51 protein-coding genes, 2 riboswitches and 1 other annotated feature (1 of these 54 running past the window's edge) are annotated in these 57,671 nt (G+C 46.0%); of the genes, 37 read left to right on the top strand and 14 right to left on the bottom strand.

The genetic code is table 11. The features are described 5' to 3' along the window. Both SLU01_RS07115 and SLU01_RS07110 read left to right on the top strand, forming a co-directional pair. Positions 1–483, top strand: the 3' portion of a protein-coding gene (locus SLU01_RS07115; RefSeq protein WP_147056726.1) for a methyl-accepting chemotaxis protein. Its footprint begins 1,620 nt before the window's first position; the window shows 483 of its 2,103 coding nt (coding positions 1,621–2,103); the start codon falls outside the window, past its left edge; the stop codon is at positions 481–483. Between the two features lie 11 nt (positions 484–494). Then, entirely contained in the window at positions 495–740 is a 246-nt protein-coding gene (locus SLU01_RS07110) for a hypothetical protein (RefSeq protein WP_170232624.1), read from the top strand. Between the two features lie 42 nt (positions 741–782). On the opposite strand, the gene argS is transcribed toward SLU01_RS07110, so the two are convergent. Beyond that, complete coding sequence (argS, locus tag SLU01_RS07105; RefSeq protein WP_147056724.1) at positions 783–2,447, bottom strand: arginine--tRNA ligase; 1,665 nt, start codon at positions 2,445–2,447, stop codon at positions 783–785. A gap of 48 nt (positions 2,448–2,495) precedes the next feature. Continuing rightward, positions 2,496–2,711 (bottom strand) — a binding site (T-box leader). A 97-nt stretch (positions 2,712–2,808) separates the two neighbouring features. Between argS and SLU01_RS07100 the strand changes: the two genes are divergently transcribed. The 5 genes from SLU01_RS07100 (at position 2,809) to SLU01_RS07080 (ending at position 9,627) form a co-directional block, all read left to right on the top strand. Beyond that, positions 2,809–3,960 (top strand): DUF3221 domain-containing protein, encoded by a 1,152-nt coding sequence (locus SLU01_RS07100; RefSeq protein WP_147056722.1) that lies wholly within the window; start codon positions 2,809–2,811, stop codon positions 3,958–3,960. 292 nt (positions 3,961–4,252) lie between these two features. Beyond that, entirely contained in the window at positions 4,253–5,509 is a 1,257-nt protein-coding gene (locus tag SLU01_RS07095) for an erythromycin esterase family protein (RefSeq protein ID WP_147056721.1), read from the top strand. Positions 5,510–5,626: 117 nt separating this feature from the next. Next, a riboswitch (cobalamin riboswitch) is annotated at positions 5,627–5,807 on the top strand. 165 nt (positions 5,808–5,972) lie between these two features. After that, positions 5,973–8,186: a ribonucleoside-diphosphate reductase subunit alpha gene (locus SLU01_RS07090; RefSeq protein WP_373866400.1), complete on the top strand. Its 2,214-nt coding sequence runs from the start codon at positions 5,973–5,975 to the stop codon at positions 8,184–8,186. Then, entirely contained in the window at positions 8,171–8,620 is a 450-nt protein-coding gene (locus SLU01_RS07085) for a flavodoxin (RefSeq protein ID WP_147056717.1), read from the top strand. The genes SLU01_RS07090 and SLU01_RS07085 overlap by 16 nt, the downstream gene beginning before the upstream one ends. Beyond that, positions 8,566–9,627, top strand: a complete 1,062-nt coding sequence (locus tag SLU01_RS07080) for a ribonucleotide-diphosphate reductase subunit beta (protein ID WP_373866399.1) — start codon at positions 8,566–8,568, stop codon at positions 9,625–9,627. The genes SLU01_RS07085 and SLU01_RS07080 overlap by 55 nt, the downstream gene beginning before the upstream one ends. A 192-nt stretch (positions 9,628–9,819) precedes the next feature. Here SLU01_RS07080 and SLU01_RS07075 read toward each other — a convergent pair whose 3' ends face one another. The 4 genes from SLU01_RS07075 to SLU01_RS07060 form a co-directional block, all read right to left on the bottom strand. Next, positions 9,820–10,503 (bottom strand): MOSC domain-containing protein, encoded by a 684-nt coding sequence (locus SLU01_RS07075; protein WP_147056712.1) that lies wholly within the window; start codon positions 10,501–10,503, stop codon positions 9,820–9,822. A 165-nt stretch (positions 10,504–10,668) separates the two neighbouring features. Next, positions 10,669–11,376: an ABC transporter permease gene (locus SLU01_RS07070; RefSeq protein WP_147056710.1), complete on the bottom strand. Its 708-nt coding sequence runs from the start codon at positions 11,374–11,376 to the stop codon at positions 10,669–10,671. Beyond that, the gene (locus SLU01_RS07065; RefSeq protein WP_147056708.1) at positions 11,373–12,221 is read right to left on the bottom strand and encodes an ABC transporter ATP-binding protein; all 849 of its coding nucleotides are present in this window, start codon (positions 12,219–12,221) and stop codon (positions 11,373–11,375) included. Before SLU01_RS07065 ends, SLU01_RS07070 begins: the two co-directional genes overlap by 4 nt. A 316-nt stretch (positions 12,222–12,537) precedes the next feature. Continuing rightward, positions 12,538–13,560 carry a LytTR family transcriptional regulator DNA-binding domain-containing protein gene (locus tag SLU01_RS07060; protein WP_147056706.1) on the bottom strand — a complete coding sequence of 341 codons (1,023 nt, stop codon included), beginning with the start codon at positions 13,558–13,560 and terminating at the stop codon, positions 12,538–12,540. 317 nt (positions 13,561–13,877) lie between these two features. Here SLU01_RS07060 and ric point away from each other — a divergent pair, with 317 nt between their 5' ends. The 12 genes from ric (at position 13,878) to SLU01_RS07000 (ending at position 27,201) form a co-directional block, all read left to right on the top strand. Beyond that, positions 13,878–14,576 (top strand): iron-sulfur cluster repair di-iron protein, encoded by a 699-nt coding sequence (gene ric / locus SLU01_RS07055; protein ID WP_147056704.1) that lies wholly within the window; start codon positions 13,878–13,880, stop codon positions 14,574–14,576. A gap of 202 nt (positions 14,577–14,778) precedes the next feature. Further along, entirely contained in the window at positions 14,779–18,450 is a 3,672-nt protein-coding gene (locus tag SLU01_RS07050) for a nitrate reductase subunit alpha (RefSeq protein ID WP_147056829.1), read from the top strand. Beyond that, the gene (gene narH / locus SLU01_RS07045; protein ID WP_147056702.1) at positions 18,440–20,053 is read left to right on the top strand and encodes a nitrate reductase subunit beta; all 1,614 of its coding nucleotides are present in this window, start codon (positions 18,440–18,442) and stop codon (positions 20,051–20,053) included. The genes SLU01_RS07050 and narH overlap by 11 nt, the downstream gene beginning before the upstream one ends. Beyond that, entirely contained in the window at positions 20,046–20,615 is a 570-nt protein-coding gene (narJ, locus tag SLU01_RS07040; RefSeq protein ID WP_147056700.1) for a nitrate reductase molybdenum cofactor assembly chaperone, read from the top strand. Before narH ends, narJ begins: the two co-directional genes overlap by 8 nt. Next, a complete protein-coding gene (narI, locus tag SLU01_RS07035) occupies positions 20,608–21,300 on the top strand; it encodes a respiratory nitrate reductase subunit gamma (RefSeq protein ID WP_147056698.1) in 693 nt (230 codons plus the stop codon). The genes narJ and narI overlap by 8 nt, the downstream gene beginning before the upstream one ends. Before the next feature lie 25 nt (positions 21,301–21,325). Continuing rightward, complete coding sequence (locus tag SLU01_RS07030; protein WP_147056696.1) at positions 21,326–21,802, top strand: GAF domain-containing protein; 477 nt, start codon at positions 21,326–21,328, stop codon at positions 21,800–21,802. Beyond that, entirely contained in the window at positions 21,786–22,853 is a 1,068-nt protein-coding gene (locus SLU01_RS07025) for a sensor histidine kinase (protein ID WP_147056694.1), read from the top strand. Before SLU01_RS07030 ends, SLU01_RS07025 begins: the two co-directional genes overlap by 17 nt. Next, the gene (locus SLU01_RS07020) at positions 22,850–23,497 is read left to right on the top strand and encodes a response regulator (RefSeq protein ID WP_147056692.1); all 648 of its coding nucleotides are present in this window, start codon (positions 22,850–22,852) and stop codon (positions 23,495–23,497) included. The genes SLU01_RS07025 and SLU01_RS07020 overlap by 4 nt, the downstream gene beginning before the upstream one ends. Before the next feature lie 25 nt (positions 23,498–23,522). Continuing rightward, positions 23,523–24,044, top strand: coding sequence for a hemerythrin domain-containing protein (locus tag SLU01_RS07015; RefSeq protein WP_246110914.1), 522 nt, complete (start codon positions 23,523–23,525; stop codon positions 24,042–24,044). A gap of 50 nt (positions 24,045–24,094) precedes the next feature. Then, positions 24,095–25,606, top strand: a complete 1,512-nt coding sequence (locus SLU01_RS07010) for a nitrate/nitrite transporter (RefSeq protein WP_147056691.1) — start codon at positions 24,095–24,097, stop codon at positions 25,604–25,606. 47 nt (positions 25,607–25,653) lie between these two features. Then, positions 25,654–26,673 (top strand): ThiF family adenylyltransferase, encoded by a 1,020-nt coding sequence (locus tag SLU01_RS07005; protein ID WP_147056689.1) that lies wholly within the window; start codon positions 25,654–25,656, stop codon positions 26,671–26,673. Positions 26,674–26,685: 12 nt separating this feature from the next. Then, entirely contained in the window at positions 26,686–27,201 is a 516-nt protein-coding gene (locus SLU01_RS07000) for a MogA/MoaB family molybdenum cofactor biosynthesis protein (protein ID WP_147056687.1), read from the top strand. Between the two features lie 365 nt (positions 27,202–27,566). Here the strand turns inward: SLU01_RS07000 and moaC are convergent, their stop codons facing one another. Then, a complete protein-coding gene (gene moaC / locus SLU01_RS06995; protein WP_147056685.1) occupies positions 27,567–28,064 on the bottom strand; it encodes a cyclic pyranopterin monophosphate synthase MoaC in 498 nt (165 codons plus the stop codon). A gap of 61 nt (positions 28,065–28,125) precedes the next feature. Here moaC and SLU01_RS06990 point away from each other — a divergent pair, with 61 nt between their 5' ends. From SLU01_RS06990 to SLU01_RS06960, 7 genes are all read left to right on the top strand, one after another. Next, positions 28,126–29,382, top strand: a complete 1,257-nt coding sequence (locus SLU01_RS06990) for a molybdopterin molybdotransferase MoeA (protein ID WP_147056683.1) — start codon at positions 28,126–28,128, stop codon at positions 29,380–29,382. Continuing rightward, the gene (gene mobB / locus SLU01_RS06985) at positions 29,370–29,876 is read left to right on the top strand and encodes a molybdopterin-guanine dinucleotide biosynthesis protein B (RefSeq protein ID WP_147056681.1); all 507 of its coding nucleotides are present in this window, start codon (positions 29,370–29,372) and stop codon (positions 29,874–29,876) included. Before SLU01_RS06990 ends, mobB begins: the two co-directional genes overlap by 13 nt. A 1-nt stretch (position 29,877) precedes the next feature. Further along, the gene (locus SLU01_RS06980; RefSeq protein WP_147056679.1) at positions 29,878–30,324 is read left to right on the top strand and encodes a molybdenum cofactor biosynthesis protein MoaE; all 447 of its coding nucleotides are present in this window, start codon (positions 29,878–29,880) and stop codon (positions 30,322–30,324) included. Continuing rightward, positions 30,321–30,554 carry a molybdopterin converting factor subunit 1 gene (gene moaD / locus SLU01_RS06975; RefSeq protein WP_147056677.1) on the top strand — a complete coding sequence of 78 codons (234 nt, stop codon included), beginning with the start codon at positions 30,321–30,323 and terminating at the stop codon, positions 30,552–30,554. The genes SLU01_RS06980 and moaD overlap by 4 nt, the downstream gene beginning before the upstream one ends. Then, positions 30,554–31,126, top strand: a complete 573-nt coding sequence (mobA, locus tag SLU01_RS06970) for a molybdenum cofactor guanylyltransferase (RefSeq protein WP_147056675.1) — start codon at positions 30,554–30,556, stop codon at positions 31,124–31,126. Before moaD ends, mobA begins: the two co-directional genes overlap by 1 nt. Before the next feature lie 5 nt (positions 31,127–31,131). Continuing rightward, positions 31,132–32,142 carry a GTP 3',8-cyclase MoaA gene (moaA, locus tag SLU01_RS06965; RefSeq protein ID WP_147056673.1) on the top strand — a complete coding sequence of 337 codons (1,011 nt, stop codon included), beginning with the start codon at positions 31,132–31,134 and terminating at the stop codon, positions 32,140–32,142. A 216-nt stretch (positions 32,143–32,358) separates the two neighbouring features. Beyond that, the gene (locus SLU01_RS06960; RefSeq protein ID WP_147056671.1) at positions 32,359–33,318 is read left to right on the top strand and encodes a 2-hydroxyacid dehydrogenase; all 960 of its coding nucleotides are present in this window, start codon (positions 32,359–32,361) and stop codon (positions 33,316–33,318) included. A gap of 71 nt (positions 33,319–33,389) precedes the next feature. Here the strand turns inward: SLU01_RS06960 and hutG are convergent, their stop codons facing one another. Further along, positions 33,390–34,343 (bottom strand): formimidoylglutamase, encoded by a 954-nt coding sequence (hutG, locus tag SLU01_RS06955; RefSeq protein WP_147056669.1) that lies wholly within the window; start codon positions 34,341–34,343, stop codon positions 33,390–33,392. A 78-nt stretch (positions 34,344–34,421) separates the two neighbouring features. Here hutG and SLU01_RS06950 point away from each other — a divergent pair, with 78 nt between their 5' ends. Further along, entirely contained in the window at positions 34,422–35,843 is a 1,422-nt protein-coding gene (locus SLU01_RS06950; RefSeq protein WP_147056824.1) for an AraC family transcriptional regulator, read from the top strand. 122 nt (positions 35,844–35,965) lie between these two features. Here the strand turns inward: SLU01_RS06950 and SLU01_RS06945 are convergent, their stop codons facing one another. After that, a complete protein-coding gene (locus SLU01_RS06945; protein ID WP_147056667.1) occupies positions 35,966–36,553 on the bottom strand; it encodes an ECF transporter S component in 588 nt (195 codons plus the stop codon). A gap of 205 nt (positions 36,554–36,758) precedes the next feature. Between SLU01_RS06945 and SLU01_RS06940 the strand changes: the two genes are divergently transcribed. The 5 genes from SLU01_RS06940 to SLU01_RS06920 all read left to right on the top strand — a co-directional run bounded on the left by SLU01_RS06940 (position 36,759) and on the right by SLU01_RS06920 (position 44,162). Beyond that, on the top strand, positions 36,759–37,604 hold the full coding sequence (locus tag SLU01_RS06940) for a pyridoxamine kinase (RefSeq protein ID WP_147056665.1): 846 nt from the start codon (positions 36,759–36,761) through the stop codon (positions 37,602–37,604). A gap of 196 nt (positions 37,605–37,800) precedes the next feature. After that, positions 37,801–39,465, top strand: a complete 1,665-nt coding sequence (gene hutU, locus SLU01_RS06935; protein WP_147056663.1) for a urocanate hydratase — start codon at positions 37,801–37,803, stop codon at positions 39,463–39,465. 2 nt (positions 39,466–39,467) lie between these two features. Then, a complete protein-coding gene (gene hutI / locus SLU01_RS06930) occupies positions 39,468–40,724 on the top strand; it encodes an imidazolonepropionase (RefSeq protein ID WP_281288377.1) in 1,257 nt (418 codons plus the stop codon). 90 nt (positions 40,725–40,814) lie between these two features. Then, complete coding sequence (locus SLU01_RS06925; RefSeq protein ID WP_147056661.1) at positions 40,815–42,134, top strand: YjiH family protein; 1,320 nt, start codon at positions 40,815–40,817, stop codon at positions 42,132–42,134. 204 nt (positions 42,135–42,338) lie between these two features. After that, positions 42,339–44,162: a tetratricopeptide repeat protein gene (locus SLU01_RS06920; protein ID WP_147056659.1), complete on the top strand. Its 1,824-nt coding sequence runs from the start codon at positions 42,339–42,341 to the stop codon at positions 44,160–44,162. A 227-nt stretch (positions 44,163–44,389) separates the two neighbouring features. Here the strand turns inward: SLU01_RS06920 and SLU01_RS06915 are convergent, their stop codons facing one another. Continuing rightward, positions 44,390–45,187 carry a TIGR00266 family protein gene (locus tag SLU01_RS06915; protein WP_147056657.1) on the bottom strand — a complete coding sequence of 266 codons (798 nt, stop codon included), beginning with the start codon at positions 45,185–45,187 and terminating at the stop codon, positions 44,390–44,392. 59 nt (positions 45,188–45,246) lie between these two features. Further along, a complete protein-coding gene (locus tag SLU01_RS06910; RefSeq protein WP_147056655.1) occupies positions 45,247–46,131 on the bottom strand; it encodes a TetR/AcrR family transcriptional regulator in 885 nt (294 codons plus the stop codon). Positions 46,132–46,330: 199 nt separating this feature from the next. Between SLU01_RS06910 and SLU01_RS06905 the strand changes: the two genes are divergently transcribed. From SLU01_RS06905 to SLU01_RS06890, 4 genes are all read left to right on the top strand, one after another. After that, positions 46,331–47,863, top strand: a complete 1,533-nt coding sequence (locus SLU01_RS06905; RefSeq protein WP_147056820.1) for a DHA2 family efflux MFS transporter permease subunit — start codon at positions 46,331–46,333, stop codon at positions 47,861–47,863. A 140-nt stretch (positions 47,864–48,003) separates the two neighbouring features. Continuing rightward, positions 48,004–49,482 carry an aldehyde dehydrogenase family protein gene (locus tag SLU01_RS06900; RefSeq protein ID WP_147056818.1) on the top strand — a complete coding sequence of 493 codons (1,479 nt, stop codon included), beginning with the start codon at positions 48,004–48,006 and terminating at the stop codon, positions 49,480–49,482. Between the two features lie 135 nt (positions 49,483–49,617). Further along, positions 49,618–50,784, top strand: coding sequence for a saccharopine dehydrogenase family protein (locus SLU01_RS06895; protein ID WP_147056653.1), 1,167 nt, complete (start codon positions 49,618–49,620; stop codon positions 50,782–50,784). 30 nt (positions 50,785–50,814) lie between these two features. After that, on the top strand, positions 50,815–52,005 hold the full coding sequence (locus SLU01_RS06890) for an acyl-CoA dehydrogenase family protein (RefSeq protein ID WP_147056816.1): 1,191 nt from the start codon (positions 50,815–50,817) through the stop codon (positions 52,003–52,005). 124 nt (positions 52,006–52,129) lie between these two features. On the opposite strand, the gene SLU01_RS06885 is transcribed toward SLU01_RS06890, so the two are convergent. From SLU01_RS06885 to SLU01_RS06870, 4 genes are read right to left on the bottom strand one after another with little or no spacing between them, the layout of a single operon-like run. Continuing rightward, positions 52,130–53,326, bottom strand: a complete 1,197-nt coding sequence (locus tag SLU01_RS06885; RefSeq protein WP_147056651.1) for a M20 family metallopeptidase — start codon at positions 53,324–53,326, stop codon at positions 52,130–52,132. 1 nt (position 53,327) lies between these two features. After that, on the bottom strand, positions 53,328–54,188 hold the full coding sequence (locus SLU01_RS06880; RefSeq protein ID WP_147056649.1) for a MetQ/NlpA family ABC transporter substrate-binding protein: 861 nt from the start codon (positions 54,186–54,188) through the stop codon (positions 53,328–53,330). Between the two features lie 50 nt (positions 54,189–54,238). Next, positions 54,239–54,901: a methionine ABC transporter permease gene (locus tag SLU01_RS06875; protein ID WP_147056648.1), complete on the bottom strand. Its 663-nt coding sequence runs from the start codon at positions 54,899–54,901 to the stop codon at positions 54,239–54,241. Next, a complete protein-coding gene (locus tag SLU01_RS06870) occupies positions 54,891–55,916 on the bottom strand; it encodes a methionine ABC transporter ATP-binding protein (protein WP_147056646.1) in 1,026 nt (341 codons plus the stop codon). Before SLU01_RS06870 ends, SLU01_RS06875 begins: the two co-directional genes overlap by 11 nt. A gap of 107 nt (positions 55,917–56,023) precedes the next feature. Further along, positions 56,024–56,130: riboswitch (SAM riboswitch) on the bottom strand. 235 nt (positions 56,131–56,365) lie between these two features. Between SLU01_RS06870 and SLU01_RS06865 the strand changes: the two genes are divergently transcribed. Then, positions 56,366–57,616 (top strand): serpin family protein, encoded by a 1,251-nt coding sequence (locus SLU01_RS06865; RefSeq protein WP_170232623.1) that lies wholly within the window; start codon positions 56,366–56,368, stop codon positions 57,614–57,616. The last annotated feature ends 55 nt before the right edge of the window (positions 57,617–57,671 follow it).

Below are 57,671 nucleotides of genomic sequence, written 5' to 3'. Positions count from 1 at the left end.
GCACGGGCTGGGGAACACGGCAAAGGGTTTGCAGTTGTCGCGGAGGAAGTTCGTAAACTTGCGGAACAGTCAAGAGTGGAAACTGAAGTGATCCAGCAGACTGTTCAAGAAATCATTACGGAATCCAAACAAACTTCCGCAGTTATCGAGTCCAATCGTCAAATGATGGAAGGTCAAAACAAGTCTGTCGCAGGCACCGAATCATCCTTTATGGAAAACGCGGAGCTGACGGGACAGATGAGTGTGTCCATCAAAGAATTGACAGCTGAATTAACCGAAATGCTTGAGCACAAAGATCAAGTGATGACTTCCATTCAAAGCGTATCGGCTGTATCAGAAGAAACAGCAGCATCTGCTGAACAAGTGAGCGCTTCTTCGGTTGCTCAACAAAGCGAATTAGAACGTGTCGCTGATTCAACGACGCGCATGAAGAATATCGCAAATGAACTGCAAGGGATCGTTGAACGGTTTAAGTTGCTTTAAGTCCCACGCTCATGGAAGCGGGTATCGCGCTCAAGGAATCGGGTTCGGCGCTCAAGGGAGTGGGTTCCGCGCTCAAGGAATCGGGTTCGGCGCTCAAAGAATCGGGTTCGGCGCTCAAGGAATCCGGTCCCGCGCTCAAAGAATCGAGTTCCGCGCTCAAGGAAGTGGATTCCGCGCTCAAGCAAGCTGTTCCCGCGCTCAAGCCACTCCTCATAAAAATAAATTCAAGACTAAAAAAGCAAACACTCCGCCAATAAGTGACGGAGCGTTTGCTTTTTTCATCTGGCACCTTAATTCATTTACATTTCCTCGGGAGCCTTCATTCCCAACAACCGCATCGACTCTGTTAAGACGATGGTGACGCACCGAACAAGCGAGGCCCGATAAGGAAGGTTGGCCTCATCCGAAAGCACCGGCACATTCCCATAAAACGAATTGAATGCTTGTGCGAGGTCGACCGCATATTTTGCAATGATGGAAGGATCTAAATCATTCGCTGCCCGCTTGACAGCTAACGGGAATTGCTCGAGCAATTTGATCGTTTCCCACTCGTAGTCATTCACTTCAACGACATCAAAAGTATTTGCTTCACCCGCCTTGCGCAAAATCGAGTGGGCCCTCGCGTTAGCGTATTGCGCATATGGACCGGTTTCCCCCTCCACTTGCAGCATCGTCTCCAAATTGAATTCAATATCATGCTTCCGGTGCTGCTTCAAGTCACTGAATAGAATTGCCCCGACCCCGACAGCTTCAGCCACGTCGGATTGATTGGCAAGAGCCGGATTCTTCTCCTCGATATTTTTCTGTGCTAGCCCGATCGCTTCCTTCAGCACTTTCTCAAGTAGGACAATCTTGCCTTTACGCGTCGACATCTTTTTCCCGCCTTGCAGAATAAGTCCGAACGGCACGTGTGTGATGTCGTTTTCCCATTCATGCCCCATTTTGCCCAGTACTTTTTTGATCTGCGTAAAGTGAAGGCTTTGTTCATTGCCGACTACGTAAATGGACTTTACGAAATCATAATTGTTTTTCCGATCGGTGGCGGCAGCCAAATCACGGGTAGCGTACAACGTCGCTCCATCTGATTTTTTAATTAAACACGGTGGCATATCTTCCTCGAGTTGCACAACCATCGCACCATCAGATTCGACCAATAGTCCTTTGTCTTCGAGCTGCTGCACGACAGGCTCCATTTTGTCGTTATAATACGCTTCACCATTATAAGAATCGAAGGTGACGCCGAGCAGATCATAAATACGCTGAAATTCCTTCAACGACTCGGTTTTAAACCATTCCCACAGGGCGAGTGCGTCGGTATCACCGTCCTCAAGCGCCTTGAATGCCGCGCGACCTTCATCGTTCAAGGACGGAACGGACTCCGCTTCTTCATGAAAACGGATGTACAGTTTCAACAGCGTTTCGATAGGTGCTTGACGGACATCTTCCTCGTTGCCCCACTTCCGGTACGCGGTGAGCAGCTTCCCGAATTGTGTGCCCCAATCACCGATGTAGTTGATTTTCACTGGCTGATACCCATTCTTTTCGAGCAATAAAGCGATGGAATTCCCAATGACCGTGGAACGCAGATGGCCCATGGAAAACGGCTTTGCGATGTTGGGGGACGATAAATCGATTGTCACAACACCACTGTTGCCTTCATTTGATGAACCATACGTAGCGGATTTCTGTAAGACTGTTTGTAAAAGTGCCGTTGCAATGACTTCCCGGTTCAAAAATAGATTGACGTACCCATTTACTGCTTCGGCTTTCTGGATCAATGGATGCTTGACAGAAGCTGCAATCTCCTCCGCGATAGCGACTGGTGATTTTCGCAAGACTTTTGCAAACTGAAAACAAGGCAACGCAAAGTCGCCTAACTTGGCATGCGCAGGGCGCACCAGCATTTGCTCCTCCAATTGAATTGGGCTGACTATCTGTAAAGCTTGCAAAATATCGTTTTTCATTCACACAAACCCCTTTTTACATAAAATAAAAAGCCTTCGATCTCAAATAAATGAGACGAAAGCTTGTTCCGCGGTACCACTCAAATTGCCCCAGGATTTATGGGTAGGGGCCCCTTTCTCCTAACGGCGAGACACCGGCTTTTCCTACTTCGTTCAGAAAAGCATCTTCGAAGTGCGTTTCATGAATCCACTCCGCCAGGCTTCCACCAACCCCGGCTCGCTACAGAAGTGATGACTCATTACTCTCTTCGTCATCGATATTGTAGTTGAATGTATCAAATTGGTGGCCGGGTGTCAATGGGTAATTGTCGTAACTTTAACACGATTCATTCGTCTAACTTCATAAGTGGGAGGTTTTGGAATGAAATATACTATATCGATACTGTTAGGTGCTGCTTTATTGTTAGGAGGATGTGGAACGGATGAGTCTGCTATAAATGGCACGGTCGAAGATAGTGGGTGGAAGACGTTAAAGGAAGTAAGTGGGCGGGAAATCATTGCTGAATTAAAGCAAACCGTCCAAGAGACGCCGAAGCGGGACAAATCGGCGACTTTGGAAACGCCGGGTCCAGAGTATGAGAAGCCTTCTAAGGAATTGGCGGAGGATATGGCAGTCCAAGGAATTGAGGGACCTGCTGCGATCCAAGCGGTGGAAAGCGTCTATGGTGAAGGCGGTATTCATAATGAAGGGGTCATCTTCATCGAAAACCAGACGAAGGGCGCTGCCCAATCGGGCGTATGGATTGGGCTAAAGGATCCGGATGAACGCGTTCAGCAATTGCTTGATTTGCTGCAACCGAAAGTAGATGCGGGTGAAATCCTAGCGGAACCGATCTATATATTCCGAAGTCCTCATACGGAAAAGGAACTTTACGAATTGCAGGAGGAAGTCGTGGAAGCATTGAAAGAGATGGAATCGGAACGGGGATCATTCGGTCTATACGTTGACGTCATTTCGGGCGAGATTGAAATAACCCATGATTATCTCAAACCGGAGCAACAAGAGGAGTTGCAGGAGATATTCGCTGGCCACACGATCAACTTTACGCAAGATGGAAGGATGGTCGCGGAGTCAGGGGAATCAACTGTCATTGCCCCTGAACAAACATACACGGATACTCCTGTGATAGAAGGGGGATTCATATTGGCAGCTGGTGATGGAAGTATTTTTGTAGCTGGCGGGACAGAGAGTGCTGTGTTTTACAAATTCGCAGAAGCCGACAAATTGAAAGTCGGCCAGCGTGTGAAAGTGGAAGCATCCGGGCCGATTTTGGAATCTTATCCTGGTCAGGGAAGTGCGAAATTTGTGGAAGTCATGCCGGACTATAAGCCGGCAAATGCCAAACTTTCCGAGTCGCGGGCCGTCGCGAAGGCATTGGACATTGCGGGTGAAAGATTATCAAATGGTTTCGTGTTGATTGATGAGGTTTCTTTTGACGAGAATGAAAAGAAATGGGTATTCAAGCTTTTGCCGGATGATGGGGAAGATACGCTGGAAGTTGCGGATGAATAAGAGTAGAGCAACCGTCGCTTGTGGGCGGTTGTTTTTTTATGAGGAATCGTAGTGGAGTGGAACTAAACAATTTTTGCTACGTATTGAGGCCAATTGGTGACTAATTTATGCAAATCGGTGGTAACCACGTCCGAATCGGTGGTAAAGGCCCGAGCAACGGTGGTAAAGACCCAAGCATCGGTGGTAACTGGATCTTCCGTGCAAGAATCCATATGCAAATAGATTTGATTCGCGTCGCCTCGGTTTCCACCCAGGCCCCATGGGTATCCTAAAGATGAAGGAGGGGTTTGATTTGTCGAAAAGATTAGTTTCCGCAATACAGGAGCACGCTTTCCCGTTGAATGATCAAGCATTCGATACAATTTTGGACGCAATTGGTGACGCCCGGATTGTTCTTCTTGGTGAAGCGACGCATGGAACATCGGAGTTTTATAAAGTACGCGCAGCATTATCGAAACGGCTTATTCAGGAGAAAGGATTCAGTGTCATAGCGGTAGAAGGCGATTGGCCGTCCGCCCAGGGGGTTAACCGCTACGTAAAAGGTTTTGATGAAGAGAGAAAATCCGCCCATCAAGTACTGTCGCAATCCTTCAACCGCTGGCCGACGTGGATGTGGGCGAATGAAGAAATAGCGGAATTTGTCGAATGGTTGAAAATTGAAAATGAAGGGAAAGAGGCAGCTACTAAAACAGGCTTCTATGGTATTGATATGTACAGCCTGTATGAATCGATCGATGAACTGCTAAGGTTTCTTCGGGAGAATCCCCAGTTTCAGACAGATCTGGAGTTGGCGAAAAAGGCATTTTCCTGTTTTGAGCCGTATAACCGTATGCCGGAGCATTATGCGCTGTCGACTGCACATTTCACGGACGAGTGTATAAGTGAGGTCTCCAGTTTATTGACAACAATCCGTAGCCACGAAGATCTTTACTCGAATGAACAGGAAAAAGATTTGAACGTGACGATGAATGCATTAGTCGCAAAAAACGCCGAGTCCTATTATCGTGCGATGATGCAAGATGACGCCATCTCTTGGAATATACGCGACATGCATATGGTCGAGGCAATCAGTGAATTATTAAATTATCATGGCGAAGATGCAAAAATCATTGTTTGGGAGCATAATACCCACGTCGGCGATGCATCGGAAACATCGATGGCAGATCATAAAATGATCAACGTCGGCCAGCTCATCCGGGAGAAGTATGGAAGAGAGGATACATTTGCTATCGGCTTCGGCACATACGAAGGAACCGTCATTGCTGGAGAAAGCTGGGGAGAACCTTTTCAAAAGATGAATGTGCCACCCGCCAAATTCAACTCATGGGAAGGGCAGATGCATGCGGCAAAAGCGGAGGATCAAGTCATTTTGTTTACGGAAGCAAACCGGCTTTTATTCAACGAATGGATCGGCCACCGCGCGATTGGGGTCGTCTATAATCCTGAGTTCGAGGCGTACGGAAACTATGTACCGTCAAGGGTAGGCAGTAGATATGATGGATTTGTTTTTGTGGACCAAACCTCGACACTAGCACCAATTAAGGTGTAAGAGTCATGCATTGATTGCACGGCTCTTATTTTGACGAAATCTTATAAAATACTTTCTACCTATTTACGATTAAACCACAACATGTTAGGGTAATAGATGTACATAAGACACTATATATAGTATTGAACGATGGAATGGTACCGTTATCGGTTTAAAAGGGAATCCGCAAATCGGAGCTGTCCCCGCAACTGTAAACGCAGACGACCGTCTCAAAATCCACTGCAGCATAGAGCCGCGGGAAGGGGAGATGGAAGGAGGAAGCGTTAGCCAGTAGACCTGCCGTCCATCGTCAAGCGACACTTTCTTCGGGGGTTGAGAGGTGGAGGCGAGCGGGTTTTTTGCTTTCATCATTGATTCCAGAACCCGATTTGTTTCCTAATCAAAATCCATGAGCGATGACTCTACCGAACAGGTGGAATCATCGCTTTTTTCATTGCGAAGCTAACCAAAGGAGATGGATCGAATGACAATCATTACTGAGAGAAAAGACATTATGGACGAGCTGCATGCTGAATTTGGGGCCGATAAACTTCAACCGCTTCTAACAGCGAGCGAGCGTTGGAAGGAGCGGCATCCGGGAGGAACGAAATCCGACTGGTCGAAAGCGATGATCTTAGAGGCGCTGAGCAATATCGACGAAGCATCCGCTTATTGGACATTTGTCGCTGCACGGATTTATTTGCAGGAAGTCTATTCCCGCCAGGAAAGCATGCGAGGCGCCAACGTCTATACGGATTTTGCCGACAATGTAGAACGGCTCGTCAAGAAAGGCCTTTATACACCTGCCCTGACTGAAAAATATACACGTGCAGAATTGGACAAGCTCGGTGAAATCCTAGTGCCTGAACGGGATAAGTTATTTACATATATTGGATTGAAAACACTCGTGGACCGGTACAACGCAGTCGATTTCAATAAACAACCAGTCGAACTCCCACAAGAACGCTGGCTCATCATCGCGATGACACTCATGCAACATGAAACAGAGAACCGTCTGGAAAAAATTGCGGAGTCATATTGGGCGCTGAGCAATCTGTATATGACTGTTGCGACGCCAACATTAGCGAACGCAGGCAAGCCGCATGGTCAGCTGTCGAGCTGCTTCATCGATACGGTCGACGATTCGCTCCAAGGAATTTACGACAGTAATACCGATATTGCCAATCTATCAAAATATGGCGGGGGCATCGGCGTTTATATGGGCAAGGTCCGTTCACGCGGTTCTTCGATAAGAGGCTTCAAAGGAGCTTCAAGCGGCGTTCTGCCTTGGATCAAACAGTTGAACAATACGGCCGTCAGCGTCGATCAGCTTGGGCAACGTCAAGGAGCAATCGCCGTTTATCTTGATGTATGGCATAAGGATATTTTCACATTTTTGGATTTGAAATTAAACAACGGGGACGACCGACTTCGCGCGCATGACATCTTCACAGGCATCTGCCTGCCGGATATTTTCATGGAGCAAGTTGAAGCTCGCGGCGACTGGCATTTATTCGATCCGCATGAAGTACGTACAGTAATGGGCTATTCATTGGAAGATTATTATGATGAAACGAAAGCCTCCGGTTCATTCCGCAAGAAGTATGGGGAATGTGTCAACCACCCTGAATTGACTAGGGAGACCGTGCCAGCGATTGAAATTATGAAACGTGTTATGCGCAGTCAACTCGAAACGGGGACGCCGTTCATGTTCTACAGGGATGAAGTGAACCGGGCAAATCCGAATAAGCATGAGGGAATGGTATATTCAAGTAATCTTTGTACAGAAATAACGCAAAATCAGAGTCCGACCGAGTTCGAATCTGTCACTCTTGAAGGTGATATCGTCGTGACCCGTTCAAAACCAGGCGATTTTGTCGTATGCAACTTGTCGTCCGTAAATCTTGGACGAGCAGTGCCCGCTGACGTATTGGAACGGCTCATCACGATCCAAGTGCGCATGCTCGACAATGTCATAGATATGAATAAAATCCCAGTCGTCCAAGCGCAACGGACGAATGCCCGCTACAGAGGCATCGGACTCGGCACGTTCGGCTGGCATCATCTGCTCGCTTTGAAAAACATCCAGTGGGAGTCGGATGAAGCGGTTGAATTCGCGGATAGACTCTATGAAAAAATTGCTTATCTGACAATCAAGGCATCGATGGAATTGGCGAATGAAAAAGGGGCATATCCTTTATTCGAAGGGTCGGATTGGCAAAGCGGCGCTTATTTCGAGAACCGCAACTATGACTCGAAAGAATGGCGTGAACTGCGTATCGATGTCGCGACAAACGGTATTCGGAATGGCTATTTGATGGCAGTTGCGCCGAACAGTTCAACGTCTGTCATCGCTGGATCCACAGCTTCCATCGATCCGATTTTCAAGCCTTTCTATCATGAGGAAAAGAAAGATTATAAGCTGCCGGTCATTGCACCGGATCTCGATCATAACACATACGATGTGTACCGCCGCTCCGCGTATATCGTCGATCAGCGCTGGTCCATCAAGCAAAATGCGGCAAGGCAGCGTCATATCGACCAAGCGATTTCGTTCAACGTCTACGTGCCGAATAATATCCGTGCATCCGTCCTCCTCAACTTGCATATACAGGCATGGAAATCGGGTATGAAATCGACGTATTACACGAGATCGACAGCATCTGACATTGAGGAGTGCGAATGGTGTCATTCCTGATTGCGTATGCATCATGGAGCGGAAATACAGAGGAAGTGGCGGAAATCGTGGAGGAGACACTGCTCACAGAAGGAACGGACGTGGAAGTTCACCGGATCGGACTTGGACCGGTCCCTGACATGCGACGTTTTGACGCGATGATGATCGGATCATTCACATGGGACAAGGGCGCGACGCCTGAAGAGGTGAAGGATTTCGTTGCGGACATCGGCTATAAGCCGAAAAACGTCTATGTCTTTGGCACAGGAGATACCCAGTTTGGCGGGGATGCGCTGTTTTGTCACGCCGCCGTCAAACTGGCGCGGTTTTACGAATCAACATATAAACCCTTAAAAATTGAACAAAGCCCTCGTGGCATCCAAGAAAAGAAAGTCATCGAATGGACGAAAGGAGTAGTTCAACATTGGCAACACTTACACGCGTTAAAGTATTGAATCCGGCTCAACCAAACAAATCAACAGCGATTTTCGGCGGGCAAGCGAGCGGCATTCTGAATTGGAACGATCTTGCCCATCCTCATTTCTACACATTGCGGCAAAAGATCCGCTCTCTTTTTTGGACAGCGAATGAAGTCGATATGACGCAAGACGTAAAGCAATTCCCGAACTTATCAAAAGCGGAGCAGGAAGCTTTCCTAAAGATCATCGGATTGCTCGCGACATTGGACGGGCCTCAAACCGTCGTCGCCATGAAAATTGCAGATTTCGCAACCGATCCTTCGGTGAAATCAATTATGGCGACCATTGCCGATCAGGAAAGTGAGCATAATCATAGCTATGCATATGTCCTGTCGTCTGTAACGACGCTCGACAAGCAGATGGCTTCATTTGAAATGGGTCGAACTGATGAAGTGCTCATGAAGAGGAACGAGCGGATTGTCGATATCTATAATGAATTTGCAGAGAATCCAACGATTGAGACTGTGTTAAAAGCGATGGTCTACACGACATTATTGGAAGGACTGTTCTTCTATAGCGGCTTCGCATTTTTCTATAACCTCGCGCGCCACCAGAAAATGGTCGGCACGTCGACAATGATTTCCTACATAAATCGTGATGAATTGCAGCACGGTAAAGCGATCAGCGACATATTTCGCGCGGCCCTTGCTGAAAATCCTGAGTATAATACTGAAGATTTCACGGAGTGGATTTATAATCAATTCCGCCACTCTGTCGAACAGGAAATCATTTGGAGCCGCTATGTGCTTGGGGAAATCGAAGGAATCGATTTGGACGAAATGGCAGGCTATGTGAAATATCGTGCGAATAAAATGTTGCGCATGCTTGGACTAAGTGAAATTTACCCTGAATTCACGGACAACCCGATGAAATGGATTCGCGCCTACGTCGACAACTTTGATGACACGAAGACTGACTTCTTTGAGCAGACATCGAGACAATATGTAAAGACGAGTGATTTGAACGGATTTGATGATTTGTAATTTATATCGTTATATGGAAAGGGCTGCGCAGAAATTCTATCGCAGCCCTTTTACTGTTTTGTATTAATTACACGCGTCCAAAGCGTTATGCAGCACGTCCAAAGAGGCACATCACGCGTCCAAAGCGTTATGTAGCACGTCCAAAGAGGCACGTCGCGCGTCCAAAGCAAGCATCAGACAGACTCTCATGATTTATTTTTCCCCAGTCAACCGCTCGCTCGTATTCACTTCCTTGCCGGCAATCCGCTTATTGAACGTCTTCCGCCAACTCGTCGATAATTCATCCAACTGAAGGATTTTCCGCGCGCCCTCCAAATCATCCTTCGCATGATGCATAAGCCGGTTCGCTTCAGTTACCGTTATGGCAAGTTCGGGCCGGTTAATATGCACTAATTGGTTGAAAGGGGAGACAATCCCTTCTTTCAAGACACGGAAGTAAAATCCCGTATAGCCTGTATCCTGCACAAGGACGGGCATGTCTTTGCGGTCATGGATGAGCGATAGCTTGAAGCAAGGCTGCCGCGGCTGACTCACTTGGACGATCGCTTCGCCGAGTTGGAATGAATCCCCAATGCACACATCGTCCTCCGTCAATCCGCGGAGCGTTAAATTCTCGCCAAACGCACCTGCCTCTAGAGTTTTCTCCAATTCTTCTTCCCAATAAGGGTAATGCTCGCTGGCGTAGACGCAGACGGCTTTCTCCACTCCCCCATGGTGGACAAGATCGCCTTGCCCATCGCCGTCAAAGTTCACTTTGGATAAAAACACAGGTTCCGTAATCGGTTGTTTGCAGATTCCGGTCAACACTTCCTTTTTCCCGAATTGCCATTCTTTCGGCTTTCCGACATTCAATGAAATGATTTCAATTTTATTCAAACGATTCACCTACCCAAACAGTTAATCTTGTATACATACTACTATAGTTATTGTCGGGTAAATAGAATAGCAGAAACACTTAGTTATTAGAAAAATGTTCTATAGATAAAGAAGACAACTGCACCTATACCAAAGCCTACTAAAAGCTTCATTGCTTGTTTCATATTAATCCACCATCCTTTTCCGATAGATAGCAATAGTCAAAACTGCAAACACAACAAGCCAAGCAAGAATAATGCTCAAATTTGATAAGATATCACCAAATCCTGCACCTGTTTCCACCGCCGTAGCAATTTCAATTAGCTGGGCGTTCGGCATATAGTTAGCCACTTTTAACAGAGGATATTTATCGGCAAATGCAGTGATGGATGAGCCGAATGTGAATATGCCGATGACAGGCAATACATAGACAGACGCTTCCATTACCGATTTTGCGAAAAGTCCTACCAATGTGCCCAAAACAATATAGAATAGAGCAGATGTAGTTAGAGCAATTAAAGTAATGAAAACGTTTTGCGGATAGTAATCGAAAAGGAACGCACATACCACTATGACGACCATTGTCAAAATGAATGAAAGTAAACTTTTGCCGCTCAATATTTCAGCAGTGTTAGCGGGGGATAGCATAAGGCCGCGTAACGTATTCTTTTCCTTTTCTTCAGCGATTAAGCAGCTTTGAACAAAAGCGCCCACCATTGCAAACGTCATGTTAAAAACCATATAGTACGCATCAAGGGAATCGACACCCATCCGGCCGTATAAGGCAGCTAATATAGGCGGCATGAAAATGACAACTGATACAGCCATATTCCTTGAAAAGTCCTTATAATCCTTAAATAAAATTGCGGTCATCCGTCTCCATGAAAAAGTCATAACAATTCCCTCCCAGTCACTTTTACAAAAATATCACCTAAAGTCGGCTCGTTCGAATGAATGGTAGCTACTTCGTTTCGATTCATATGTTCAAACAATATCTGCGCCCCTTCATCGCCTGCCGGGATCACAATTTTCTCATCGTTTGTCAGCTCGACTGTAATCGTTGAATCAGAATGTTGCTTTCTAAGGTTATTCGGTGTATCCAATAACTGGATTTTTCCTTTATTTAAGAAAGCAATCCTATCACATAGCGTTTCTGCCTCTTGCATATCATGCGTCGTTAGAAAAATTGTTGTTCCTTTCTCATTAAGAGCACGCAACCCTTTGTAAATATGCATCGTGTTCACAGGATCCAATGCCGAAGTAGGTTCATCCAAAAATAGAAGTTCAGGCTCGTGAAGTAAAGCACGAGCAAGCGTCACTCGTTGTTTCATACCTTTTGACAATGCAGAAACCCGTTTCGCTTTCTCATCTAATAGATTAACGGATTCCAATACCTCTTCGATTTTCTTATGAGGCACATCATATAAATCACAATAGAGCTTTAAATTGTCATATATCGATAATCTTACATATAGGCCGCTATTGTCTGTCAGAACGCCAAAGCGATTTCGAGATGTTGGCTTCTTTAACATAGAAACAGGTTCTCCAAAGACCTTCGCAATTCCGCTTGTTGGATTCAATTGCCCCGTCAATATTTTAATAGTAGTTGTTTTCCCTGATCCACTCGGTCCTAGAAAACCGAATATTTCGCCTCTTTTAACTTGGAAGTCAACGCTTTCAAGTGCTGTTTGGTTAGCAAAGATTTTTGCCAAGCCTTTCACCTCAATAATGTTTTCCATCTGTATCCTCCTCCAACTAATTGTCGTCCATTTCGTATTTGCAATCTCAGATTACTAGGAAATGAATGAGGGAGCATCATATCTTCGATGAAAAGAGTCATATTCAAGGTGAGTGGAGCCGTTTTAGGGTTGAATGAACACTGATATTCCACTTTAAATGTAAGGCCACAGCTCTTCATAACAAGTTTCATTATGAAGAGTGGAAGGTAGTGCCTCCAACTAGACAGAAAGCAACTGTTCAAAGTGATTTCTTTAACGCAGTTTAGGAATTAAATTGTCGAATATTTCCGGGGAAATAGGACAAGCTTCTACAAGTTTAGAGTCCCAACATTTCTTTAAGTTCTGCCATTTTAGTTTTTGATAAAGGAATAGTAGACTTCTTCGCATCCTCCAACACAAGGCTATAGCTATTTCTCGTCCAAGTAATCACTTCTCGCACCCTTTGAAGATTAACGATATACGAGCGATGACAGCGAAAGAAGCCAAAGGGGAGTAGTCGTTGTTCTAAATCATTCAACGTGAACACGCTTGGAAATGATTCTCCCTTAATATGCAAAAATGACTGACCTTCATTGCTTTCAATATAATCAATTTCAATAGGATCAAATAGTACAATCTTTTCATTCACTTTCGTAGGAATCTTTTCAAATCGTACGGGTTGGACTACAGCTGTAGCTTGCTCCTCCAATTCGTTATTTTTTTCAAGCTGCTCCTCGTTACCATCCGTTTTTTCTTGGATTTGCACATTATGCAGTCCATTTTCATCTAACCGATAAACTTCATCCGATGAAGTTATAGCACTCTCTAAATTCCCTGTTAATATTAAAATTGACTTTTTCTGTATTTTAAGTTCGTTCAAAACTGAGATGAATATCCGTTTTGTTTCAAGATCCAGGTTTTGATCGGGTTCTTCTAAAATGTAAATGAAAGGGTTATGTATAAGTAAACAAGCGAGCTGTACCCGTTTTTTCTCTGAATGGGAGAGACGGTTGATCTTCACATTTTGTTTGGAGTCCAACTGGATTTTGCGTAATGTCTCTCCCACTGGAATAGTTGTTCCATATAGTCGTTTTGAAAACTGTATTGTCTCCTTGACTGTGAGTCGTTCATATAATCCGCTATCTAAGAAAAGGAATCCGATTTCTTCGGGAGTATTTGAAAATAAGATTTGACCATTTGACAGTCTTGTCTTTTCAAGCAGCAAATTGATCAGCTGTTCCCTTACATTGACACTTGAATACAAGGCAATTACCTTTCCGGTATCGACATTCAAATTGAATGAAGGAAAAACAACTGTATCATTTACCCTTTTTTCCGCATTTATAAATTGAAGTGACATCTAGTAAACCTCATTTCCTTAATTTCTCTCTAATACTCGTATTATAGCAGTTGAGTGATAACTATGAAGTTTCCATTTTAGGTTTTATCTCCGTTTTGTTGAGAGTCGATAAAAAACCATTGTTGAACAATTTGTGACAGTTCAAAAACTGTGATATACATCACATTCTTACTACTCATCCTTATTTATGATGGAATAGACGAAAGGGAAAAAGGGAAATAGGCATTTCCCTAATATCGTTTCGACTAGTAGTTGACTATCATTGTGATTGAGAATTGTTATCAATAAATATCAAATAACATTAGGAGGAATTTAGAATGACTTCATTAACAATCGACACTCAAGTTTCGGATATCGTAACAGCATTACCACAAAGCGCGGATTTGTTCAGAAACTTGCGGATAGATTACTGTTGCGGTGGGAAGATACCATTGAAGGAAGCTGCGGAACAAAGGAATTTAGAACCTGAAGAGGTCTTAAAAAGCGTAAAGTTAATCGAAGAAAAAAGGGATACGCGAAATAGCCTTGAGCCTTCATCATTCGGTGCAAAGACATTGGTTGCTTATATTCAAGAGAAATATCATGCCGGATTGCGTGAAGAGTTGCCTTTGCTCGCGCCATATGTCACTAAAGTGGCACGTGTGCATGGCGAAAACCATCCTCATCTTTTAAGAATCCAAGAAATTTATAAGATTTTGCGAGCTGAATTAATTGAGCATACGGAAGATGAAGATCAAAACGTATTCCCGCTCATTCTTGAATTTCTGGAAAATCCGACACATGAATTGAAGGAGAAAGTAAAACCTCATGTATTCGAACTTGAAGAGGAGCATGACAACGCCGGTCGTCTTCTTCATGAATTAAGGGAAATTACTAATGGTTTTACACCGCCTGAAAGTGCGTGTGGCACGTATCGGCTTGTCTATGCAAGGCTGGAGCAATTAGAAAAAGAGACTTTCGAACACGTCCACTTAGAAAATAATGTTCTATTCGATAGGGTTCGCGAAGCAATCTAATCAAATTAATGAATAAGGACAAAAAAGTTGCCGAAATGGTGACTTTTTTGCTGTATAGGGGGGAAGGGTTAACGGTATAGGGAAAACCCTAATGGTACTATTCCGATTAATCTTTAACATATAGGGTATAAGGAAAACGAAGTAATGTAGATACCCTTACTCTACATCATCTGTAAAGAAGGAGTGAACTTATCCAATGTCTATGAACAAGTTTAGCATGAAGTATTTCAAACCAGTTGAACGTTACTCCGGGAACTGGTCGGTACTTGAAGAAAAGAGCAGGGATTGGGAAAACATGTATCGTCAACGGTGGTCACATGACAAAGTTGTCCGGACGACGCATGGTGTAAACTGCACAGGTTCATGCAGTTGGAAGGTTTTTGTGAAGAACGGGATCATTACGTGGGAGAACCAGCAGATTGACTATCCATCTTGCGGTCCTGATATGCCGGAATTCGAACCGCGTGGATGCCCGCGTGGTGCGTCCTTCTCATGGTATGAATACAGCCCGTTGCGAGTAAAATATCCATACATACGGGGGAAATTATGGCGTATGTGGAATGCGGCGCTTACGGAGCAGAAAGATCCTATTAAAGCTTGGGCGAGCATCGTGGAAGATCCAGCAAAAACAGCGGAATATAAAAAAGCACGAGGTAAAGGCGGCCATGTCCGTATCCACTGGCGTGACGCAAAGATTCTGATTGCTGCGCAATTAATTTACACGATCCAAAAATACGGCCCAGATCGTATCGCAGGCTTTACGCCGATTCCAGCGATGTCGATGGTCAGTTATGCTTCAGGCGCACGTTTCCTTTCGTTATTGGGCGGAGAAATGTTGAGCTTCTATGACTGGTACGCGGATCTTCCGCCATCTTCGCCGCAAATTTGGGGTGAGCAGACGGATGTACCTGAGTCAAGTGACTGGTTCAATGCAGGTTATATCATCATGTGGGGCTCCAACGTTCCATTGACACGTACGCCGGATGCGCACTTCATGACAGAAGTCCGATACAAAGGTACGAAAACAGTATCTGTAGCACCGGATTACGCGGAAAGTGTCGTTCATGCGGATGATTGGATTGCTCCAAACCCAGGATCAGATGCAGCTGTCGCTCAGGCGATGACCCACGTTATCTTGGATGAGTTTTATGAACAGCGGAAAGAGCCGATGTTCCTCGATTATGCAAAGCAATTTACGGATATGCCATTCCTTATCACGCTTGACGAGCATGAAGGGGCTTATAAAGCCGGACGGTTCTTGCGCGCGAGTGATTTAGGCCAAGAGAGCGAGCATGCAGAATGGAAGCCGGTCATCATTGATGAAGCGAAAGAAGAAATCATCGTGCCGAACGGAACAATGGGACAGCGTTGGGAGAAGGAAGCGAAATGGAACCTCATTCTTGAAAATGAAGACGGGTCTAAAGTCGAACCTGCCATGTCTGTACTTGACCATGGTGCCGAGTGGAAAGAAATTCATTTCCCTTACTTCGATAACACAGGCAACGGAGTTTTCACCCGTGCAATCCCAGCAAAGAAAATCACGTTTGCGGATGGTACGGAGCGGCTTGTCGCAACTGTCTATGACGTCATGATGAGTCAATATGGCATCCGACGCTCAAACAGTAAATGGGATGCAAAAGGGTATGACGATGCAGAGTCCCTTTACACGCCGGCATGGCAGCAAAAAGTGACGAGCGTTAAACCGGAATTGGTCATCCAGATTGCACGTGAGTTCGCGCAAAATGCAATCGATACAGGTGGAAGATCGATGATCATTATGGGAGCCGGTATTAATCACTGGTTTAACAGTGACACGATTTACCGCGCTATATTAAATCTTGTTACCCTTACTGCTTCACAAGGAAACAATGGCGGCGGCTGGGCCCACTACGTTGGTCAAGAAAAATGCCGTCCAATCGAAGGATGGAGCACAATTGCATTTGCAAGGGATTGGCAGGCGCCGCCTCGTTTGCAGAACGGGACATCGTTCTTCTACTTTGCGACGGATCAATGGAAATACGAAGAAGGTGGAACGAGTGCTTTAACTTCACCGCTAGGCAATCAATCGCGCTATGAGCACCCTGCGGATTATAACGTTCTTGCCGCAAGACTAGGATGGCTGCCATCGTATCCGCAATTCAATAAAAACAGTTTGCTGCTCACCGAAGAGGCTGTGAAAGCCGGGAAGAAAACGACAGAGGAAATTGTTAATTACACAGTCGATCAATTGAAATCCGGCAAGCTTAACTTCGCAGTTGAAGATCCGGATGCACCGGAAAACTTCCCAAGATCATTGTTCGTTTGGCGTTCAAATCTTGTATCTAGTTCGGCGAAGGGTCAAGAGTATTTCATGAAGCATCTGTTTGGCGCTTCGTCAGGTTTGCTAGCTCGTCCGAATGAGGATATGAAACCCGAAGAAATCGTTTGGCGTGATGATGTGGAAGGGAAGTTGGATCTTTTAGTCGCTCTCGATTTCCGGATGACGGCTACGCCGCTATACGCGGATTTAGTTCTGCCGGCGGCAACATGGTATGAAAAAGTGGACCTTTCTTCCACTGACATGCATCCGTTCGTCCATCCGTTCAATCCGGCGGTCGATCCGCTTTGGGAATCTCGTTCAGACTGGGATATTTTCCGTTCACTTGCAGAAACATTTTCAGAAATGTCCACTACACATTTGCCTGGCACGTACAAAGACTTAGTGACGACGCCGCTTGCACATGACTCCGTGCAAGAAATCGCCCAGCCTTACGGAGAAGTGAAGGACTGGAAGAAAGGTGAAGTCGAACCGATACCGGGCAAGACGATGCCGGGGTTAACGATTGTCGAACGGGATTATACAAAAGTGTATGACAAATACATTACGCTCGGTCCGATGCTTGCGACAGGGAAAGTAGGAGCGCACGGCGTGTCCTTCTCGGTGGCGGAAGAATACGAAATGATGAAGGGCATCAATGGGGTCTATTACGATGATACGATCAAAGACGGTTTGCCGAAGCTTTATACAGCAAAAAATGCGGCTGAAGCAATGTTGACACTTTCGTCAGCGACAAACGGACGCGTCTCCCAAAAAGCCTTCGTGTCGGCTGAAGAGGATACGGGCGTTGAACTGAAAGACATTTCTGCAGACCGCGCCGCGGAGCGTTTTACATTCGCAAGTATCACGGCGCAACCGAGAGAAGTCATCCCGACACCGGTATTTAGTGGTTCGAACAAATTGGGCAGACGCTATTCGCCATTTACGACGAATATTGAAAGGCTTGTACCATTCAGAACATTGACTGGAAGACAGCATTTTTACATCGACCATGAACTGTTCTTAGATTTCGGTGAATCATTGCCAGTCTATAAGCCAACGTTGCCGCCAATGGTACTTGGACCTAGAGATAAGCAAGTCGTCGGCGGTCAAGATGCACTCGTCTTAAGATATTTGACGCCGCACGGCAAGTGGAACATCCACTCGACCTACCAGGATAACCAGCATATGCTGACATTGTTCCGTGGTGGACCGACTGTATGGATTTCCGATCTTGACGCAAAAGAGCATGATATTGATGATAATGCATGGCTTGAAGTGTACAACCGAAACGGTGTCGTTACAGCACGTGCCGTTGTCAGTCATAGAATGCCTAAGGGTACGATGTTCATGTATCACGCGCAAGATAAACATGTTCAAGTGCCTGGGTCTGAGATTACAGAGGAACGTGGAGGAAGCCATAACGCGCCTACTCGAATTCACATGAAACCGACACAGATGGTCGGTGGTTACGCGCAGCTCAGTTACGGATTCAATTATTACGGACCAATCGGAAACCAGAGGGACGAATATGTAGCGGTCCGCAAGATGAAGGAGGTCAACTGGCTTGAAAATTAAAGCGCAAGTTGCAATGGTCATGAATTTGGATAAATGTATTGGTTGCCATACATGTAGTGTTACATGTAAAACGGCTTGGACGAACCGTGAAGGTGCAGAATATATGTGGTTTAACAACGTAGAAACGAAACCGGGCATCGGTTATCCGAAACGTTGGGAGGACCAGGAACTTTATAAAGGCGGCTGGCATCTCCGCAATGGCAAACTCGAATTAAAATCAGGTTCGAAGCTTTCAAAAATTGCATTAGGTAAAATTTTTTATAACCCGGATATGCCGGAGATTAAGGAATTCTACGAACCTTGGACATATGATTATGAAAAATTGACGATGGCGCCGGAAAGTGAACATACGCCTGTCGCGCGTGCCAAATCTGTTATTTCAGGAGACTATATGGATCTTGAGTGGGGACCGAACTGGGAGGACCAGCTAGCAGGAGCCCACATCACAGGACCAAAAGACCCGAACATCGAGAAAATTGAAGAAGAAGTCAAATTTAACTTCGAACAGGCATTCATGATGTATTTACCGCGTCTTTGCGAGCACTGTTTAAATCCAAGCTGTGTAGCTTCATGCCCAGCTGGAGCAATCTACAAGCGTGATGAAGACGGTATCGTGCTTGTCGACCAAGAATCATGCCGTGGCTGGCGTTATTGTACGACAGGTTGCCCTTACAAAAAAGTTTACTTTAACTGGAAGACGAACAAAGCGGAAAAATGTACATTCTGCTTCCCACGTGTTGAAGCTGGATTGCCGACAGTCTGTTCTGAAACGTGCACAGGAAGAATCCGTTATTTAGGCGTACTTCTATATGACGCGGATCGTGTTCTGGAAGCGGCTTCGACTCCAGATCCGCAAGACTTATATAAGGCGCAATGTGATTTATTCCTAGATCCGCATGACCCTGAAGTTATTGAACAGGCCTTGAAGGACGGTATATCAGAGGATTGGATCAATGCAGCGAAAAACTCACCGGTTTATAAATTGGCGATTGAATATAAATTGGCATTCCCATTGCATCCGGAATACCGCACATTGCCGATGGTCTGGTACGTGCCGCCGCTTAGCCCGATCATGAACTACTTTGAAGGAAAAGATTCCATCAAAAATCCTGATATGATCTTCCCGGCAATCGAAGAGATGAGAATTCCGATTCAATATCTAGCAAATATGCTAACGGCAGGTGATACGGAAACCGTGAAACAAGGACTTCAGCGTATGGCGATGATGCGCTCTTATATGAGAGCTGTATCGTCCGGTAAAGAATTTGATGAATCCCGTCTTGAACGTGTCGGCTTAACTGCACAGCAAACAAAACAAATGTACCGTTTACTGGCTATTGCGAAGTATGAAGACCGTTTCGTCATTCCGACTTCCCATAAAGAAGGAACGATGAATGTCTATCGTTCTCAAGGATCTGCCGGCTATAACGAAAAGATGGGCACTTACGGGGAAAGCATTGATCCGAGCCCGAGCAAGTTCAGCTATTCCATGTATGATGCTAACGGCGATTGCAGCGGTTGTGGCGCTGTTGCACAGCCAACAGGAAAGACAGGTAAAGAAATTTATGAAGAAAACTTCTATGGGGGGATCTGGCGTGATTAACCTGGACCGTCTGTACGAAGAAAAAAGCGTCTTCGGTTTTTTCGCTAACCAATTATCGTATCCGGAGAAGCAAACTTTTCATCCATTGGTATTGGAAGAGTCAATCGACTCTTCCGATCCTTCCTACCCACATGTGAAGAAATATTGGGAATTAATGCATGCCTATAGTCTCGAGGAAATCCAGGAGATGTACATTAACATATTTGATTTCCAAAAAGATGCTACGCTTTTCATGACCTTTGTGAAATATGAAGACTCGAAAGAGCGTGGTCAGATGCTTGCCAGATTGAAAGTGCTCTATGAGATGTTTGGTCTAGTCATGCCGGACAATGAACTATCAGATTTTCTTCCGCTCATGTGCGAATTCATCTACGCTGCAGATTGGAAAGGGGATCCACGTGCCCAACAAAGCTTTTCGATGTTATTAGCTGTGTTGGAAGACGGATCTTATCATTTAATGAAGGCACTTGAAAAATATGAAAGTCCATACTTCCACCTCATCAAAGGCATGAGGGAGGTATTCAAGTCTTGTATCCAACAGGAGGTTCCTGCTAATGAGTAATCAATTTCTATGGGTGATTTTCCCTTACGTCTGCATGGCAGTTTTTATCGTCGGCCATATTTTCAGGTATCGACATGACCAGTTCGGATGGACGGCAAAATCCAGTGAATTCATTGAGAAAAAACAATTGATGATTGGAAGTTTGTTGTTCCATATCGGTATTATCCCAGTAATTCTCGGTCATGTAGCGGGACTCGGAATTCCGAAAGAGTGGACGCGGGCGCTTGGCGTCAGTGACCATATGTACCATATGGGCGCTGTTTGGGGAGGCGGATTCTTCGGAGTCGTCACTCTTGCAGGGATGTTGATCCTTACGGCACGCCGTTTTACTCATCGGAATGTGCGGAAGCTTTCTTCTGCTTCTGACATGATCGTAAACAGTTTGTTGCTGTTCATCGTTTTCATCGGGGTGTATGCGTCTCTTGTAACAAATAATTTGAATCCTGGGTTTGATTACCGTGATTCGATTTCTGTGTGGTTCCGTTCATTGCTAATCTTTAGGCCGGAAGCGGGCTATATGGCTGCTGCTCCATTGACGTTCAAATTACACATTCTTAGCGGCTTTCTCATTTTTGCAATGTGGCCGTTCACAAGGCTTGTCCACGTATGGAGCGTCCCATTGAATTATGCGGGCAGGAGCTATATCCTGTATAGAAGGTCACCTGCAAAAGCGGGCAAAAGATAAAGATTTTCTATAGGGAGTAATGAGTATGAAAGAATGGGTGGGATTTAACTTTCAACAGGAGATTGAGCGCTTAAAAGAGTTATTCGGATTCGACTATGTCGGTATCGCGCTCGTCCAAACGCCGGAGCGTGGATTTGAATTGAAGTGGGCATACGTAACGGGGAACCAAAGCGAAAGGCATCGACGCATCATACTGCAATCGGGGAAAGGAGTGGCGGGCCTTGTATTCAAGACAGGCAAACCGATGTATATCGGGGATGCATTGAATGAATTAGGCACCAATAACCTCTTCAACTATCCGATAGTCGTAGCGGAGGGGCTCAAAAGCTTCGGAGCCATCCCTCTCTATAAATATAACCGTGTTAATGGTGTCATGCTCGTCGGTTATCGTAAGAATCAAGGATTGACAGTGGAGCAGTTCGAACAGTTCAAGCAGGAAATCGGCAAGAAATTTGGCCCGTTTTATGATAAGGAGATGGTGAAAGATGAATCAGTTCAGTAATGTGGATCTGTCGAATCTTTTGTTGAACCTATATGGCAATTCTGATGAAGCCATCTTCTTTTTTAACCGAGAAGGAAAGGTTATTACGATGAATAGGGCCGCCGAGGAAATATTGGATACCGATGTCTATGAGCAAATGATGGCAGGCAGTACAGGGGCGATTTGCAAAACATGCAAAGGTTATACAAGCACGGATGAATTGCAGACTTGCCAATCTTGCTATATGTCCAATCCTGATGAAAATATCAGCTCTTTCCAAGTATATTTCGATACAAAAGGAAGAGGGATCATTCCTTACTCGGCAAGCATTCAGACGATCGACGAGCAATTCGGCATCCGGGTATTCATGTTGAGGGATTTAACACAGCAATTCAAGACACAAGAAGAATTAAATCAAAAAATGATGATGCAGCGAGTCATCAAAGCGCAAGAGGATGAACGTAAACGAATATCGCGTGAGCTGCATGACAGTGTCGCGCAGGAAATGCTTAGTTCATTAGTCGATTTGCGTGTGTTGAAATATATGAACGTCGATGAAGAAGTGCTGAAAAAAGTGCAACAGACGGAAGGTTCGCTCATGCGGCTGTTGGATGATATCCGTCATCTTTCCGTTGAATTGCGTCCGGCCACTCTTGATGATCTAGGGTTGGAAGCAGCTTTCCGTACGCATTTTAAATGGATTGAAAAAAATTATGGGCTGATCATCCATTTTCATCCTGAGCTTGAAGCAAAGCGGTACGGAGGAGAAATTGAGACGGTTGTCTATCGGATCTGCCAGGAAGCCGTGTTCAACGCTTTGAAATATGCAGATGTCGATGAACTTGTCGTCCGTCTGCATGTGGCGGATGGATTCCTTCATCTACTTGTCGCCGATGAAGGCAAAGGATTCGATTTGCAAGATTCCGATCCACAAGGCACGGGACTTGGTATTTACAGCATGAAAGAAAGGGCAGAACTCGTTCATGGCCGCCTCCACATTACCTCTGAAATTGGAAAAGGTACAATGATCCAATTGGAAGTTCCGGTATTGGAAGGAGGAAACGGCGAATGAAAATCATCATTGCCGATGATCATGCAGTTGTTCGCAGCGGGTTCATGCATATTTTGAACTATCAAAATGACATGGAAGTAGTAGCGACAGCGGCGGATGGGTTAGAAGCATACGATCAGGTTGCAAAATATCAACCTGACATTCTGCTGATGGATCTGAGCATGCCTCCCGGAGAGAGCGGTTTAATCGCAACCGGGAAGATAAAAGAAGATTTTCCTAACACAAAAATCGTAATTCTCACGATGTACGATGATGAAGAGTATTTATTCCATGTATTAAAAAACGGAGCATCCGGGTATGTATTGAAGAATTCACCGGATGAGGAGCTGCTTTCGGCAATCCGGACGGTCTATGACGGAGGCACCTATATCCATCCTTCCATGGCAACGTCACTCGTCCGCCAATTCGTTAAGAAGGATTCAGGTGAAGTGGAGACTGATCCGTATAAAATCTTATCGAAAAGGGAAATTGAAGTCTTGCCGCTCGTTGCAAAAGGGTATGGCAATAAAGAAATTGCAGAAATGCTCTACATTTCCGTCAAAACGGTCGAAGCACATAAGTCGAAACTTATGGAGAAGTTGAATTTAAAGAGCAGACCGGAGCTAGTTGAATATGCGTTAAGAAAGAAGTTTCTAAACTTCTGATCAGGAGGTGCTATTGTTGACGACTGTGAAGAAATTTCAGTTTGAATTGCCTGCATTGCGGGTGCTTGAAAACGAACATAATTACTTATCGTATTTGATGGATGGATGGCATACGATCGTCCTCGGCTTCGAACGGGATATTTATAATGAAGAAGAAGCCCGTGAAGCATTACAGACATTGCGGAAATTGATCATTGAATTCATCGAACCGCTGAAAAATCATACTGAAAAGGAAGAGGAAATCCTTTTCCCGCTGCTTTCGAAATATATCGGTGATGAGCAAGGTCCAATTCGTGCACTTGAAGATGAACATGAAGAAATCGACTCGTATATAGGTCATTTCCTTCATCACACACTCGGAAACCTTAATGAGCTATCCCTTCAGGAAATGAAGGATATCGTGAAGGATGCCGGTGAAGCGTTTGAAGTAATTACAATTCATTTCGTCAAGGAACAATCGATCGTTTTTCCAATGGTCATCAACACGCTTCGAATTACGGAGCAGGATCAATTATTCGATGACTTATACACATCCATTATTTCATAGTTGAAAATCCTGAAGTGAAGTTCACTACTTTCAGAAATGGACTGATTTAAATGATTAAGAAAATACAATTGCCATTACAGACGGCCAACCTTGTTGTCGGTTTCATGGTATGGGTATTAATCTCCTCCCTGCTGCCTTTCATCACCGAGGATATTGCCATAGCACCAGAAAAATTAGCGATTGTCACGGCAGTTCCTGTTGTATTAGGGTCAATCTTACGGATGCCGCTCGGGTACTATGCAAACGTATTTGGCGCAAGGATTATCTTCATGATCAGTTTCATCCTACTGTTGTTCCCGGTGTTTTACATAAGTGAAACATCTTCATTCACCGGGCTGATCATCGGAGGAACCTTCCTGGGAATCGGTGGGGCAGTCTTTTCAGTCGGTGTAACGTCATTGCCGAAGTACTATCCGAAGGAAAAACACGGACTTGTCAACGGTATTTACGGGATGGGGAATATCGGTACAGCCGTATCGACATTCGCAGCACCCGTCATCGCGACACAAATCGGCTGGTCAGCAACGGTCAAGCTATATCTAATTTTGCTTCTTATCTTTGCCGTATTGAATTTCATATTCGGTGACAAAGCTGAAGTGAAGTCGAAAGCCCCAATGATCGAGCAGATCAAAGGCGTATACAAAAACGAGAAGCTATGGTTCTTCTCTTTATTCTACTTCATCACGTTCGGGTCATTTGTAGCATTCACGGTCTTTCTACCGAACTTCCTTGTCACTTATTTCGATTTGGAGAAAGTGGATGCAGGTATGCGGACAGCCGGTTTCATCGTCGTGGCGACTTTGCTTCGCCCTGTAGGCGGTTGGCTTGCGGATAAATTCCAGCCATTATTCCTGCTGATGGGCAGCTTTGCAGGTCTGACATTAGCTGCAATCATTCTGGCCTTCTCACCTGGAATCGGGCTATATACAGTAGGAAGTATTTTAATTGCCTCAATGGCGGGAATCGGGAACGGTGTTATTTTCAAACTCGTCCCATTCTATTTCAATAAACAAGCAGGTATTGTCAACGGGATCGTTTCCATGATGGGCGGTTTAGGCGGATTCTTCCCTCCATTACTCTTGGCGACAATCCACTCGATGACCGGCTCATACTCCATCGGATTCATGGCGTTTTCCCAAGTCGCACTCGTCAGCCTCGTGCTCGTCGTTTGGCTGTACTATATGGATCGCCTCTCCCTTTCAAAGGAAGTGTTCGATTCGACAGGGCAGGGAATTCTCGTTACAAATTCGGACGGAAAAATCGTTTCCGTCAATCCCGCATTCACACGTCTGACAGGCTATAGTGAGGAAGAAGTAGTTGGAAACAATCCGAATGTCCTCAGTTCCGGAAGGCAGACAAAGGATTTTTACGCTAAGATGTGGAATAAAATAGGTGAAGTGGGACATTGGCAAGGTGAAATTTGGAATCGACGAAAAGATGGCAGAGAGTACTTGGAACTTCTAACCATCAACGCTGTTAAAAACAGTGCCGGTGACGTGGAGCGTTACGTAGGTACATTCAGCGATATTACACCTTCACCAAAAGAGGGCGACCGGTCGTAATGACTGGTAGCCCTTACCGTATTTAAAGGTAAGGGAGTGTAGGGGAAATGGAAAACAGATACTCACGACAGACCCTGTTCAAGCCGATTGGCACAGAAGGGCAAAAGCGTTTGCAGGATGCACATGTCGTCATAATTGGCTGCGGCGCACTCGGATCGCCCATTTCCGAAATGCTTGTCAGAGCCGGAATCGGCAAACTGACCATTGCAGATCGGGATTATGTGGAGATGTCCAACCTGCAAAGACAGCAATTGTTTACGGAACAAGACGCGCTTAGTGGCATGCCTAAAGTAGTAGCCGCAAAACGTAGATTACAAGAGATCCGTCAAGACTGCGATATTCGCACGGTTCTCGATCATGTCGATGGTCCGATGCTAGAGGAAATAACTGCGGATGCAGACTTGATCATGGATGCGACGGACAACTTTGAAACGAGGCTTTTGATGAATGATGTCGCGTGGAAAAAAGGCATCCCTTGGATTCATGGTGCTTGCGTCGGAAGTTCAGGGACTGTATTTCCGTTCATTCCGGAGAAATCAGCTTGCTTTCGCTGTTTATTGCCAGTCCTTCCTTCGGTGAATGAAACATGCGATACTGCCGGCATCATCGCACCTGCTGTTCAAACCGTTGCCGCTCGGCAAACTGCTGAAGCACTGAAATGGCTGACGGGCAATGAAGATGCGATGATGACAAAGCTCCTTCATTTCGATTTGTGGAACAACACCCAAGTCGAAGCGGGGATTTCGAGGATACGGAATGAGCATTGTGAAACTTGCGGAGCTGAGCCTACATATCCTTCCCTCAATAGAGCTGAAGGTACGAACTATGCTGTCTTATGCGGCAGGGAGACGGTTCAAGTTATCCCAGATAGCAGCCGGACTTTGACATTAAATGACGGCGAGCAAGTTGCAAAACGATTAGGCACGGATTATAAAATGACACCGTTTTTCGTTGAGTTCCATGCAGAAGGCTATCGTTGTGTTTTATTCCAAAATGGAAGATTGCTCATTCATGGGTTAAGAGATATGAAAGAAGGCAGGAAGCTGTATCATCAATTTTTTGGGTAGGGGGAAGACGATTTGTCTCAACTATCGGAGTTGGAGAAGAAAAGGGCGATTGCGATTTGTGTATTGACGGTAAGCGATACGCGCGATAAGGAAACGGATAAAAGCGGCGGAACGATCATCCGGATGGCAAAGAAAGCCGGCCATCAGATCGTTGACTACCGGATTTGCACCGATGAGCCGACGGAGATATCCCGCAACGTGGAAGAGTGGCTCGGCGATGCAGCAGCTGAGGCAATTATCATAACGGGAGGCTCTGGGATCGGTTTTCGCGATGTGACAATTGAAACGGTGACTCCGTATTTCACGAAAACAATCGATGGCTTCGGTGAATTGTTCAGATTTCTGAGCTATACGGAAGATGTGGGATCAAAGGCTTTATTGAGCCGAGCAACTGCGGGTTCGATTGACGATAAAGTGCTATTCGCACTGCCAGGTTCATCAAAAGCAGTGAAATTGGCGATGGATAAACTAATCCTTCCAGAGCTTCATCATATCGTACATGAATTGACGAAGCATCGGAAGGAGTAGCGGGTTTGGACGGCGAAAAGTGCTGCTTGTTAGAGTTATCGGTCACTTCCGGGCGGTATCGGTCAATGTCACAATTTTATCGTTCACTTTCGGGAAGTTATCGGTCACTTTTCGAAAGTTATCGTCACTTCATGACTTTTTACCTACGGGAAACCGGCGCGCCGACGGAGGAGTTCTCCTTTCAGGGTAGCGAGTTCTCCTTCGCGGACCAAGAGTTCTCGTTTACGGACCAGAAGTTCTCATTCAAAGCTATGGAGTTCTCATTCAAAGCTATGGAGTTCTCATTCATCGCCGAAGAGTTCTCATTCATTGGCTTGGAGTTCTCATTCACCGTCGAAGAGTTCTCATTCATTCCCGAAGAGTTCTCATTCAGAAATCGTACGCTCAAAGTCACCGTTCTTCCCGCCGGTCTTTTTCTGCAACATCGTTGGGCCGATGACCATCTCTTTTCCGGCAGCTTTGCACATATCGTAAATGGTAAGCGCAGCGGCGGAAGCGGCGGTGAGGGCTTCCATTTCGACACCGGTTAAGCCTTTTGTCTTCACTTCGGCTTGGATGAGCACTTCATAATGGCCTTTCGATTCGTCGATTTGCCATTCAAAGTGGACATCTACGCCGGTCAATGCGAGCGGGTGGCACATTGGGATAATCGATGAAGTATTTTTCGCTGCCATGACTGCGGCGACTTGTGCGACGGCGAAGACATCCCCTTTTTTATTCGTCCCCTCTGTAATTTGGGAGTGGATCAGTTCATTCACAAGAATGGATGAAGTGGCGATGGCTGTTCTGGTTGTAATGGCTTTATCGGAGACGTCGACCATTTTGGCGCGTCCTTGTTCGTTGAAATGCGTCAATTCAGACATTGGATTCATTCCCCTCAAACATAGTACTCTTAGTATAGCAGAAGATAGGAGAGGATTCGAAATGGTGGAAATGAGAAAACCGATTCCCGTAGCAGATGCTGTCAGACTCGTAATGGAGCACGCAATGCCTTTAGGAACAGAGATGATCGACTTGGAACAGGTATACGGAAGAGTGTTGGCTGAGCCAATCATCGCGAAACATGATGTACCTCCTTTTGACCGATCGCCTTATGACGGATTCGCCATCCGGTCACTTGATTCCGCAGGAGCAGCTGGCGATAACCGGGTTTCACTCACGGTCATTGGAGAAATCGGTGCCGGCTATGTCGGAGACAAGCCGATTGGTGAAAAGGAAGCATATCGGATTATGACGGGCGCACAAATTCCAGAAAACGCGGATGCGGTTGTCATGTTGGAACAGGCAATAGAGATGGACGGCGGATTCACGTTGAGGAAGCCTTTTGAAGCGGGTGAGAATATCTCCTACAAAGGCGAGGACGCCAAAGAAGGCGAGCTCCTGATCGAAACGGGTTCGCTCGTTCATCCGGGGACAATTGCTTTGCTTGCGACATTCGGTTACGCGCAAGTAAAAGTAGCGAAACGTCCGGTTGCAGGAATCTTATCGACCGGTACGGAATTGCTTGAAGTGGAAGACGAACTGGTGCCGGGGAAAATCCGGAATTCCAATGGACCGATGATCAAAGGGCAGCTCAATCGGATGGGTATTGCCTATCGTTCATACGGGATGGCGGCGGATGATTTGGACGCCTGCACATCAATTGTCGAACAGGCCATTGCGGAATCGGATTTCCTCATAACGACGGGCGGCGTTTCTGTCGGTGATTATGATCATTTGCCGGCGATTTACGAGCGGCTCGGCGCCGAGGTTTTATTCAATAAAGTCGCAATGCGTCCAGGAAGTGTGACGACTGTTGCGGTGCTTGGCAATAAATTATTGTTCGGGCTTTCCGGTAATCCATCTGCTTGCTTCACGGGATTTGAATTGTTTACAAGACCCGCCATACTTGCGATGATGGGTGGAACCGCGCCTTTCATGCCAAGGATGACAGCGAAATTGGGCGAGGATTTTACAAAGCCAAATCCGTTTACGCGCTTCATCCGTGCGACTTGGACATTCACTGAAGCCGGCATTGAAGCCGTGCCTGCAGGTTTTAATAAATCCAATGCAGTCTCTTCCATCGCTAGGGGGAATTGTCTGATCGTACTGCCAAGCGGGACGCGAGGATATGGTATGGGAGACGAGATCGACATCTTGCTTTTAGGCAGTGAGCAAGGCGTCAGCGAGTGGACATTGTGAAGACACTGCATGTCGTTGGCTTTAAAAATAGCGGTAAGACGACACTCGTTGCGAGATGGGTCCGTTTATTGAAGGAAAAAGGTTTGAATGTCGCTGTGCTGAAGCATCATGGACATGGCGGGAAGCCGGAAATGCCTGACGATGGGACGGATACGATGACGTTTTTGGCTGACGGAGCGGATGCCGCGCTTGTTGCGGGTGGCGGTGCGGCTCAGTTGATGTTGAATGAAGAGCCTGGATTTGAAACGTTGAAAAAGATGGCTTCGTTTGGAGAACCTGATGTGTTATTAATAGAAGGATATAAAAAGGAATATGGAGATAAAGTAATTCTGCTTCGCAATCAAGATGACTGGGATGCGCTTCAAAATTTGCAAGGCAGGCAGCTCGTTATCGGGTGCTCTGAAATCGAGACGGATAGCTCCCATATTGATTCGCGAGAGCATACGGAGCGGATTGATGATTGGTTTTTGGAATGGCTCGGAAAGGAAGATTAAGATGAAGCCTTTTGAAATTGTGGATACACCGATAGAAGTTCAGAAATACATGGACTATGTGCTGCATCCATCGGCCGGCGCTGTGGTCGTTTTTACGGGCAACGTACGGGAATGGACGCATGGTGTGAAGACGTTATATTTATCGTATGAAGCGTATGTGCCGATGGCGGAAAAGAAAATGGCGGAAATCGGAGCGGAGATGGAAGCGAAATGGCCGGGCGTGCGTGTTGCAATTGCGCATCGGATCGGCGAACTCCAAATTTCAGACATCGCAGTCGTCATCGCTGTTTCGTCACCGCATCGAAAGGCGGCTTATGAAGCGAATGAATACGCGATTGATCGGATAAAAGAAGTAGTGCCTATCTGGAAAAAGGAAATTTGGGAAGATGGGGAAGAGTGGATTGGCGCGCAGAAGAAATATCCGGAAAAGGGGGTAGAGCAGAAATGATTAAAGTGAATTATTTTGCGAGATTGCGTGAGTTGACCGGAAAAGGGGAAGAGACACTAGACCGCGATTCAATGACAGTTGCTGAATTGCTGGACTGGGCAGAAGAATCCTACCCAGGGTTCGGAGCGGATAATGTTCAAGTGGCAGTGAATGAAGAGTATGCATTAAAGGAAGACGTCATCCATTCAGGTGATGTTTGTGCCTTCATACCTCCGGTTAGTGGTGGCTGATGAAAACGGCAGGCATTGTTCTTGCTGGCGGAATGTCGAGCCGGTTTGGTTCCCCAAAAGCGTTTGCCGAATGGGGAGACAGGTATTTCTATGAACTGTCGATAGCTGCTTTGTCGCCGTTTTGTGAGGAAATCGTCATAGTGACACGACCGGAATTAGTGGAAAGGTTTCCGGATGAATTGTGTGTGACGACGGATATCGCAGAATTCGCGGGACAAGGTCCGATTGCTGGAATTTTGTCGGGGATGAAAAAGGTGAAGGCTGATCGATATATTGTTTTGCCTTGCGATATGCCGTTCATGACGGCGGATGTGATCGGGCGGCTGTTAGAATGCCATAGTTCTGGCGTGACGGCTGTCGTCGTGGATGGGAAATATCATCCTCTCGTATCCGTGTGGGATGACGCTGCTTTGCGAGATTTACGTGAGGCGCTTGAAAATGGAAATCGGCGGGTCATGGACGTCCAGGAAAAACATGGAGTCCGGTGGATTGAGGGCGGATTGCTAACGGAAGATGAAACTCTTCAACCCTTCATGAATGTGAACACGCCGGACATCTTGGAAAGGAGTTGACGAGTATGGAACCGATTATAGATAAATTAGGCCGCCCAATTCGGGATTTGCGAATTTCGGTGACAGATCGATGCAATTTCCGATGCACATACTGCATGCCAAAGGAGATTTTCGGGGATGATTATGTATTCTTGCCGAAAAATGAGCTATTGTCATTCGAAGAAATGGAGCGGTTTGCGCGACTTTTTGCTTCTATTGGTGTGAAAAAACTTCGCCTGACAGGCGGCGAACCGTTAATGCGGCGGGGGCTGCCCGATTTGATCGCGAAGCTGACGAAAATCGAAGGAATCGAGGATATCGGACTGACAACGAATGGCGTACTGCTTGGGCAATACGCACAGCCGCTGTATGATGCGGGCCTTCGCCGTTTGAACATGAGCCTCGACGCGATGGATCCAGAGCTTTTCGGTAAAATGAACGGGCGTGGTATCAAACCCGAATTGATTTTGAAGAACATCGATCGGGCAAAGGAAATCGGCTTCACGATCAAGATGAATATGGTCGTGCAAAAAGGAGTCAATGAAAGTGAGATCCTTCCGATGGCGGCGTATTTCAAAGAACGCGGCATCACATTGCGCTTCATCGAGTTCATGGATGTCGGTAATGACAACGGCTGGAGTTTTGAGAAGGTCGTTACGAAGAAGGAAATTTATGAAATGCTGCGCGCAGAATACGAAATGGAGCCTGCTGAAGAAGAATATTACGGTGAAGTAGCGAAGCGGTACCGTTATTTGGACAACGGGGCAGAAGTCGGTTTCATCACATCGGTTTCGGAATCATTTTGTTCGACATGCACGCGGGCAAGGCTTTCATCGGACGGGAAGTTGTATACTTGCTTGTTTGCTTCGGACGGATTTGATTTACGGGAATTGATCCGGAGTGGATTGACGGACGAAGAGTTGCTCGAAGCGATTACGGGTGTCTGGCAAGGCCGCGGCGACCGTTATTCTGACGAGCGTACGGAACAGACGGTGAAAAATCGGAAGAAGATCAACATGAGTTATATTGGTGGATGATTTTGTGACGCCCCGCGGCCTTTAATTGGCTGTGGGGTGTTTTTTGGTGTAGCAAGGGTAGGTCTTAGGTCACAAAATGACAATATATCTTGGGAAATGATCGATAACTTCCGGGAAATGATCAATAAAAATACCATTAAACAATCTATGTGAATGGAAAAATCAACTGGCAGAATTGTGCTACTATAGAGGAAAGCGGAACAGGAGGGGATAGGTTTGAAACCAACTGTGTTTATTACAAGGAAACTGCCCGATGAACGTGTGGAACCGTTAAGAGAGAAATTCAATATCCGGATGTGGGATTCGGAAGATGAGGCGGTCCCTGTTGATTTATTAAAAAAAGAAGCGGCAGAAGTGGATGCCCTGTGGACGATGCTCACGGATACAATCAATAGCGAGATGATGGACAATGCACCGAATTTAAAAATCATCGCCAATATGGCGGTCGGTTTTAATAATATTGACGTTCAAGCAGCAAAAGAAAAGGGGATTATCGTTACGAATACGCCTGACGTGCTGACGGAAACGACAGCTGATCTTGCCTTCGCACTGCTTCTTTCAACAGCCAGAAAGATGACATCTTCCGAGAAGGAATTGCGTGGCGGCGGCTGGCATTCATGGACGCCTATGGGCTTCACCGGAATGGACGTAAATGGGACAACGCTTGGGATCATCGGTATGGGAAGGATTGGCGAGGCGGTTGCGCGGCGGGCGAAAGGATTTAATATGCGCGTGATTTACCATAATCGAAACCGTAAAGAGAATGCGGAAGTACGGGCAGATTTTGTTGCGAACCTCGACGATTTGCTGCATGAAGCTGACCACGTCCTTATCTTAGCGCCATTAACAGAAGAGACGGAAGGAATGATCGGCGAACGAGAACTTTCGTTAATGAAGAAAACCGCCACGCTTATCAGCGCGTCACGCGGAGGAATTGTCGATGAAGTGGCGCTTTATGAAGCTTTGAAAAACGGGACAATTTGGGGAGCAGGTCTGGATGTATACAAGACGGAGCCTGTCCACGTTCGTCATCCATTGCTCACTTTGCCGAACGTCACAGCAGTTCCGCATATTGGCAGCGCGACTGTGCAAACGCGGCATGCAATGATGAAGTTGAATGCACAAGCGATCATTGATGTACTTGAAGACAGGGAGCCTGCGAATCGAGTTGGTTAAGGTAGTAAAATAGACGCGGGAAGAAGTCTTGGATAAGCCAATTTCTTCTCGCGCCAATTGCCTTTGATTAACTAAGCCTTGTGAATGAAAGACGCAATTGCATCATTCACGAAATAAGCGCCAAGCTTTACTGTCCGTCCGTTTTCATCCAAGGTGGGATTCACTTCGCAAATATCAAAAGACTGTGTCTTCTTATGTCCCGTGACTTTTCGAATGATGGCACGCACCGTAGTTGGCTCCAACCCAAATGGTGAGGGAGCGCTGACGCCGGGAGCGAAGGCGGCATTCAAGACATCTGTACATAATGTGAGCATCACCGCATCATGTTCACCCATAAAATCGTCCAATGCGGACATCAGTTGTTCAAGTTGCCCAGCAATCATTTCATCTTCATGCACGTATGTAACGCCTAGCAGATCCGCTCGGTCGAACAGCTCCTGCGTATTCCCGTAACGCTGGATGCCGGCAACAAAGTACGAAGCATTCGGATCCTGCTCTAAAATCTGCCTGAACATCGTGCCAGAAGAAGGCTGCTCATCATACGGACGTAAATCGAAATGCGCATCGATGTTGATGATGCCGAGCATCGCGTCCTTACCAATGGCTTCGCGAACACCTAAATAATGGCCATACAACGTTTCATGCCCGCCGCCGAGAATAATCGGCTTTGCACCTTTTGAAAGGATCGCCATTACCGCTTTGCCGAGTTGCTGTTGAGCAGGTTCCAATTCTTCGCCGTCACACGCAATATTGCCGACATCTGACAATCGGGCATCCGCGGGGAATCGCCAAGGTAAATTCGCAAGCCCGCTACGTAAAGCATTCGGAGCTTCAGCCGCGCCAAGACGGCCTTTATTCCGCCGGACGCCTTCTTCGCATTCGAACCCGATGATGGCGTACCCTCCCGAAATTTGCTCGATATCCGTAAGTTCAACGACCTGATGATAGCGGAAACTAGCACGGTCCTCCACATCGTCAACCCGGCCAGTCCAAATGGATTCATTGACTTTATTCACAACACTCATCCTTTCTGAAATGAACGACTTCTTGCCACAAGTATAATGCTAGATCGAAATAAATCAAATCCCGAAAAAGGTGATCGCATGAAAATACGACTGCTTATTAAAGATCCACTCGAAGCGCAAGGACTAAAATGGCTGCTCACTTCTCAATGGAATGACGTCCAAGTAGATATTGCGGAGGGAGTCGACACTGCTGACGACGCATATCTCTACATCATCGACATGACCTACATCATGACAGCGGAATTTGAACTGCCGCCGCACGCCGTCTGGCTCGGCATCTCCTCCGAAAGGACATTCCAAACGGTCTACAAAGCGCTCTCCCTAAAAGCGGAAGACATCCTTTTTCGGCCGTTCCAACCCGACCGGCTCGTCAAACAAGTCCAGCAAATCCGCTTCCGCTGGAGGAATGAAAGAACGCAGCAAAAAGGCCCTGTCCAACCGCGTAAAGCAGTTGTCACATACGAAGACTTTCTCATCGGTGAGACGAAGGCGGAACACCCAGTGCTTTTAAGTTTAATCGCGCCATCGCGGTTGGAGGAGCTCGACCATCTCGTCCGCGAACTCGAATCGCATGATTTTCCGCTCGTATATGATATTTTTCCTTTTTCGGATTTTGTGCTTGTCGTCCATCAGCTGAAAGATTTGCATGCCCTACGAGAGGCATATTCGATCTTTTTCGCTCAATGGAAACGCCAATCGGACGCGTTGCTGACGATTTATTTGCATGCAAATGAAAACCGGTCATATCGGGCGCTTTATAAGAAAATGCGCAAGTATCACGAGCGGATTTTCTATGACGGCTATGATATTTTGACGATCGAGCAGGACGACCTTCATTGGCGGGACATGGATCCGTTTTTATCGCCGCTCGAACAGCGGAAATGGGTGGAGATGCTCGAGAAACAGCAAGTGTCGGAGATCCGGGAGTGGATGGAACAAGACTTCTTGACGCTTGAATCGCCATACCCGGATCCTGAAATGGTCCGTGTCCGGCTGACGAGCATTCTCGCGCAAATCCGCCGATATATGACCGCAAAATCATTGAAGTCGCAGTCTATGGAGCAAGCTTACCATTCACTGTTCGAAACGGTCATCCGCGAGCCGGTCATGTACCATATCATCCAATCCGTCATCAGTTTCATCGTGGAATTGCTTCAAACTTCCGTTGGTCAATCGCCTCGAGAAGGCAACTTGGTCGAAAAAGTGCAGGAGCGGATTGCGGCAAATTATTGGGATGCTTCCTGGAGCTTGGCGGCTTGCGCAGATGAGTTGAGAATTCATAAAAGTACGTTGAGCCGCAAGTTTGCGAAGGAGGCCGGGGAGCCTTTCAGCGAAGCTTTGTTGAAAAAGCGGGTCGAGGAAGCGAAACGTTTATTGAATGAAACAGACCTGCCTGTTGCCGAGGTTTCCAAGTCCGCAGGCTTCACGCATTCCACGTATTTCAGCCGGCGGTTCAAAGAAAAGACGGGCATGACGCCGTATCAGTTTAGAATGAGGTAGCGATATGATTTTGAAAGGCTGTATCAAAGAAAAGTCTAATTCCTTGTAGAAAAATGAGGAATTAGACTTTTATCTTTTATTGCCCCACGGGCCGGCAAAGTAGGCGTTTTTCTCCACTGCGTTTAGTAGAATTTCTTCCGGAAAAATGGTGTTTTTTTCAAAGCAAGACAAAGCGGTATGGCAACCAGCAAACCGACAACGCTTTGAATGATATCACCCGGGATGGATGCTAATGGCGCAACCCAGTTGTTATACATAATTCCTTGCCCGATATAGTACACGGCAAGCATGACCGGTGTCGATGCGACAGCTGCCAAGATGTTAAGTTTAACGCTATCTCCTCGGTGCCCGTTCGACCAGGCAATCTTCCCGACGATATAACCTTGCAAGGCGCGGGCGATAATAGTCGTTGGCGCCCAAATGATCCAGCCTCCGAAGATATCGAATAAGCCCATTCCGATAGCTCCAGCCAACGCTCCCTTTTTCGGGCCGAATAAAATGGCGACAATGAAAAGCGTAGCTGTCCCTAAATGGATTAAGCCGCCCTGGCCGATCGGAAGTTTGATGTTGATGAACATAGTTGTTACTAGGACTAGCGTTGACAGAATGGCAGTAAGCACTAAATCAAATGTTTTTACACGTGTCTTCGTTTGGTTTTGTATAAGCACTAAGTCAGTTTCCGATTGTTTTTTGCGTTGTATAATTTGCATATGCGAATCCACTTCCTCGCTAGTTAAGACTTTTTGAATAACTTAATTTTATCAAAGGACTGACCTTCGAAAAAGCATCAGTTGAGAATAAGTTGTAGGGGTCAGTTGCATTTGCGAGGAATTAAGCAATCATTGATTCTTGCCTCATCCATCTTGTGGTACGATGTAGAAAGCGCAAGTACCAACGAGTTAGGTGGGAAGTGGAATGAAGAAAGTTGCAGTCATTCAAGATATGTCATCCTTCGGAAAATGCTCGCTCACAGCGGCGATTCCGGTCTTGTCTGTCATGGGGGTGCAGGCAGTGCCGCTGCCGACTGCTATTTTGACGTCACAGACAGAGTATCCGAGCTATTATTGTGAGGATTTGACGCTGAAGATGCATCATTTTGTCGACGAGTGGAGCAAACTGGGTGCATCTTTTGATGGCATTCATACGGGTTTTGTGACAGGAAAAGAGCAGATTGAAAATATCTTTTTGTTTTTACATACATTTTACAAGGAAGGGACAACGCTGCTTGTCGATCCGGTAATGGGGGATCGGGGAGAGATGTATGACGTTTTTTCGAATGAGCTCATTGGCTATATGAAGGAACTCGTGAAACATGCAGATATTATTACGCCTAACGTGACGGAGTGTTGCCTGCTGACGGGGCAGTCGTATGACAAGTTGCAAACTTATCAAACGAATGAGGATTATTTAGCGGCGATTGAGGAGGCAGGCCGGCAACTGCAGTCAACAACAAACGCGAAAGTCATCATTACCGGTTTGAACCCGCCAGCCATTTCGAAAACTCGATACGTAGGCAATATGTATATCGAGGAATCCCGCTCCTTTCACAGTCTTCAGGAATATAACGGCAAGAGTTATTCCGGGACCGGTGATTTATTTGCATCCGTCATCATGGGCGGCATGATGCGGGCTCAAGACGTTGCAGAGACAATGGAGCTTGCAGAGAAGTTTTTATCTGCAGCAATCGAAGCGACCGTGAAGGAACGGGTTATAAGCCAAGACGGCGTGAATTTCGAAACGTTTTTAGGGATGTTGCTATAATCGGGCGAACTGTTTCTTGACATAGTCAAGGAATGGTTCGTTCTTTTTATTCGTTTGGATATAAAAATAAAACCGTCAAAATTGTGTAAAAGTAAAACTCTCATTTGTCAATAAAGTATAGCAATGCAACTAATTCATAAACAATTATCTGAACCTTCCCTATAGAATGATAGTAACGAAAGGGAGGTTGTTAGAAATGAAAGCGGATACAGTTGAGAAAGTCGTTCAATATACAGGCACAGAATTGAATACGAAGGGGTGGCAGCAGGAGGCAGCACTTCGGATGCTTATGAATAATTTGCATCCTGACGTGGCGGAGCATCCTGAGAAGCTCGTCGTTTATGGGGGAATCGGAAAGGCGGCGCGTAACTGGGAAAGCTTTGATGCCATCGTCCGTTCCTTGAAGGAACTTGAGAATGATGAAACATTATTGGTTCAATCGGGTAAACCGGTTGCGATTTTTAAATCACATACAGATGCGCCACGCGTGTTGATTGCCAATTCGAATATCGTTCCGGCTTACGCCAATTGGGATACGTTCCATGAGCTCGACAAGAAGGGCCTCATGATGTACGGACAAATGACGGCGGGCAGCTGGATCTATATCGGGTCGCAAGGAATTGTGCAAGGGACATACGAGACGTTCGCAGAACTTGCGAAGCAGCATTTCGGAGAGTCGTTGAAAGGGACGATCACGTTGACTGCAGGTCTCGGCGGCATGGGTGGCGCGCAGCCATTAGCAGTGACAATGGCAGGGGGCGTCTGCATCGGCATCGAAGTCGATGAAACACGGATTGATCGCCGTATTGAAACACGTTATACAGACGTCAAAACAGATTCTCTCGATGAAGCAATTCGTCTAGCAGAAGAGGCGAAGGCAGAAGGGAAGGCATTATCGATCGGTCTTCTTGGGAATGCAGCGGATTTATTGCCAGAAATGATTGCGCGTGGATTCAATCCGGACGTGTTGACGGATCAGACGTCTGCGCATGACCCGTTGAATGGCTATATCCCATCCGGTTTGAACCTTGAAGAAGCAGCGGAGCTTCGCACTTCAAATCCTGATGAGTACGTGAAGCGGTCCAAGGCTTCCATGGCGAAGCATGTTTCTGCAATGGTTGAGATGATGGATAAAGGTGCTATCACTTTCGACTACGGGAATAACATCCGCCAAGTAGCGAAGGATGAAGGCGTTGAACGGGCATTTGACTTCCCTGGATTCGTTCCTGCTTACATCCGTCCACAGTTTTGTGAAGGGAAAGGACCTTTCCGCTGGGTGGCGCTTTCAGGAGATCCGGAAGATATCCGGAAGACAGACGAAGTCATTTTACGTGAATTCAGCTATAATACACATCTTTGCAATTGGATCAGAATGGCGCAGGAGAAAATCCAATTCCAAGGGCTTCCTTCACGGATTTGCTGGTTAGGGTATGGCGAGCGTGCACGTTTCGGGAAGATCATCAATGACATGGTTGCAAGTGGCGAATTAAGTGCGCCGATTGTCATTGGGCGCGATCATCTTGACTCAGGTTCTGTCGCTTCCCCGAACCGTGAGACGGAATCGATGAAGGATGGATCGGATGTTGTTTCCGACTGGCCGATCCTCAACGCAATGATCAATGCAGTTGGCGGAGCAACTTGGGTATCTGTCCATCATGGCGGCGGCGTCGGCATGGGATATTCCCAACACGCAGGCATGGTGATTGTGGCGGATGGAACGAAGGAAGCGGAAGCGCGTCTTGAGCGTGTGTTGACTTCGGATCCTGGAATGGGCATCGCACGCCACGTCGACGCGGGCTATGATCTAGCTATTCAAACAGCGAAGGAAAAAGGGGTTAACATCCCAATGATGGAAGGATGAAAATCTTGAAACCAATCTGGATCAAACATGCAGCACAACTGGCGACAATCGCGGGCAAAAACGAGCCGCGGAAACGCAAGGAAATGTCTGAACTAGGCATTATCGAAGACGGCAGTGTGTGGATTGAAAATGGTGTCGTTGCAGCGATTGGAACGACTGTGGAATTGGAGCACCAGTATGGCGACCGGGCTTCTGAGGCAGAAATCATTGATGCAACAGGACGACTCGTGACGCCGGGCCTCGTTGATCCGCATACGCATGTTGCCTATGGCGGCAGCCGCGAGCGTGAATTTGAAATGCGACTTGAAGGCGCGACATATATGGAAATTATGAATGCGGGCGGCGGAATCCATGCGACGACGCGGATGACGCGTGAAGCGACAGAAGAGGAACTCGTGGAGCAGACATTGCGCAGACTTGATTCATTCTTAAAGCACGGTGTGACGACTGTCGAAGGGAAAAGCGGCTATGGACTTGATCTTGAGACGGAGCTGAAGCAACTGCGGGCGATGAAGCGATTGAATGAAATCCATCCGATCGACCTTGTGCCGACATTCATGGGTGCGCATGCCGTCCCGCAAGAATATAAAGGCAATGAAGATGAATATATTGATAGCATTATCAACGACATGCTTCCAGTCGTTGCGGAAGAGAAGCTTGCAGTTTTCAACGATGTGTTCTGCGAAGTGGGTGTGTTTACGCCAGAACAGTCCGAGCGAATTTTAGAAGCTGGGAAAAAGCTTGGCTTGATTCCGAAAATCCATGCAGACGAAATCGAATCGTATGGCGGTGCGGAGCTTGCTGCGAAAGTTGGAGCCATTTCAGCGGAACATCTGTTGAAAGCATCTGACGAAGGGATTAAGCAGATGGCAGAAGCAGGAGTGATCGCTTGTTTATTGCCAGCAACTGCTTTGTATTTGCGCGAGGATGCTGCTAAGGGACGGAAAATGGTCGATGAAGGTGTCGCAGTCGCTATTTCGACGGACTGCAATCCAGGCTCGTCACCGACGACTTCGATGCCGCTTGTCATGAACTTGGCGTGCATTTCGATGCGTTTGACGCCTGCGGAAGCGCTTGTTGCCGCGACGATGAATGCTGCTTGTGCAATCCGGATGGAGGACAAAGTCGGTTCACTTGAAGTTGGCAAGCAAGGGGACATCGTCATGTGGAATATCTCAAACTATCAAGAGCTTCAGTATTTATTTGGCGTGAATCATGTTGATAAGGTTTGGAAAAAGGGAGAACAGGTCGTAGGGTGAGCATTTGCCGTGGATGAACAAATTGGCGTTTCATTCACGGCTTTCTTGCAAGATGACTTGACAGAATATTAGGGGAAGGGTGAAAGGTGTATGGCGCAAGTAGGGGAGAAAGTGAACACTCAGTCGAATCCCGGCATGTGGAAGTTTTTCGTTTTTAGTGCAATCGGTGCATTCATGTTTTTCGTTCCTGTCACAATCGGCGGGAAGAATTCAATCATGCTGGATCATATTGTTACATGGATTCAAACATACGGGGGCGGGGCGCTGCCGTATTATGCATTGCTCGTCATTCTTGCCGGTGCGGTCTATCCGTTCGTTTCAGGGACATGGAAAAAGTCGACGGTCAATATGGTCTTTTCATTTTTTAAAGTGATCGGTTTAGTTGTCGGCATCATGCTTGTGTTTAATGTCGGACCTGCATGGCTTTTTGATCCCGATATGGGACCGTTCTTATTGAATAAGTTAGTTATCCCCGTAGGATTATTAGTTCCAATCGGTGCGATATTCCTAGCGTTATTAGTCGGGTATGGCTTGTTGGAATTTATCGGTGTCCTCGTGCAGCCGATCATGCGTCCGATTTGGAAGACGCCGGGCAGGTCAGCAATCGACGCTGTTGCTTCATTCGTTGGTTCGTATTCGTTAGGGCTATTGATTACAAACCGTGTGTATAAGGAAGGGAAATATACGGCGAAGGAAGCCGCTATCATCGCGACAGGGTTCTCGACGGTTTCTGCGACATTCATGGTCGTCGTTGCAAAGACGCTCGACTTGATGAGCATGTGGAATTTGTATTTCTGGACGACGTTGGTTGTCACGTTTATCGTTACAGCAATCACTGTCCACTTATGGCCATTGCGCTCGATGAAAAACGAATACTATGAAGGCTCGACGCCTCAACCGGAAGTGAAGCCGGAAGGGAAGCGCCTAGCGACAGCTTGGAATGAAGCGATGGAAACTGTATCGAAAGCGCCGACGTTAGCGCAAAATCTTGTGGAGAACATAAAAGACGGGCTTTTGATGGCAATGGCAATTCTGCCTTCCATTTTGTCCATCGGTCTACTGGGGCTTGTGCTGGCTGAGTTCACGCCTGTATTCGACTGGATCGGATACATTTTCTACCCGTTCACATGGGCGATGCAGCTGCCGGAGCCAATGCTCGTCGCAAAAGCGAGTGCCCTCGGTATTGCGGAAATGTTCCTTCCAGCGCTGCTCGTTGTGGAATCTGCACTGGTCGTTAAGTTTGTCATCGCGGTCGTATCGGTTTCATCAATCATTTTCTTCTCGGCAGTCGTGCCATGTATCGTATCGACGGAAATCCCGATTTCCATTCCGCAGCTAATTGCAATTTGGGTGCAACGCGTCATTTTAACAATCATTATCGTGACGCCGATTGCGTATTTATTGCTATAGGTAAAGTTTAAGGCACCCGGAGAGCTCCGGGTGTTTTTTTAACGGTCATTTCTAGGCGATTATCGTTCATTTCAATAAGTTATCGGTCACTTCGCAAGAGTTATCGTCATTTCGGGACTAACGACCCACCTGTAAGTGGAGCAATGCGACATTCGCTAGCCATGTTTGTTATGATGAAAGAAAGCAACTAGAGGGGGTTATACAATGATTGGCAGAAATGATCCTTGTACTTGTGGGAGCGGGAAAAAATATAAGAAATGCTGTGGCAAGCAAGGGCCAGATTTGGTCGGGTTGATTGTGAATGAAGAATTGGATCAAGTCCTCGGTAATTTCTTCGAACATTATCCGAAAGGGGACGCCAGGAAAGAGATGACCCGCATGATGCGCGAGTGGCTTCTCCGTCTGTCGGACAGTTGGGTGAAGGAGGATATCGAAGAGGCGGCGGGTGAATTTTATTTATTCGTCTACAATCCGTCGAGCTGGCGTGAATACATACAAGAACAGCTCGGAAAAGCGAAGCGTGAAGCGGTGCTTTCAGTATTACGAGCCTGGGACGAGCCGTTTATGCTGCTTGCCGAAGTGATTGGTGCGGACGATGGGATGCTGGAAGTTCGTCAGTTATTCACCGAAGACATCTATCATGTCACTCGAAATGAAGGGATGCCGGTTGATCCGGGAACGTTAATGTTCGGTTCGGTGCTGCGCGATCCGCGAAAGAGAGAGGACGCCATTGCGCCGGTTTCGTCGATGATATTTTTGGCGAGATGGAGCAAGCAGACGAAACAGTCGCTTATGGAATTGAGAGAGAAGAACGAAAGGCTGGTACCTGAACAATTCATCCGCAAGCATGCACTAGATATTTACGAGTTATTCATCAAGCGCAGCCAGGCATCGCTTAATGAATTGGTTGAAGAGGTGCTGGCCCCTTCGCAGTTGGAATCACTGAAAGCATTGGAAGCAGCATTGCGTGGATTGGAACAAGATGCCGGTGTAAGGGAAATCCTGCACAAATTGGCGGTCGCCTATTTCATGAATCATCATTCGGAAGTCGATTCTGAAAATGATTTTGTGGCGGCAGCTGTTTGGACAGGAGTTCAGCTTGGTGTCATTAGAGGATTGATCAGCACGCAGACGGAAATTGTTGCGCAATACGATTCCACAGTCGAAGCAATGGAGCCGATCGCGAAGGATTTGTCTTCTTTGTATGAAGAGATGATGGGGAGTTTCGATGAACCAATGGCGAACCGTGCCTACGACATTGGTACTGACCCGCGCCAGACGGAAAAGGGGCTTTGGGAAACAGCGATGACGACGGCGGGTGTTGTCCAACCTGAGCGCAAACCCGACGTGGATGAAGGACGGGCTCAAATGCTTGCGTATGAGGCATATGCTGCTGAAGACGAAGAAGAAAGACGCGAGCTTGCCGCGAAGGCATTGTCGATTTCACCAGGACTTCCAGATGCGCTATTGCTTGCGGCAGAAGGTGAAGAAGACGTAGAAAAAGCGTCTGACTTATACGAAAAGGCGATCCGCAATGCCAGCAAGATATTCGAGCCGGGAGAAAATCCGTGGATGAATTTACCGAACCGGCCTTTCATGCGAGCCGCTTTTACGTACGGCGTCCATTTATTCATGAATAAAGAATTTGGTGAAGCTGCCGATGTGTTCAAAGATCTTGTCAGAATGAATGCGACAGATAATCAAGGCGCTCGTTTCGAAGCGGTCGCTTCTTTGATCCATGCGAAGCGGTTCAATGAGGCGGCAGAAATCATGGTCCGCTATGAAAAAGGATCGCAAGGTGACGCGACGTATTTATATCTTGATTGGAAGCTTGAACATGATGCTTCTGAAGGGAAATCGGAAGATGCCGGGGAGATGCTTGAAAAGGCGGCAAAAGCGAATGGACATGTCATGCATTTGAGGACGTTCAAAGTGAAAACATCGGATTATCCGAAGCAGATGTTCATTAAACCGGGTAGCGAGGAAGAAGCAAGGTATATTTGGCTATTGTTGAATGGCCCGAATTGAAGAGGGAAAGAAGAGCCGATGGAAGCCGATGTTTCCGTCGGCTTTTCGTATTGGTAGGGATGCATTCTACTGGAAATGAGAACTAAAAGGCGGAGAACGAGAACTGATCGAGAGGGAATGAGAACTCATCAGCAAAGAACGAGAACTATTCAAGTGGAAAAGAGAACTTCTTCGATATCCCGCGCCAAATAAAAACCGGAACGCCCAAGGCATCCCGGAATCCAAAATTACTTTCCGCCCAGCATATTGAACAATCCACCTGCGATGCTGCCTTCGTCTCTTGATCCGCCGCCTGGAGTTTGTGGTGCTGCAGCAAATACGCGACTTGCGAGCCTTGAGAACGGCAACGATTGCACCCATACTTTTCCCGGTCCGCGCAAAGTCGCGAAAAACAATCCTTCGCCGCCGAACAACGCCGTCTTAACGCCCTTTACCATTTCAATATTGTAATCGACGTCCTGTGTCATCGCGACAAGGCATCCTGTATCGACACGCAATGTCTCCCCCGGGGATAGGGTCTTTTCGATGATCGTTCCGCCAGCATGCACGAAACACATGCCGTCTCCTTCAAGCTTTTGCATGATGAATCCTTCGCCGCCGAAAAAGCCGACGCCTAGTTTACGTTGGAATTCAATGCCGACAGAAACGCCTTTTGCGGCTGCTAGAAATGCATCCTTCTGGCAAACGATCTTACCGTTGAATTGGCTTAAATCCATCGGAATGATTTTTCCTGGATACGGTGCTGCGAAGGAAGCGTGCTTTTTACCGGATCCTTCATTCGTGAATGTCGTCATGAATAAACTTTCTCCGGTTAACAAGCGTTTCCCTGCTCCCATCAGTTTACCCATGATGCCTCCGCCTGAATTTCCGGAACCGTCTCCGAAAATCGTCTCCATTTCGATTCCGTCTTCCATCATCATCAGTGAACCTGCCTCAGCGACAACTGTTTCACCTGGATCAAGTTCAACCTCGACAAATTGCATATCGTCCCCGTACAGTTTGTAATCGATTTCGTGATTGTTCATAAAAAGCCTCCCTTTTCATAGTTCATAAACATTACTACGAAGGGAGGCTTCTGAAAGTTTCACTTATCTGTTTTAATCATGTCGATATAATCCCATATTAGTAAAGCAGCTTCATTGATACGGGAGGCTTGCTTCGTGTCTTTTCCGACGTCACGCAATGACCATGTTACAACTTCCATAATAGATAGCTGTGGGTTTCCGGTTTGTAATTCGTTCAAAAGGAAATCGATATATTGGTGACCAATCCCATTCTCCAGCTTTCCTTTGATCAATTGCAATTGTTGATGAATCTTTTTTTCATAATCTTCAATTGTACTATTTGTAGTTGCCATCGATTTTAACATAAGTTTTCCGAGCAAAATGTCCCCGTTCTCAATTAAATCAAACATGATTGCATCAACTCGCCTAATCGCGAAATGAACAAGTTTCTCGATATTGAGGATCTCGGGAGAACCGACTGTCCAAAAATGCGAAAGTTGTTGAATCATTCCTAATATCATCACGGAACAATCGACAGCATGGGGTTCAGCTTTTTTGCCGTATACATCGATAAGACGCCCGGACATCCAATTCAATTCCTCGACATGACGTAATTTGACGAAATTCCGAAGTTCCTCATCGTTGGAGTGAAAAATCGCTTCATAAACCGGGATTAAATTAAGTTCCCGATTTACATGCATCCGGATAAGAATTTGTTTAGCCAACAAATCTTTGTCGCTATGATCACGCCCGACTAATAAATCCCGCCTGCGAATAATGGACTCTTCTGCCGCATGATCCAATATCGCAATCAGGCATTCATTTTTAGACGTGAAATAATTATAGAACGTCCCTTTGGAAATTTTAGCTTCCTCCAAGATGTCCTGCACAGAAGTAGAAGCGAAACCTTTTTCTATAATCAATCTTTGAGCTGCCAGCATTACTTGCCGTTTACGCTCGTTCATTAATATCACCTTACTAATTATTGTTTTTTTGGACTGGTGGTACAAAACAACTTTACCAGATAAAAGGTTGTATTGACAGGGTTAAAGACTTTTTTTGAATGAAAACGGTTTCCTTATTTGATTATTTTGGACTGAGGGTATAAACTAGAGAACATGTTGTAAAAACTGATAGATTGAATGGAGGAAGTTTAAGTTGGAAATGGACATAAAAAAGATGCATGAGAAGCCTCCATATGGAATGATTGCGATTTTATTCTTCGGAGCTTTCGTTGCACTTTTGAATAATACATTATTAAATATTGCTTTGCCTTCGATTATGACGGAATTCTCGGTAAAGCCTTCACAGGTTCAATGGTTAACGACAGGTTATATGCTAGTGAATGGGATCATGATTCCGGCAAGTGCGTTCTTTATCCAGAAGTTCACGAATCGAAAATTGTTCTTAACAGCTATGACATTATTTACAATAGGGACAGCGCTTGCGGTTTTCGCACCAACCTTTGGAGTGCTCGTCGCATCCAGGATGATTCAAGCTTCCGGTTCCGCGATGATGATGCCGCTTTTAATGAACGTTATGCTTGTTGCCTTCCCTATCGAAAAACGGGGCTCCGCAATGGGGATGTTCGGTCTTGTCATGTTCACAGCTCCTGCAATTGGGCCGACATTGTCCGGATGGATTGTTGAGCATTATTCATGGCGGACGCTTTTCGAAATCGTTCTTCCATTTGCGATTTTGACAATCGTGTTCGCGCTCTTTAAACTGCGTAATATTACGCCGAATCGGAATATGAGTTTGGATGTTCTTTCTTTAATCCTATCAAGTATCGGATTCGGAGGCCTGCTATATGGCTTCAGTTCTGCTGGTGATAAGGGATGGGATTCACCGATTGTTTATGGCACGATTGTGGTTGGCGCCATTTCTCTTGCTGCATTTATCATCCGACAACTTCTAATGAAAGACCCAATGTTGGATTTTAAAATTTATAAGTATCCGATGTTCGCCCTTGCTTCGATCATTTCGATTGTCACGTCAGTGGCCATGTTCTCCGGTATGATTTTAACGCCGCTTTACGTGCAGAACGTTCGGGGGATTTCACCGTTCGACGCAGGATTGCTTATGCTGCCGGGAGCGATTGTCATGGGTGTTATGTCACCGATCACAGGACGGCTATTTGATAAATACGGGCCGCGTGTGCTTTCGATTACTGGGCTAGTCATCACTGTTGGGGCTACCTACTTTTTAAGCAGACTTGAATTAACGACGGGTTATTACTACTTAATGTTAATTTATACTGTACGTATGTTTGGTATGTCGATGGTAATGATGCCAATTATGACAAACGGGTTGAATCAAATACCGATGAAATCCAATCCGCATGGTACAGCGATGAACAATACATTACAGCAAGTTTCCGGCGCGATCGGCTCGGCTATTTTGTTGACGATCATGACGAAGAAAATGGAACGCTCAGGCGCGGAACTTGCTCAACAAGCAGCAGCCTCCGGAAACCTGCCTACTAGCGGCGAGGCAGCTGCAAGTGTGCAAAATGAAATCATGTTGAAGTCCATGCTGGACGGAATCAACTATTCATTTCTTATCGCAGCGTTCATATCCGTTGTTGCATTGATTCTTGCGCTATTTGTTAAAAGAGTCAAACCGCCACAATACGAAGATGTGAAGAAGCAACAATCAGAAAACCCGAATATTACTTCTGAAACAGCTCCGGAATAAACAAAATCCCGAGAAGGCTAATGCCTTTTCGGGTTTTTTTGTTTTTATTCTGAAAAAAGGAAGGGTTCTAATTGGAACATGTCGAAATAGATAGATTGAGAGCGGTTTCAAAAGAGTTTGACAGAAAGGGGAATGTTGCAATGCAATTGAACAACTTTATCGGAGGATCTTGGCAGGATAGCGGGGGAGCGAAATATACCGCTGTTACAAATCCGGCAACTGGGGAAGAGCTGGCGCAAGTACGTTTATCAACAAGTGAAGACGTTGATCTGGCCGTGAAGGCGGCGAAAGAGGCTCAGAAAAAATGGGCGCTCGTACCTGCACCGAAACGGGCGGATTATTTATATGCAATTGGAAATCTCATGAAGGAAAGAAAAGAGCATTTGGCGCAAGTGTTGACGCGTGAAATGGGGAAAGTCATCGAGGAGGGCCGCGGAGAAGTCCAGGAAGGCATCGATATGGCATTCTATATGGCTGGCGAAGGCCGCAGATTATTCGGCGAGACTGTCCCTTCCGAGCTGCAGGATAAATTCGCGATGAGCGTCCGAGCACCGATTGGGGTCGTAGGACTGATCACTCCATGGAACTTCCCTGTTGCGATTGCGACATGGAAATCGTTCCCGGCAATCGTTGCAGGAAATACATTCGTTTGGAAACCGGCGACTGAAACACCGATGATGGCGTATGAAATGGCAAAGATCTTTGAAGAGGTCGGAATTCCGGCGGGCGTTGCGAATGTCGTGTTCGGTTCAGGTTCGGAAGTAGGAACTGCGATGATCGAACATCCGGACGTCCGCGTCATTTCATTCACAGGATCTACGGATACTGGCCGTCATGTTGCGGAAACAGGCGGACGTCATTTGAAGAAAGTATCGCTTGAAATGGGTGGGAAAAATGCGGTCATCGTTATGGATGATGCGGATATCGACCTTGCTGTAGAGGGGATTCTTTGGAGCGCATTCGGGACTGCAGGACAGCGTTGTACTGCATGCAGCCGGGTCATCGTGCATAAGGATGTAAAGGAAGATCTTGAACAGAAACTGTTGGCGTCGATGAAGCATTTGACGATTGGCGATGGAATGGACGAGTCTGTGAAAATTGGACCAGTCATTAACGGAAAGGCATTGGAGAAGATCCAAAGCTATGTTGAAATCGGAAAAGAGGAAGGCGCGAAATTGTTGGCGGGCGGGAGTGTCCTGACGGAAGGCGACTTGGCGAAGGGCCATTACTTTGAACCGACATTGTTCACAGATGTGAAATGGGATAGTCGTTTGGCACAAGAAGAAATCTTTGGGCCGGTCGTTTCATTGATTGAGGTCGGCAGCCTGGATGAAGCGATTGAAGTGAATAATAGTGTCATTTATGGATTGTCGAGCTCTATTTTTTCTAAGGATGTGAATAAAGTGTTCCGTGCGCAACGGGATCTTGATACTGGGATTGTCTATGTCAATGCCGGAACGACGGGCGCAGAAATTCATCTTCCCTTCGGAGGAACGAAGGGTACGGGCAATGGGCATCGGGATTCAGGAGTGGCGGCGCTTGATGTGTTTACGGAGTGGAAGAGCATTTACGTAGATTTCAGTGGGAAATTGCAACGGGCGCAAATCGACACGGAATAAAGTGAAACTTCAATCAGTGAGGGGTTCCACTGATTGTTAGTTGAACTAATCGGGCATTTACTGGCTGTTAATCTCTCATTAAGGATCTTACAGCCAGTTAATGCGGGATAATTTTGGGAAAAAGGGGATGTTCACATGAAGGTAGTTGTACTAGGTGCAGGCTTGATGGGGAAAGAGGCAGTTCGCGATCTGGTGAAAAGTGATGAAGTGACGAAGGTATATTTGGCGGATCTGAACTTAAGGGCGGCGGAAGATTTTGCGGAGCAGCTCATGAATGATAAATTGAATCTTTTGCAGCTGGATGCAACAAATGATCTTCAATTGCAGGAAGTGATGGCGCTTGGGGATGTTGTCATCAATGCATTGTTTTATACATTCAATGAAAAAGTCGCGCGGATTGCGGTTGAGATTGGGGTCCATTCCATCGACCTTGGGGGACATATCGGCGGTGCGACGGATGCCGTGTTGGAGTTGGCTGACAAAGCTGCAGCAAAAGGGGTAACAATCATTCCGGATCTTGGGGTAGCGCCAGGGATGATCAATATCCTAACGGGCTATGGTGCTGGGAAGCTTGATAAAGTGGATAGCATCAAGCTTTACGTAGGTGGCATTCCTGTTAAACCGGAACCTCCGCTTAATTACAATGTCGTTTTCTCATTGGAAGGGGTGTTCGATCATTACACAGATCCATCCCATGTCATCCGGAACGGGAAACTGCTAGAAATTCCTTCGTTATCCGAGGTAGAGTCAATCCGATTTGACGGATACGATGAATTGGAAGCTTTCCATACTTCAGGAGGCACTTCTACGTTGACGAAGACATTTCCGGGTGTACAAACGTTGGAATATAAGACGATCCGCTATAAAGGCCACGCGGAAAAGTTCCAATTGCTTGTCGACTTAGGATTGTTATCGCGGGATAATGTCGTTTCAATTGGAGGCCAGCCGGTGAAAGTACGGGACGTCATGCGCGAACAATTGTCACCACAATTACGTTTGGGCAATAAATCGGATGCCGTCCTACTACGTGTAATCGTCAGCGGGGAAGCGCATGGAATGCCTGCAACATATGAATACAATCTTGTGACGGAAAAGGATTTGTCTGTGAATGAAACTGCGATGGCTCGGGCAACAGCAAATACGATTTCCATCGTTGCGCAAATGATCGGCAACGGAACAATCACGAAACGCGGCGTTCATCCACCGGAGAATATAGTGCCAGGGGAGCAATATATTGAAGAGATGAAGAAACGCGGAGTTGTCATTGAAGAAACGGTTAAAACACAGGAAGCGCACGTTTAATAGATCGTAAAGGGAAAGGGGTTGGGGGAAGTGGACTTCGGTTTTACGGATGAACAAAAAATGCTGCGCAAGACGGCGCGCCAATTTGTGGATGATGAAATCATGCCGCATATCCAGCGTTGGGATGCGGAAGGTGGATTTGATCCTGCCATTTGGAAGAAACTCGCGGATCTTGGGTTCATGGGGGTTTGTGTATCTGAACAATATGGCGGCAGTGGAATGGACTATAATTCATTAGCCATTCTTTGTGAAGAATTGGAACGCGGCGATACAGCATTTCGTACAGCGGTTTCCGTTCATATCGGTTTGAATTCCATGACGCTTATGCAATGGGGGACGGAAGAGCAAAAGCAGAAATACTTAGTACCACAAGCGAAGGGCGAGAAAATCGGGGCTTTCGGATTGACAGAGCCAGGCGCGGGTTCTGACGTAGCGGCGATGGCGACAACTGCGGTACGCGATGGCGATGAATATATTATCAACGGGCAGAAGACTTGGATTTCCCTTTGCGATGTTGCAGACCATTTCCTCGTTTTCGCTTACACGGATAAGGCGAAGAAGCATCATGGTATTAGCGCCTTTATCGTTGAACGCACGACGCCGGGCTTTTCGTCAAAAGCAATTAAAGGGAAATACGGCATCCGAGCAGGCAATACAGGGGAACTATTCTTCGAAGATATGCGAATTCCAGCTTCGAACTTGGTGGGAGAAGAAGGCGAAGGATTCAAAATTGCGATGTCCGCGCTCGACAATGGACGTTTCACGGTGGCTGCAGGTGCGGTCGGTTTAATCATGGGCTGCCTTGAGGAAAGCGTGAAATATTGCCATGAACGCGAAACATTCGGCAAACCGATCGGCAAGCACCAACTCGTTCAGCAAATGATCGCCAATATGGAAGCGGGCTACCAAATGAGCCGTCTCCTCGTCTACCGTGCAGGTGAATTGAAGAATAAAGGATTGCGCAACACGCGCGAAACGTCCCTTGCGAAGTGGCAAGCATGCGATTTCGCGAATAAAGCAGCAGACGACGCTTTCCAAATTCACGGAGCATACGGTTATTCGGATGAATACCCGGTCGCACGCTTCCTGCGCAACTCGAAAGCGCCGGTTATCTATGAAGGAACGCGCGAAATCCATACAATCATGCAGGCGGAGTATGTTTTGGGTTATCGGGAAGATAAGAAGTTGAGTCATATGCTGCCGGAATGGCCGTTTGATTGAACGGTTAGTAAGACTGATTAATATGCTCCTTTGTGGAATACGTTTATCCCAAGCTATGCTTGAGAGAAGTGCATGAAGAAACCGGACAATACTCGAATGAAAAGTGTTGTCCGGTTTGCTGTTTTTACTGCTGTGATTTTGCTTCCAATGCTTGCGTGTGACTTTCTTTTACTATGCTTAAAAGTGCTGTGTCAGTCAGTAAGTCAAGCCCTGTTTTTGCAAGAGCTTCTGCTCCGATCAGGAGCGCTTCCATACCGCGATCAGATTTGGCTGCTTCGCGGAACGGTACAGTATGTCCGATCAAATCATCATCGCCGATTTTAATATAAGGATGGGCAGTAGGCACTTCATAACTGATATTTCCTGCGTCTGTCGATCCAAGGCCTTTTCTTTTTTCGGTATGGACGATTTCCCCAAGAGATTCAAGGTTGTTTTTCACTGCATGGTCAAGTGCGTCTGTAATGACGAAATCTTTCACTTCATTTTGAAAGCGTTCGATTTTGACGGTAGCGCCAGTAGAAAGTGCGGCACCTTCTGCGATATTCCGTATTTTTGCGGCGATTTCTTCTGTCCGTTTCCAAGTGGACGCGCGAATGAAAAATCGTGCTGAAGCATATTCGGGAATTATGTTCGGCGCTTCGCCACCATGTGTAATGATGCCGTGCACACGGACATCTTGCGGGAATTGTTGACGTAGTGCATTAATCCCGCTGAATAGTAATATGACTGCATCAAGTGCGTTAATGCCGTGCTCGGGTGCACCTGAAGCATGTGCTGGCTTGCCGTAAAAATGGAAATCCAATGGATCGACAGCTAACGAGTTTGACGTTACGCCTGTTTTTCCGGAAGGATGAGCCATCAATGCAACGTCCACGTCTTTTAAATAACCGTGACGGACGAAACTTCCTTTAGCACTGCCGTTTGGACCGCCTTCTTCGGCAGGAGTTCCTAAGACGACTACTTTTCCACCAGTAGATTCAAGCTCTTTGGAGAGTGCGATCGCAGCAGCGACACTTGTCGTTCCAATGATATTATGGCCACAAGCATGGCCGATTCCTGGCAGGGCATCGTATTCTGCCAAATAAGCAATTGTTGGACCCGGTTTCGAACTTGAGAACTGTGCGTAAAACGCGGTTTCATGGCCGGCAACATTTGTTTCCACTTCGAACCCTTCGGAGCGAAGCAATGTCGTTAATTGCTCACAGGCAAAATATTCTTCATTTCCAATTTCAGGTTTGGCATGGATCGATAGGCTCGTTTCAACAAAGCGTGCACGGTTTTCAGTTAAATAGGTGTGGATTTGATTGGTTATCGTCGTCATTTTACTCTTCTCCTTTCAATTGTTCGAATGTATCAATTAGCTGATCTTGCGGTATGTTCAATAAAATCGAACCGCCTTTCGTTTCTTGCTCAATAGCTTTCTTCACCTGTTCTGACTGGTAAAGCTCGATGATTTTTAAATATGTCTCGTTCTGTGCATCCTCCGCACGTGCTGCAAAGACATTTACATAAGGCAAGGCACTTTCACTGTCGCCATCTTCCAAAAAGATTGGATCCTCAAGAGGGTTGAAACCGGCTTGTCCGGCAATCCCGTTATTGATAAGAGATGCTGCGACATCTTGCAGTACACGTGGCGTTTGCTGCGCAACCATAGGAATGATTTCTAAGTTTTTAGGGTTCTCTTCGATGGAAGTCGTATCTACGAATAACCCAGTGCCTTCTTTTAATTTGATGAGGCCTGCAGTTTCCAATAATCGTAATGCACGTCCCAAATTCGAAGGGTCATCAGGAACCGCAATTTTGTCGCCTTCTTTAAGGCCTGAAATATCGTCAAGCTTATCGGAATAAATGCCGAGCGGGGCGATAACAGTTGAACCAATCGGTACGATATCAACATTGTTTTCTTTAGCAAATTGACTTAAAAATGCGATGTGTTGAAATGAATTCAAGTCGATATCGCCATTGGCAAGCGCATTGTTCGGTAACGTGTAGTCTGCAAACTCTTTTAACTCAATTGTAATGCCTTCCTCTCTCGCCAACTCTTTCAGTACGTCCCATTGCTCACCATCCGCTCCGGTAACGCCGATTATTACAACATCATCGTTGGCAGATCCATTTTTACCGCAGGCAGCAAGAATGGATAGCAGTAAAAGAATTCCAAGTGATTTAATAATGTTTTTCATAGTGAACCCTCCAATTGTTTTTTATTTAAAAATGTTTCAATCTGAATTTGTTAACGACGCATCACTTTCTTAGATAAGAAGTTTCCGATCCATTGCGCCAACTGCACTAGAATGATTAGAATAATGACCGTAACGAACATGACGGAACTGTCGAAACGTTGGTAGCCATGTGTCATTGCGACGTGACCTAATCCGCCTCCGCCAACCGTCCCTGCAACAGCTGAAAAGTCGATTAAACCAACCGAGACGAAAGTCAATCCAAGGATGAGCGGTCCAAGCGCTTCGGGGATCAATACAGTGAAAATAATTTGGCGCGGACTTGCTCCCATCGCTTCCGCAGCTTCGATGACACCTGGGTCAATACTGATCAAGTTGTTTTCGACGACTCTTGCAACAACAAACGATGCAGCAATCGTCATCGGGAAAATGGCAGCTGCCGTCCCGATCGTCGTTCCAATCACTTCACGTGTAACAGGTGAAAGCACGAAAAGCAAAATAATGAAAGGGATTGGTCGAATAATATTTATAAAGAAATTCAGCAAAGCTGATATGAACCGATTTTCAAGTATATTTCCTTCTCTTGTGGTAAAGAGTAAGATGCCTAATGCCATGCCGATAATCGAACTGAAGACCAAAGTCCCTAAAACCATCGTAATCGTTTCACCGGTCGCCTCCACAATACGAATCCAAAACGTTTCCCAATTAACTTTCATTTGTATTCACCTCCTCAATGTCCACGATATCTTTCAATTCCTGGATACAAGCTGTCACTGCATCATTTTTTCCTTCGAATGAAACGACAAGGTTGCCAAAGAACTGCTGCTGCAATTCCCGGATAGAACCGTAAATAATATTGAAATCAATCTGATGTTTTCGAGTAACGGTTGATAAGATCGGGTCGCTTGCCCGCTCTCCTTTGAAAATGATGCGGTACAAAGCGGTTCCACCTTTTGCCCGCCATTCATCAAGCAATTGAGGGGAGGGCAAGCTTTGATCGGTGGCGGCGATGAATTCTTTTGTCGTTCCGTGCTGAGGATTCGTAAACGTTTCGAACACTTCGCCCTGTTCAATCACTTCTCCCGTCTCCATCACGGCGACACGGTTGCAAACAGATTGGATAACTTGCATTTCATGTGTAATTAGCAGGATTGTGATTCCCAATTCTCGATTTACCTTTTGCAATAAATTCAAAATATCGCGCGTTGTGTTCGGGTCAAGTGCGGAAGTTGCTTCGTCACAGAGTAGAATTTCTGGGTCTGTCGCCAGTGCGCGGGCAATGCCGACACGCTGTTTTTGCCCTCCGGATAATTGCTCAGGATAGCTTTTCGCTTTATCCGCTAGACCTACGAATTGCAGCAGTTGTTTCACTTTTGCATTTCGTTCTGCTTTAGGCACCTTCGATAGCTTCAAAGGGTATTCGACATTTTGTTCCACAGTACGGGAAGAAAAGAGATTGAAGTTTTGAAAAACCATCCCGATCTTTCTGCGGACTTCCCGGAGCTGTTTCGGCTTTAGTTCATGCAAGGGAGTTTTTTTGATAAGAATTTTCCCCTCAGTCGGTCGTTCCAGTCCGTTGACAAGTCGGATCAATGTGCTCTTTCCGGCCCCGCTGAATCCGATGATGCCGAAAATATCACCTTCCTCAACGTCAAATGTTACCTTGCTTACTGCTTCAACTTTCCTATTGCCGACAACAAATGTTTTCGATACATTTTCGAATGTGATCATAAAATCCCCTCCAAAATAAAAACGCCTTCTTTTTCCGTATCTGTAAGAAGATACGAAAAAAGAAGGCGTTTCTACAAAAATTGTAGAATATGAAATAAGCTTCTCTCTTCTTATCTTTCAAACAGGAATCTGTTTGCAGGAATTGGCACGTAGTTTTCAAAAAACCGTTGCCGAGATGTCATAGGGCCTGTCCCTCAATCTCTCTTGATAAGAAATTTTGTATGAAATTTGAATTGCTTACAACTTTACCATGATTAAAAATAATGTCAACTGCGTTTATTAGTTTTTCGAAAGATTAAATATATAAAAGAGTCTGTCAGTTATAGCTGTAGAGTGATAAAATAATATCCTGACAGCATTAAAAATACGTGTAAAAGTAAAGAAGTAGGATATTTCTTGTAACCTTTTCCATTCCGATGAAGTCTACGTTTACAAGGACGGTGATTCATTTGAAAAGGAAATTAACCGCTTCACTTATTGGAATGAGCCTATTGCTGCCTATGACGGGATGTGGAACAAGTACCAATCAAAGTAGTCTTCAAATTTCTGAAGGAGTTGAATTCGGAGAAATGGATTATGAAACAATCGTTGAACCGAACAATGAATTGGGTTTCAATTTACTAAAGGAAATCAAAACGGATGATGACGGCAATCTGTTCATTTCTCCGACGAGTCTAATGATGGCATCGGCAATGATTTATAACGGAGCAGACGGGGTTACGAAGAAAGAAATCGCAAAAGCTTTACAAATGGAAGGCATTAACCAGATGGACCTGAATAAAGCAAATGCCTCCTTCATGACCATGCTGAATAAAGACAGCGACGCCATTCAACTTCAAGTCGCAAACTCCATTTGGCTAAACGATCAATATAAGTTTCAAGACGGATTTGCTAATCAATCAAAGGATTATTTCAACGCGAAAATCGAGGAAATTGACATTACGAACAATGATTCATCAAAACAAATCAATGACTGGGTGAAAAAGACGACAAATGGCAAAATCGACAAAATGGTCGATGGGCCATTAGACGATAATCTAGTTGCGATGCTGTTGAACGCCATTTATTTCAAAGGGGATTGGACATATCCGTTTGATAAAAAAGAGACTGATGATAAAGCGTTCTATCTCAATGACGGAACTGATAAAGAAGTACCTTTCATGAAGTTGCAGGAGAATTTATTGTACATGGCGAACAGTGAATTCCAGGCCATTCAACTGCCGTATGCGGATGGCGAAATGAGCATGACAGTCATCTTGCCGAATGAAGGCGTTGGTTTAGATGAATTTCAAAGTACTTTAACTAATGGAAAATGGGAAGAAATTCAATCGGGGATGAATAGCACGCGTGGAACGATTCTTCTTCCGAAGTTCAAAATGTCGTATGAAACAGAACTAAATGATGCACTGGAAGCCCTCGGCATGGTAAGCGCATTCTCTGATAATGCAGATTTTAGCAAGATGGTTGAAGGTGATGCTTCGCTATTCATTAGCAAAGTTAAACAAAAAACATATATCGATGTGAATGAAGAAGGAACCGAAGCAGCTGCTGTGACGGGTATTCAAATGGACACTACTTCTGCGCCTTTAGACGACCCATTCGTCATGGAGGTGAACCGTCCGTTTTTCTTTGCAATCACGGACGATGAAACGGGAACAATCCTCTTTTTAGGCTCCGTAACAAATCCGAAGACAAATTGATCGTTGAAGGCTAGCTTTACCTCCTGGTCTGTTTCTTGCAGATCAGGATTTTTAA

This window comes from Sporosarcina luteola, assembly GCF_007991495.1.
Taxonomy (GTDB): Bacteria; Bacillota; Bacilli; order Bacillales_A; family Planococcaceae; genus Sporosarcina; species Sporosarcina luteola.
The sequence above is the reverse complement of the archived record's forward strand: the minus strand, read 5'-3'. Positions and strand labels throughout refer to the sequence as shown.

What these genes read in the sequence shown, in the direction of transcription:
- ric (WP_147056704.1), top strand. Translation starts at nt 13,878, where the DNA reads ATGACTTCATTAACAATCGACACTCAAGTTTCGGATATCGTAACAGCA.
- SLU01_RS07050 (WP_147056829.1), top strand. Translation starts at nt 14,779, where the DNA reads ATGAACAAGTTTAGCATGAAGTATTTCAAACCAGTTGAACGTTACTCC.
- SLU01_RS07090 (WP_373866400.1), top strand. Translation starts at nt 5,973, where the DNA reads ATGACAATCATTACTGAGAGAAAAGACATTATGGACGAGCTGCATGCT.
- hutG (WP_147056669.1), bottom strand. Translation starts at nt 34,343, where the DNA reads ATGAGTGTTGTGAATAAAGTCAATGAATCCATTTGGACTGGCCGGGTT.
- narI (WP_147056698.1), top strand. Translation starts at nt 20,608, where the DNA reads ATGAGTAATCAATTTCTATGGGTGATTTTCCCTTACGTCTGCATGGCA.
- SLU01_RS07070 (WP_147056710.1), bottom strand. Translation starts at nt 11,376, where the DNA reads ATGACTTTTTCATGGAGACGGATGACCGCAATTTTATTTAAGGATTAT.
- SLU01_RS07100 (WP_147056722.1), top strand. Translation starts at nt 2,809, where the DNA reads ATGAAATATACTATATCGATACTGTTAGGTGCTGCTTTATTGTTAGGA.
- SLU01_RS07080 (WP_373866399.1), top strand. Translation starts at nt 8,566, where the DNA reads ATGGACGAAAGGAGTAGTTCAACATTGGCAACACTTACACGCGTTAAA.
- SLU01_RS06875 (WP_147056648.1), bottom strand. Translation starts at nt 54,901, where the DNA reads ATGAAAGTTAATTGGGAAACGTTTTGGATTCGTATTGTGGAGGCGACC.
- SLU01_RS07030 (WP_147056696.1), top strand. Translation starts at nt 21,326, where the DNA reads ATGAAAGAATGGGTGGGATTTAACTTTCAACAGGAGATTGAGCGCTTA.
- SLU01_RS07005 (WP_147056689.1), top strand. Translation starts at nt 25,654, where the DNA reads ATGGAAAACAGATACTCACGACAGACCCTGTTCAAGCCGATTGGCACA.
- SLU01_RS06895 (WP_147056653.1), top strand. Translation starts at nt 49,618, where the DNA reads ATGAAGGTAGTTGTACTAGGTGCAGGCTTGATGGGGAAAGAGGCAGTT.
- SLU01_RS07060 (WP_147056706.1), bottom strand. Translation starts at nt 13,560, where the DNA reads ATGTCACTTCAATTTATAAATGCGGAAAAAAGGGTAAATGATACAGTT.
- SLU01_RS06980 (WP_147056679.1), top strand. Translation starts at nt 29,878, where the DNA reads ATGAAGCCTTTTGAAATTGTGGATACACCGATAGAAGTTCAGAAATAC.
- hutU (WP_147056663.1), top strand. Translation starts at nt 37,801, where the DNA reads ATGAAAGCGGATACAGTTGAGAAAGTCGTTCAATATACAGGCACAGAA.
- SLU01_RS06990 (WP_147056683.1), top strand. Translation starts at nt 28,126, where the DNA reads ATGGTGGAAATGAGAAAACCGATTCCCGTAGCAGATGCTGTCAGACTC.
- SLU01_RS06880 (WP_147056649.1), bottom strand. Translation starts at nt 54,188, where the DNA reads ATGAAAAACATTATTAAATCACTTGGAATTCTTTTACTGCTATCCATT.
- SLU01_RS07085 (WP_147056717.1), top strand. Translation starts at nt 8,171, where the DNA reads ATGGTGTCATTCCTGATTGCGTATGCATCATGGAGCGGAAATACAGAG.
- SLU01_RS06900 (WP_147056818.1), top strand. Translation starts at nt 48,004, where the DNA reads ATGCAATTGAACAACTTTATCGGAGGATCTTGGCAGGATAGCGGGGGA.
- SLU01_RS06885 (WP_147056651.1), bottom strand. Translation starts at nt 53,326, where the DNA reads ATGACGACGATAACCAATCAAATCCACACCTATTTAACTGAAAACCGT.
- SLU01_RS06940 (WP_147056665.1), top strand. Translation starts at nt 36,759, where the DNA reads ATGAAGAAAGTTGCAGTCATTCAAGATATGTCATCCTTCGGAAAATGC.
- mobA (WP_147056675.1), top strand. Translation starts at nt 30,554, where the DNA reads ATGAAAACGGCAGGCATTGTTCTTGCTGGCGGAATGTCGAGCCGGTTT.
- SLU01_RS06925 (WP_147056661.1), top strand. Translation starts at nt 40,815, where the DNA reads ATGGCGCAAGTAGGGGAGAAAGTGAACACTCAGTCGAATCCCGGCATG.
- SLU01_RS06905 (WP_147056820.1), top strand. Translation starts at nt 46,331, where the DNA reads ATGGACATAAAAAAGATGCATGAGAAGCCTCCATATGGAATGATTGCG.
- SLU01_RS06945 (WP_147056667.1), bottom strand. Translation starts at nt 36,553, where the DNA reads ATGCAAATTATACAACGCAAAAAACAATCGGAAACTGACTTAGTGCTT.
- SLU01_RS06910 (WP_147056655.1), bottom strand. Translation starts at nt 46,131, where the DNA reads ATGAACGAGCGTAAACGGCAAGTAATGCTGGCAGCTCAAAGATTGATT.
- SLU01_RS06915 (WP_147056657.1), bottom strand. Translation starts at nt 45,187, where the DNA reads ATGAACAATCACGAAATCGATTACAAACTGTACGGGGACGATATGCAA.
- SLU01_RS06950 (WP_147056824.1), top strand. Translation starts at nt 34,422, where the DNA reads ATGAAAATACGACTGCTTATTAAAGATCCACTCGAAGCGCAAGGACTA.
- SLU01_RS07025 (WP_147056694.1), top strand. Translation starts at nt 21,786, where the DNA reads ATGAATCAGTTCAGTAATGTGGATCTGTCGAATCTTTTGTTGAACCTA.
- SLU01_RS06920 (WP_147056659.1), top strand. Translation starts at nt 42,339, where the DNA reads ATGATTGGCAGAAATGATCCTTGTACTTGTGGGAGCGGGAAAAAATAT.
- SLU01_RS07065 (WP_147056708.1), bottom strand. Translation starts at nt 12,221, where the DNA reads ATGGAAAACATTATTGAGGTGAAAGGCTTGGCAAAAATCTTTGCTAAC.
- moaA (WP_147056673.1), top strand. Translation starts at nt 31,132, where the DNA reads ATGGAACCGATTATAGATAAATTAGGCCGCCCAATTCGGGATTTGCGA.
- SLU01_RS07110 (WP_170232624.1), top strand. Translation starts at nt 495, where the DNA reads ATGGAAGCGGGTATCGCGCTCAAGGAATCGGGTTCGGCGCTCAAGGGA.
- SLU01_RS07010 (WP_147056691.1), top strand. Translation starts at nt 24,095, where the DNA reads ATGATTAAGAAAATACAATTGCCATTACAGACGGCCAACCTTGTTGTC.
- argS (WP_147056724.1), bottom strand. Translation starts at nt 2,447, where the DNA reads ATGAAAAACGATATTTTGCAAGCTTTACAGATAGTCAGCCCAATTCAA.
- moaC (WP_147056685.1), bottom strand. Translation starts at nt 28,064, where the DNA reads ATGTCTGAATTGACGCATTTCAACGAACAAGGACGCGCCAAAATGGTC.
- SLU01_RS06870 (WP_147056646.1), bottom strand. Translation starts at nt 55,916, where the DNA reads ATGATCACATTCGAAAATGTATCGAAAACATTTGTTGTCGGCAATAGG.
- moaD (WP_147056677.1), top strand. Translation starts at nt 30,321, where the DNA reads ATGATTAAAGTGAATTATTTTGCGAGATTGCGTGAGTTGACCGGAAAA.
- SLU01_RS07020 (WP_147056692.1), top strand. Translation starts at nt 22,850, where the DNA reads ATGAAAATCATCATTGCCGATGATCATGCAGTTGTTCGCAGCGGGTTC.